This window comes from Amycolatopsis sp. NPDC114504 (assembly GCF_055633595.1).
Genome location: NZ_JBVKDU010000007.1, coordinates 213438 through 270705, shown reverse-complemented (window position 1 = coordinate 270705; position 57268 = coordinate 213438). Strand labels below are relative to the sequence as shown.

The 57268-nt window shown below is 71.3% G+C and carries 51 protein-coding genes (2 of these 51 only partly in view); 20 read left to right on the top strand and 31 right to left on the bottom strand.

Annotated elements, in window-relative coordinates; genetic code table 11:
* The 3 genes in view from argS to ACZ7PG_RS48005 are tightly spaced (at most 11 nt apart) and all read left to right on the top strand, a layout consistent with a single transcriptional unit that may run on beyond the window.
* Positions 1–1438, top strand: the 3' portion of a protein-coding gene (argS, locus tag ACZ7PG_RS48015) for an arginine--tRNA ligase (RefSeq protein ID WP_470245923.1). It extends 284 nt beyond the left edge of the window; the window shows 1438 of its 1722 coding nt (coding positions 285–1722); its start codon lies beyond the left edge, outside the window; it ends in the stop codon at positions 1436–1438.
* Between the two features lie 11 nt (positions 1439–1449).
* Positions 1450–1839, top strand: coding sequence for a PPOX class F420-dependent oxidoreductase (locus ACZ7PG_RS48010; RefSeq protein ID WP_470245922.1), 390 nt, complete (start codon positions 1450–1452; stop codon positions 1837–1839).
* A complete protein-coding gene (locus tag ACZ7PG_RS48005) occupies positions 1836–2120 on the top strand; it encodes a putative quinol monooxygenase (RefSeq protein ID WP_470245921.1) in 285 nt (94 codons plus the stop codon). Before ACZ7PG_RS48010 ends, ACZ7PG_RS48005 begins: the two co-directional genes overlap by 4 nt.
* On the opposite strand, the gene ACZ7PG_RS48000 is transcribed toward ACZ7PG_RS48005, so the two are convergent.
* Positions 2090–2689 carry a TetR/AcrR family transcriptional regulator gene (locus tag ACZ7PG_RS48000; protein ID WP_470245920.1) on the bottom strand — a complete coding sequence of 200 codons (600 nt, stop codon included), beginning with the start codon at positions 2687–2689 and terminating at the stop codon, positions 2090–2092. The genes ACZ7PG_RS48005 and ACZ7PG_RS48000 overlap by 31 nt on opposite strands.
* Before the next feature lie 61 nt (positions 2690–2750).
* Here ACZ7PG_RS48000 and ACZ7PG_RS47995 point away from each other — a divergent pair, with 61 nt between their 5' ends.
* Positions 2751–3464, top strand: coding sequence for an SDR family oxidoreductase (locus tag ACZ7PG_RS47995; RefSeq protein ID WP_470245919.1), 714 nt, complete (start codon positions 2751–2753; stop codon positions 3462–3464).
* Positions 3465–3785: 321 nt separating this feature from the next.
* Here ACZ7PG_RS47995 and proB read toward each other — a convergent pair whose 3' ends face one another.
* The 5 genes from proB to ACZ7PG_RS47970 form a co-directional block, all read right to left on the bottom strand.
* Positions 3786–4895: a glutamate 5-kinase gene (proB, locus tag ACZ7PG_RS47990; RefSeq protein WP_470245918.1), complete on the bottom strand. Its 1110-nt coding sequence runs from the start codon at positions 4893–4895 to the stop codon at positions 3786–3788.
* Positions 4892–6343: a GTPase ObgE gene (obgE, locus tag ACZ7PG_RS47985; protein ID WP_470245917.1), complete on the bottom strand. Its 1452-nt coding sequence runs from the start codon at positions 6341–6343 to the stop codon at positions 4892–4894. The genes proB and obgE overlap by 4 nt, the downstream gene beginning before the upstream one ends.
* Before the next feature lie 109 nt (positions 6344–6452).
* Positions 6453–6713, bottom strand: a complete 261-nt coding sequence (rpmA, locus tag ACZ7PG_RS47980; protein ID WP_470245916.1) for a 50S ribosomal protein L27 — start codon at positions 6711–6713, stop codon at positions 6453–6455.
* 41 nt (positions 6714–6754) lie between these two features.
* On the bottom strand, positions 6755–7069 hold the full coding sequence (rplU, locus tag ACZ7PG_RS47975; RefSeq protein ID WP_003067132.1) for a 50S ribosomal protein L21: 315 nt from the start codon (positions 7067–7069) through the stop codon (positions 6755–6757).
* A gap of 160 nt (positions 7070–7229) precedes the next feature.
* Positions 7230–10226: a translation initiation factor IF-2 N-terminal domain-containing protein gene (locus ACZ7PG_RS47970; RefSeq protein ID WP_470245915.1), complete on the bottom strand. Its 2997-nt coding sequence runs from the start codon at positions 10224–10226 to the stop codon at positions 7230–7232.
* Positions 10227–10771: 545 nt separating this feature from the next.
* Between ACZ7PG_RS47970 and ACZ7PG_RS47965 the strand changes: the two genes are divergently transcribed.
* Positions 10772–12214 (top strand): S8 family peptidase, encoded by a 1443-nt coding sequence (locus tag ACZ7PG_RS47965; RefSeq protein WP_470245914.1) that lies wholly within the window; start codon positions 10772–10774, stop codon positions 12212–12214.
* Between the two features lie 68 nt (positions 12215–12282).
* On the opposite strand, the gene ACZ7PG_RS47960 is transcribed toward ACZ7PG_RS47965, so the two are convergent.
* From ACZ7PG_RS47960 to ACZ7PG_RS47930, 7 genes are all read right to left on the bottom strand, one after another.
* Positions 12283–13113: an ABC transporter permease gene (locus tag ACZ7PG_RS47960; protein WP_470245913.1), complete on the bottom strand. Its 831-nt coding sequence runs from the start codon at positions 13111–13113 to the stop codon at positions 12283–12285.
* A complete protein-coding gene (locus tag ACZ7PG_RS47955; protein WP_470245912.1) occupies positions 13113–13919 on the bottom strand; it encodes an ABC transporter permease in 807 nt (268 codons plus the stop codon). The genes ACZ7PG_RS47960 and ACZ7PG_RS47955 overlap by 1 nt, the downstream gene beginning before the upstream one ends.
* Before the next feature lie 85 nt (positions 13920–14004).
* Positions 14005–14949 carry an ABC transporter ATP-binding protein gene (locus ACZ7PG_RS47950; RefSeq protein WP_470245911.1) on the bottom strand — a complete coding sequence of 315 codons (945 nt, stop codon included), beginning with the start codon at positions 14947–14949 and terminating at the stop codon, positions 14005–14007.
* Positions 14950–14990: 41 nt separating this feature from the next.
* Positions 14991–18272, bottom strand: a complete 3282-nt coding sequence (locus tag ACZ7PG_RS47945) for a phosphodiester glycosidase family protein (RefSeq protein ID WP_470246484.1) — start codon at positions 18270–18272, stop codon at positions 14991–14993.
* Positions 18273–18401: 129 nt separating this feature from the next.
* Positions 18402–19121 carry a maleylpyruvate isomerase family mycothiol-dependent enzyme gene (locus ACZ7PG_RS47940; protein ID WP_470245910.1) on the bottom strand — a complete coding sequence of 240 codons (720 nt, stop codon included), beginning with the start codon at positions 19119–19121 and terminating at the stop codon, positions 18402–18404.
* A 52-nt stretch (positions 19122–19173) separates the two neighbouring features.
* Positions 19174–19584, bottom strand: a complete 411-nt coding sequence (ndk, locus tag ACZ7PG_RS47935; RefSeq protein WP_470245909.1) for a nucleoside-diphosphate kinase — start codon at positions 19582–19584, stop codon at positions 19174–19176.
* Positions 19585–19645: 61 nt separating this feature from the next.
* Positions 19646–21193, bottom strand: a complete 1548-nt coding sequence (locus tag ACZ7PG_RS47930) for an alkaline phosphatase D family protein (RefSeq protein WP_470245908.1) — start codon at positions 21191–21193, stop codon at positions 19646–19648.
* Between the two features lie 124 nt (positions 21194–21317).
* Here ACZ7PG_RS47930 and ACZ7PG_RS47925 point away from each other — a divergent pair, with 124 nt between their 5' ends.
* On the top strand, positions 21318–23675 hold the full coding sequence (locus tag ACZ7PG_RS47925) for a penicillin acylase family protein (RefSeq protein WP_470245907.1): 2358 nt from the start codon (positions 21318–21320) through the stop codon (positions 23673–23675).
* A 1-nt stretch (position 23676) separates the two neighbouring features.
* Here ACZ7PG_RS47925 and ACZ7PG_RS47920 read toward each other — a convergent pair whose 3' ends face one another.
* Entirely contained in the window at positions 23677–24036 is a 360-nt protein-coding gene (locus ACZ7PG_RS47920; RefSeq protein ID WP_470246483.1) for a DUF4233 domain-containing protein, read from the bottom strand.
* Positions 24037–24068: 32 nt separating this feature from the next.
* On the bottom strand, positions 24069–25724 hold the full coding sequence (gene folC / locus ACZ7PG_RS47915; RefSeq protein WP_470245906.1) for a bifunctional tetrahydrofolate synthase/dihydrofolate synthase: 1656 nt from the start codon (positions 25722–25724) through the stop codon (positions 24069–24071).
* A gap of 74 nt (positions 25725–25798) precedes the next feature.
* Here folC and ACZ7PG_RS47910 point away from each other — a divergent pair, with 74 nt between their 5' ends.
* Together ACZ7PG_RS47910 and ACZ7PG_RS47905 are read left to right on the top strand one after the other, a co-directional pair.
* Positions 25799–26434, top strand: a complete 636-nt coding sequence (locus ACZ7PG_RS47910) for a class I SAM-dependent methyltransferase (protein WP_470245905.1) — start codon at positions 25799–25801, stop codon at positions 26432–26434.
* 72 nt (positions 26435–26506) lie between these two features.
* A complete protein-coding gene (locus ACZ7PG_RS47905; RefSeq protein WP_470245904.1) occupies positions 26507–27367 on the top strand; it encodes an SGNH/GDSL hydrolase family protein in 861 nt (286 codons plus the stop codon).
* On the opposite strand, the gene ACZ7PG_RS47900 is transcribed toward ACZ7PG_RS47905, so the two are convergent.
* On the bottom strand, positions 27351–28127 hold the full coding sequence (locus tag ACZ7PG_RS47900) for an alpha/beta fold hydrolase (RefSeq protein WP_470245903.1): 777 nt from the start codon (positions 28125–28127) through the stop codon (positions 27351–27353). The genes ACZ7PG_RS47905 and ACZ7PG_RS47900 overlap by 17 nt on opposite strands.
* 1 nt (position 28128) lies before the next feature.
* Complete coding sequence (locus ACZ7PG_RS47895; protein WP_470245902.1) at positions 28129–28890, bottom strand: alpha/beta fold hydrolase; 762 nt, start codon at positions 28888–28890, stop codon at positions 28129–28131.
* 86 nt (positions 28891–28976) lie between these two features.
* On the opposite strand from ACZ7PG_RS47895, the gene ACZ7PG_RS47890 reads away from it, so the two are divergent.
* The gene (locus tag ACZ7PG_RS47890; RefSeq protein ID WP_470246482.1) at positions 28977–29864 is read left to right on the top strand and encodes a LysR family transcriptional regulator; all 888 of its coding nucleotides are present in this window, start codon (positions 28977–28979) and stop codon (positions 29862–29864) included.
* Positions 29865–29921: 57 nt separating this feature from the next.
* Entirely contained in the window at positions 29922–30935 is a 1014-nt protein-coding gene (locus ACZ7PG_RS47885; protein ID WP_470245901.1) for a hypothetical protein, read from the top strand.
* 286 nt (positions 30936–31221) lie between these two features.
* Here ACZ7PG_RS47885 and ACZ7PG_RS47880 read toward each other — a convergent pair whose 3' ends face one another.
* Positions 31222–33843, bottom strand: coding sequence for a valine--tRNA ligase (locus ACZ7PG_RS47880; protein WP_470245900.1), 2622 nt, complete (start codon positions 33841–33843; stop codon positions 31222–31224).
* Between the two features lie 56 nt (positions 33844–33899).
* Here ACZ7PG_RS47880 and ACZ7PG_RS47875 point away from each other — a divergent pair, with 56 nt between their 5' ends.
* The 5 genes from ACZ7PG_RS47875 to ACZ7PG_RS47855 all read left to right on the top strand — a co-directional run bounded on the left by ACZ7PG_RS47875 (position 33900) and on the right by ACZ7PG_RS47855 (position 39472).
* On the top strand, positions 33900–34202 hold the full coding sequence (locus ACZ7PG_RS47875) for a hypothetical protein (protein WP_470245899.1): 303 nt from the start codon (positions 33900–33902) through the stop codon (positions 34200–34202).
* A 43-nt stretch (positions 34203–34245) separates the two neighbouring features.
* Entirely contained in the window at positions 34246–35247 is a 1002-nt protein-coding gene (locus tag ACZ7PG_RS47870) for a hypothetical protein (protein ID WP_470245898.1), read from the top strand.
* Positions 35248–35300: 53 nt separating this feature from the next.
* Positions 35301–35738, top strand: coding sequence for a MarR family winged helix-turn-helix transcriptional regulator (locus ACZ7PG_RS47865; protein WP_470245897.1), 438 nt, complete (start codon positions 35301–35303; stop codon positions 35736–35738).
* A gap of 80 nt (positions 35739–35818) precedes the next feature.
* Complete coding sequence (locus ACZ7PG_RS47860) at positions 35819–37120, top strand: MFS transporter (RefSeq protein WP_470245896.1); 1302 nt, start codon at positions 35819–35821, stop codon at positions 37118–37120.
* A gap of 42 nt (positions 37121–37162) precedes the next feature.
* The gene (locus tag ACZ7PG_RS47855; RefSeq protein ID WP_470245895.1) at positions 37163–39472 is read left to right on the top strand and encodes an FdhF/YdeP family oxidoreductase; all 2310 of its coding nucleotides are present in this window, start codon (positions 37163–37165) and stop codon (positions 39470–39472) included.
* On the opposite strand, the gene ACZ7PG_RS47850 is transcribed toward ACZ7PG_RS47855, so the two are convergent.
* From ACZ7PG_RS47850 to ACZ7PG_RS47835, 4 genes are all read right to left on the bottom strand, one after another.
* On the bottom strand, positions 39460–40035 hold the full coding sequence (locus ACZ7PG_RS47850; RefSeq protein WP_470245894.1) for a hypothetical protein: 576 nt from the start codon (positions 40033–40035) through the stop codon (positions 39460–39462). The genes ACZ7PG_RS47855 and ACZ7PG_RS47850 overlap by 13 nt on opposite strands.
* A 299-nt stretch (positions 40036–40334) precedes the next feature.
* Positions 40335–41741, bottom strand: a complete 1407-nt coding sequence (locus ACZ7PG_RS47845) for an LCP family protein (RefSeq protein WP_470245893.1) — start codon at positions 41739–41741, stop codon at positions 40335–40337.
* A gap of 57 nt (positions 41742–41798) precedes the next feature.
* On the bottom strand, positions 41799–41930 hold the full coding sequence (locus ACZ7PG_RS47840) for an MFS transporter small subunit (RefSeq protein ID WP_470245892.1): 132 nt from the start codon (positions 41928–41930) through the stop codon (positions 41799–41801).
* The gene (locus tag ACZ7PG_RS47835) at positions 41930–43285 is read right to left on the bottom strand and encodes an L-lactate MFS transporter (RefSeq protein WP_470245891.1); all 1356 of its coding nucleotides are present in this window, start codon (positions 43283–43285) and stop codon (positions 41930–41932) included. Before ACZ7PG_RS47835 ends, ACZ7PG_RS47840 begins: the two co-directional genes overlap by 1 nt.
* Positions 43286–43388: 103 nt before the next feature.
* Here ACZ7PG_RS47835 and fdhD point away from each other — a divergent pair, with 103 nt between their 5' ends.
* Entirely contained in the window at positions 43389–44213 is an 825-nt protein-coding gene (fdhD, locus tag ACZ7PG_RS47830) for a formate dehydrogenase accessory sulfurtransferase FdhD (protein ID WP_470245890.1), read from the top strand.
* Here fdhD and ACZ7PG_RS47825 read toward each other — a convergent pair.
* Positions 44210–45649, bottom strand: coding sequence for a carotenoid oxygenase family protein (locus ACZ7PG_RS47825; protein WP_470245889.1), 1440 nt, complete (start codon positions 45647–45649; stop codon positions 44210–44212). The two genes, fdhD and ACZ7PG_RS47825, sit on opposite strands and share 4 nt — an antisense overlap.
* Before the next feature lie 73 nt (positions 45650–45722).
* Between ACZ7PG_RS47825 and ACZ7PG_RS47820 the strand changes: the two genes are divergently transcribed.
* Positions 45723–46430: a TetR/AcrR family transcriptional regulator gene (locus ACZ7PG_RS47820; protein ID WP_470245888.1), complete on the top strand. Its 708-nt coding sequence runs from the start codon at positions 45723–45725 to the stop codon at positions 46428–46430.
* A gap of 117 nt (positions 46431–46547) precedes the next feature.
* Complete coding sequence (locus ACZ7PG_RS47815; protein ID WP_470246481.1) at positions 46548–47480, top strand: alpha/beta hydrolase; 933 nt, start codon at positions 46548–46550, stop codon at positions 47478–47480.
* 188 nt (positions 47481–47668) lie between these two features.
* Here the strand turns inward: ACZ7PG_RS47815 and ACZ7PG_RS47810 are convergent, their stop codons facing one another.
* The 7 genes from ACZ7PG_RS47810 to ACZ7PG_RS47780 form a co-directional block, all read right to left on the bottom strand.
* Positions 47669–48589, bottom strand: a complete 921-nt coding sequence (locus ACZ7PG_RS47810; protein ID WP_470245887.1) for an anti-sigma factor RsbA family regulatory protein — start codon at positions 48587–48589, stop codon at positions 47669–47671.
* A gap of 53 nt (positions 48590–48642) precedes the next feature.
* Positions 48643–49050 carry a hypothetical protein gene (locus tag ACZ7PG_RS47805; RefSeq protein ID WP_470245886.1) on the bottom strand — a complete coding sequence of 136 codons (408 nt, stop codon included), beginning with the start codon at positions 49048–49050 and terminating at the stop codon, positions 48643–48645.
* Positions 49051–49100: 50 nt separating this feature from the next.
* On the bottom strand, positions 49101–50396 hold the full coding sequence (gene clpX / locus ACZ7PG_RS47800; protein WP_155545639.1) for an ATP-dependent Clp protease ATP-binding subunit ClpX: 1296 nt from the start codon (positions 50394–50396) through the stop codon (positions 49101–49103).
* 229 nt (positions 50397–50625) lie between these two features.
* Positions 50626–51279, bottom strand: coding sequence for an ATP-dependent Clp protease proteolytic subunit (locus ACZ7PG_RS47795; protein ID WP_155545638.1), 654 nt, complete (start codon positions 51277–51279; stop codon positions 50626–50628).
* Positions 51280–51305: 26 nt separating this feature from the next.
* Complete coding sequence (locus ACZ7PG_RS47790) at positions 51306–51911, bottom strand: ClpP family protease (RefSeq protein ID WP_360470060.1); 606 nt, start codon at positions 51909–51911, stop codon at positions 51306–51308.
* Positions 51912–52049: 138 nt separating this feature from the next.
* Positions 52050–53441: a trigger factor gene (tig, locus tag ACZ7PG_RS47785; RefSeq protein ID WP_470245885.1), complete on the bottom strand. Its 1392-nt coding sequence runs from the start codon at positions 53439–53441 to the stop codon at positions 52050–52052.
* A 128-nt stretch (positions 53442–53569) separates the two neighbouring features.
* Positions 53570–54160 carry a TetR/AcrR family transcriptional regulator gene (locus ACZ7PG_RS47780; protein ID WP_470245884.1) on the bottom strand — a complete coding sequence of 197 codons (591 nt, stop codon included), beginning with the start codon at positions 54158–54160 and terminating at the stop codon, positions 53570–53572.
* A 138-nt stretch (positions 54161–54298) separates the two neighbouring features.
* On the opposite strand from ACZ7PG_RS47780, the gene ACZ7PG_RS47775 reads away from it, so the two are divergent.
* Positions 54299–56398, top strand: coding sequence for a fatty acid desaturase (locus tag ACZ7PG_RS47775; protein ID WP_470245883.1), 2100 nt, complete (start codon positions 54299–54301; stop codon positions 56396–56398).
* Positions 56399–56416: 18 nt separating this feature from the next.
* Here ACZ7PG_RS47775 and ACZ7PG_RS47770 read toward each other — a convergent pair whose 3' ends face one another.
* On the bottom strand, positions 56417–56995 hold the full coding sequence (locus tag ACZ7PG_RS47770; protein ID WP_470245882.1) for a hypothetical protein: 579 nt from the start codon (positions 56993–56995) through the stop codon (positions 56417–56419).
* A gap of 189 nt (positions 56996–57184) precedes the next feature.
* Between ACZ7PG_RS47770 and ACZ7PG_RS47765 the strand changes: the two genes are divergently transcribed.
* Positions 57185–57268, top strand: partial view of a sensor histidine kinase gene (locus tag ACZ7PG_RS47765; RefSeq protein ID WP_470245881.1) — the beginning only. Its footprint extends 1452 nt past the window's final position; only the first 84 of its 1536 coding nucleotides appear in the window; the start codon lies at positions 57185–57187; the stop codon falls past the right edge of the window.

The following is a 57268-nucleotide window of genomic DNA, read 5'->3' as shown; positions in this document are numbered from 1 at the left end:
GCTGGAGACGCGCACCGCCGCACTGCTCGGCGATCCGCGGCTCGGTGTGCCCGAAACGGCTGAGCCGCGGCGGATCGCGCTGGACTACAGCAGCCCGAACGTCGCGAAGGAGATGCACGTCGGGCACCTGCGCACGACCGTGATCGGCGACGCGCTCGCGCGCCTGCTGCGGTTCGCCGGCCACGAAGTGCTGCCGCACAACCACCTCGGCGACTGGGGCACGCCGTTCGGCATGCTCATCGAGCACCTCCTCGACGTCCCGGCCGGGCACCGCGCCATCGCCGACCTCGACGCGTTCTACCGCGAAGCACGGCAGAAGTTCGACTCCGATGAAGCGTTCGCGACGCGGGCCCGCGAGCGCGTCGTGCTGCTGCAGAGCGGCGACGAAGAAACCCTGGCCGTCTGGCGGGAGCTCGTCGCGGAATCGACGCGGCACTTCGACGAGGTGTACGCGCTGCTCGGCATCACGTTGACCGACCAGGACATCTACGGCGAGAGCTTCTACAACCCGTACCTCGCGACGGTGGTCGACGACCTCGAGCAGGCCGGGCTGACCGAGATCAGCGACGGCGCGGTCTGCGTGTTCCCCGACGGCTTCCGCAACCGCGAGGGCGACCGGCTGCCGCTGATCGTCCGCAAGCGCGACGGCGGCTACGGGTACGCCGCGACCGACCTGGCCACCCTCCGGTACTGGACGGCCGAGCGCGGCGCGACGGACCTCCTCTACGTCGTCGGGACGCCGCAGGCGCAGCACTTCGCGATGCTGTTCGCCGTCTGCCGCGCGGCCGGCTGGCTGACCGGGCACGCCGAGCACATCGGCTTCGGCACGGTGCTGGGCGCGGACGGCAAGACCATGCGGACCCGCTCCGGCGACACGGTCAAGCTGGCCGACCTGCTCACCGAAGCCGTGACGCAGGCCGCCGCGGTCGTCGCCGAACGCAGTGAGCTCGACGCGGCGGGGCAGGCCGGCGTCGCCCGGGCGGTCGGCATCGGCGCGGTCAAGTACGCCGACCTGTCCGGCGACCGCGAACGCGACTACGTCTTCGCCTGGGACCGGATGCTCGCCAAGGAGGGCAACACCTCGGTGTACCTCCAGTACGCGCACGCGCGGACGCGGTCGATCCTGCGGAAGGCGGGCGGGCTTCCCGACGGCGTCGAAATCACGCTGGAAGCGCCGGCCGAGCGGGCTCTGGCGCTGAAGCTGCTCAGGTTCGGCGAAGCGCTGAAGGCCGCGACAGACGGCTACGCGCCACACAAGCTCTGTACGTACCTGTACGAGACGGCCGTCGCGTTTTCGCGGTTCTTCGAGGAATGTCCGGTCCTGAAAGCGTCCTCATCAGACTTGCGCGCGTCCCGGCTGAGGTTGACTACGCTGACGTCGACCACGCTCGCGCTCGGGCTCTCGCTGCTCGGCATCGAAGCGCCCGACCAGCTCTAGCGGAGATCACCTTGGAACTGCCCGGCGACCTGCTCGCACTGCTGCGCGAGCCCAGCCTCTGCTTCCTGTCCACCCTGATGCCGGACGGCTCGCCGCAGCTCACCCAGACGTGGGTCGACACCGACGGCACGCACATCCTCGTCAACACCGTGCGGGGACACCAGAAGCAGCGCAACCTCGAGCGCGACCCGCGGGTGGCGCTCAACGTCGCCGACCGCGAACGGCCGTCGCGCTACTACGCGATCCGCGGGCGCGTGCTGGAGATGACCGAGGACGGCGCGGTCGAGCACATCGAGAAGCTGGCGCAGCGGTACCTCGGCGGCCCGTACCCGTGGTGGGGCGGCCGGGACCAGACGCGGCTGCTGCTCACGATCAAGCCGGATCGGATCAACCCGACGTGATCATCGTGGCCGGCTGGCTCGCCGTCGCTCCCGAGAGCCGTGACGCCTACCTCGACGACTGCGGCGAAGCCGTCCGGCTGGCACGGGAAGCGCCCGGCTGCCTCGAGTACTCGCTGGGTGCCGACCTGCTCGACCCCGGCCGCATCACCGTGTACGAGCGCTGGGAGTCCGATGAGGACCTGGAGCGCTTCCGCGGGTCCGGGCCGTCGGACGAGCAGGCCGTGCAGATCCTCGACGCGTCGGTGGCGCGCTACCGGATTTCGGCGGTCGAGGCGCCGTGATCGGCCAGTAGCGCCACCAGCTCACCGGCCAGGCCGCGGCCGATCGGCTCCCGCGTCGCGAGGAGCCGGTACCAGAGCGTGCCGAACACGACGTCGATCACCGTGCGGGAGCTGACTTCCGCCGGCAGCTCGCCGCGCTCGCGGGCGCGGTCGACGATGGTGCCGAGCGCTTCGCGGCGACGGTTGAGGAAGTCCTCGCGGAACCGCTTGCCGAACTCCGGGTCGATCTGCGCCTGCGCCATCAGCGCGCGCAGCGTGTCCGCCACCTGCGCTTTTTCGCCCAGCTCGAACGTGCTGTCCAGAAAGCCGGCGAGGTCGGCGCGGAACGTCCCCTCGTCCGGGATCGGGACGTAGAGGTCCGCCTTCGTCGCGAGCGCGTCGAGCAGGACGTCGGCCTTCGACGGCCACCAGCGGTAGATCGTCTGCTTGCCGACGCCGGAGCGCGCGGCGATGCCCTCGACGGTCAGCGTGCCGTAGCCCGCCTCCGCGACCAGGTCGAGCGTGGCGGCGAGGATCGCCAGCCGGCTCTGTTCGCTGCGCTTGCGGCCGGGACGGGACTGGTCGGTCATGGGATCCGATGGTAGCGTCGATTTCGAAACGAGACGTACCGGTTCGAAATGGGGAACGAGCATGAGCATCGCACTTGTCGCCGGCGGCACCTCGGGCATCGGCCTGGCGACCGCGCGGCGGCTCCGCGAGCGGGGTTACGACGTCCACGTCACCGGGCGTGGCAAGGAACGCCTCGACGACGTCGCGGCGAGCGACCCGTCTTTGACGGGACACCAGGCCGACGGCGGGGACGCCGCATCGATGGCCGCGCTGGCGTCGTCGCTGGGGACGGTCGACGTGCTGGTGGTGAGCCTGTCCGGCGCCGAAGGGATGGGACCGATCGCGTCGCTGGATCTCGACGTGCTGCGCAGGGCCTTCGACGCGAAGTTCTGGGCGCACCTGACCACGATCCAGGCGGTGTTGCCGCACCTGGCCGCGGACGGGTCGATCACGCTGCTCGGCGCGATCAGCGCCCACGCGGCGATGCCGGGGACGGCGGGCATCGGAGCGCTCAACGCGGCGGTGGAGGCACTGGTCAAGCCGCTGGCGGTCGAGCTGGCGCCGCGGCGGGTGAACGCGGTTTCGCCGGGCGTCGTCGACACGGCCTGGTGGAGCGGCTTCCCGGCGGAGGTGCGCGAAGGGTTCTTCGCGCAGACGGCGGCGTCGATCCCGTCCCGCCGCGTGGCGACGGCGGACGACGTGGCCGAGGTGGTGGCACTGGCGGCGACGAACCGCAACCTGAGCGGCACGATCCTGGAAGCCGACGGCGGAGCCCGCCTGGTCTCGGTCGGCTGAGGTCCGACGCGGCGGGGCATCACCCGTGATCAGCGAGGCATCACACGTGACTGAAGGGGTATCACGCGTGATTGGAAGGGCATCACACGTGACTGGAGGGGCATCACACGTGACTGGAGGGGCATCACGTGTAATTAGAGAGGCATCACGCGTGATTGGGGAGTCGACGCTCGTGATTGGAGGGTCGACACGGTGATGCCCGCCCAGTCACGCGTGATGCCCGCTCAATCACGCGTGATGCCCGCTCAATCACGTGTGATGCCTGCCCAGTCACGTGTGATGCCCGTGGGATCACGGGTGATGCCTGCGGGGGCACGGGGGTTAGGGGCGGAGGGGGACGAGGTCGTCGGCGTGGACTACCTCGCGGCGTTGCTCCGGGGGGAGTTCGGGGGTTGAGCGGCCGATCAGGTCGGGCAGCTCGGTCGCGTCGAACGCCACCACTCCGCGGGCCACCGCGCGGTCCTTCGCGTCCACCAGGTCGACCACGTCGCCGGCCTGGAACTCGCCCTCCACGCCCGTGATGCCCGCCGCCAGCAGGGAGCGGCGGCGGCGGACCACCGCCGTCACCGCGCCGTCGTCCAGGCGGAGCTTGCCCGTCGTGTCCGCCGCGTAGCCGAGCCAGAAGCGGCGGGCCGACAGGCGGGTGTCCGCCGGGGCGAACGCCGTGCCCGGGGAGGCGGAAGTCAACGCGGCGGAGGCTTCCGAGGCCGCCGCCAGCAGGACCGGGATGCCCGCGCCCGCCGCCGTGCGGGCCGCCGCCAGCTTCGAGACCATGCCGCCCGTGCCGAGGCCGGAGCTGGACATGCCGACCGAGATTCCGTCCACATCGGACTCCGAGAGGACCTCGGTGAGCTTGCGGGTGGCGCCGTCGCGGGGGTCACCGTCGTACAGACCGTCCACATCGGACAGCAGGATCAGCGCGTCCGCGCCGATCAGGTGGGCCACCAGGGCCGCCAGGCGGTCGTTGTCGCCGAAGCGGATCTCTTCCGTGGCCACCGTGTCGTTCTCGTTGACCACCGGGACCGCGCCGAGCGCGAGCAGCCGCGAAAACGTCCGCTGCGCGTTGCGGTAGTGCGACCGGCGGACGACGTCGTCGGAGGTCAGCAGGACCTGGCCGACCGTCAGCGAAAACCGGCCGAACGACTCCGCGTACGCGTGCGCCAGCGCCAGCTGGCCGACGCTCGCCGCCGCCTGCTGGGTCGCGAGGTCCTTCGGCCGCTTGCCGAGGGCGAGCGGGGCCAATCCGGCGCCGATCGCGCCCGAAGACACGAGCACGATCTGCGTGTCGGCCGCGACCCGCGCGGCGATCGCGTCGACCAGCGCGTCCAGCCGGACCGCGTCGAGCCCGCTGCCCGCCGTGGTCAGGGCCGACGAACCGACCTTGACCACCAGCCGGCGGGCGGCCGCGATGGCTTCGCGCGTGCCACTCACGCGTCGAGGTCCAGGTCGTCCTCGTCCGAGCCGTCGCGCCGGATCCGGCGGGCTTCCTTGCGCTCGGCCGCGCCGACCCGGTCGTGGTTCTCGAGGCGGACGTCGGTGCCGCGCCCGGACAGGTGCATCGCGACGCTCGGCGTCGACGGCTGCCACTCGAACTGGACGTCGCCGATGGTGACCGGGCTGCCCGGCCGCGCGCCGAGCTTCGCCAGCTTGTCCTCGACGCCGAGGCGGTTGAGCCGGTCGGACAGGTAGCCGACGGCCTCGTCGTTGCCGAAGTTGGTCTGGCGGATCCACCGCTCCGGGCGGACGCCGCGTACGACGAACGCGCCCTCCTCCTCGGGGTCGAACTCGACGGTGAACCCGGTGTCGTCGACGGCGAGCGGCCGCAGCACGATCGTCTCCGGCTCCAGCACAGGCTGGGCCTCGCGGTACTCCTCGACGACCGCCGCGAGCGCGAACGTCAGCTCCCGCAGGCCCTTGCGCGACGCCGTGGAGACCTCGAACACGCGCAGGCCCCGGGCTTCCAGCTCCGGCCGGACGAACTCGGCGAGCTCGGCGGCCTCCGGGACGTCGATCTTGTTGAGCACGACCACGCGCGGGCGCTCCTCGAGCTTCCCGCCGAGACCCGGGGTGTACTGGGCGAGCTCGGTCTCGAGAGCGTCCACATCGGACAGTGGGTCGCGGCCCGGCTCCAGCGTCGCGCAGTCGACGACGTGCACCAGCACCGCGCACCGCTCGATGTGGCGGAGGAAGTCGAGCCCGAGGCCCTTGCCTTCGGACGCGCCGGGGATCAGGCCGGGGACGTCGGCCATCGTGAAGACGGTGTCGCCGCCGGTGATCACGCCAAGGTTCGGCACCAGCGTGGTGAACGGGTAGTCGGCGATCTTCGGCTTGGCCGCGGACAGCACCGAGATCAGCGACGACTTGCCGGCGGACGGGAAGCCGAGCAGGCCGACGTCGGCGACCGAACGCAGCTCCAGCACGAGGTTGCGGGCCTCGCCCGGCTCGCCCAGCAGCGCGAACCCGGGCGCCTTGCGCGCCTTCGACGACAGCGACGCGTTGCCGAGGCCGCCGCGGCCTCCCTGCGCCGCGACGAACGTGGTGCCCGGGCCGATGAGGTCGGCGACCATCTCGCCGTCTTCGGTGAACACGACGGTGCCGGACGGCACCTTCATCACCAGGGTCTCCCCCGCCGCGCCCGCGCGGTTGCCGCCCTGGCCCATCTTGCCGCTGCCGGCCTTGGCGTGCGGGCGGAAGTGGAAGTCGAGCAGGGTGTGCACGTTCGGGTCGACGACCAGCAGGACGTCGCCGCCGTTGCCGCCGTTGCCGCCGTCCGGGCCGCCGAGGGGCTTGAACTTCTCGCGGTGCACCGAGGCGCAGCCGTTCCCACCGTCACCCGCGGTCAGGTGGATGACCGCGCGGTCCACGAACCGGGACGCCATGACTTGCCTCTTTCATTCGCGAGCAGGGATCACACAAAACAAACGAGGGGTGGCACCGGATATTCCGGTCCCACCCCTCGTCAGAGGTCTAGCGTCGAGAACCGAAGACTCAGGCTTCGGCTGGCACGACGATGTTGATGGTCTTGCGACCACGCTTCTCGCCGAACTTGACCGCACCGGCGGCCAGGGCGAACAGCGTGTCGTCGCCGCCGCGGCCGACGTTCACGCCGGGGTGGAACTTGGTGCCACGCTGGCGGATCAGGATCTCGCCGGCGTTGACTTCCTGGCCGCCGAAGCGCTTGACGCCGAGGCGCTGCGCGTTCGAGTCACGACCGTTGCGGGAGCTGGACGCACCCTTCTTGTGAGCCATGGCTCAGCCCTCTTTCTGAAAAAGCAGATCCGGAAAAGTTCTTACAGGGAGATGGCGGTGACCTCGACGCGGGTCAGCTTCTGCCGGTGACCCTGACGCTTGTGGTAGCCCGTCTTGTTCTTGAACTTGTGGATCCGGATCTTCGGACCCTTGGTCTGCTCGACGACCTTGCCGGTGACCGAGACCTTCGCCAGCGCGTCGGCGTCCGTGGTGACATCGCCACCGTCGACGTACAAAACGGCGGGGAGGATGTGCTCGGTGCCCGGCTCGCCCTCGAGCTTCTCGACCTCGACGACGTCGCCGACGGCCACCTTGTACTGCTTGCCGCCGGTCTTGACGATCGCGTACGCCGACACGGAAGTCTCCTGCATTACTCGACAATGGGTGGGGGCCCGCGCGATCGGCCCACCTCCAGGAGGCGGTCCTGCACTCGCGCAGCGACCTGCTCTGGTGGCAGGCCGTACTACAGGTTACGTGGGGTGCCCCGGTGCGTTACCACCGGGGTCCCCTAGTCGTTCACTGGCTCTGGTCGGACGCGTGCACCGGCGGACCCGCCGGACGCGACGCGGTCCGGCGCGACCGGCGCCGGGTGGGACGCGTGGCGGGCTCGGGCACCTCGACGTCGGCGGCCTCGGCGGCCTCGGCGCCCTCGGCGTCTTCGGACACGGCGTCGGTGACCGGCTCTTCCACCGGCTCCGGCGCCGAGGTCCGCTCGACCGCCGGCTCCTCCTGCGGCACCGGGGCCTCGTCCGCCTCGGTGGTCACCGGGACGCCCGCGACCTCGGTGGCCGGCTCGGCGACGGCCTCCCGACGCGTCTCTTCGACGGCCTCGGCCGGGTCGCCGGCCTCCGGGACGTGCCCGTTGCCGTTCACCGCGCCGTGGTCGTGGTCCTTGGCCACCTTCGAGGCGTTGGCCATCGCCGCCACCGCCGACGCGACGGACGCGCGCTGCTCGGGCGGCGGGACCGCGTGGACCTCGGCCTTGGCGGCCTCGGCCTGCTCCTTGGCCTCTTCGCCCTTGCCGCGGCCGCGCGACCGGCGGGAGCTCTTCTCCCCGCCGCCGCCACCGCCGCCGCCGTTTCCGCCGCCGTTGCCGTTCCCGCCGTGGGAGTGCGAGCCGCCGCCCGTGCGCTGCACCTCGGTCGAGACGAGCACGCCCCGGCCCTTGCAGTGCTCGCACGGCGTCGAGAACGCCTCCAGCAGGCCGGTGCCGATCTTCTTGCGGGTCATCTGCACCAGGCCGAGCGAGGTGACCTCGGCGACCTGGTGACGCGTGCGGTCGCGGCCGAGGCACTCGGTCAGGCGGCGCAGGACCAGCTCGCGGTTGGACTCGAGCACCATGTCGATGAAGTCGATCACGATGATGCCGCCGATGTCCCGCAGCCGGAGCTGGCGGACGATCTCCTCCGCCGACTCCAGGTTGTTGCGGGTCACCGTCTCTTCGAGGTTGCCACCCGAACCGGTGAACTTGCCGGTGTTGACGTCGATGACCGTCATCGCCTCGGTGCGGTCGATGACCAGGTAACCACCGCTCGGCAGCCAGACCTTGCGGTCGAGGGCCTTGGTGATCTGCTCGTCGATCCGGTGGTCGGCGAACGCGTCGGCGGTGCCGGTGTAGCGCTTGACGCGCTCGGCAAGCTCGGGCGCGACATGGCTGACGTAGCCGTTGATGGTCTCCCAGGAACGGTTGCCCTGGATCTCGAGCTTGGTGAAGTCCTCGGTGAAGAGGTCACGCACGACCTTGACCAGCAGGTCCGGCTCTTCGTAGAGCATGGTCGGCGCGCCGCCCTTCTTGCCGGAACCGGCGGCGGCCTTCTCCTTGATGACGTCCCACTGCGCCTTCAGGCGGTCGACGTCGCGGCCCAGCTCCTCCTCGCCGATGCCTTCGGAGGCGGTGCGGATGATGACGCCCGCGTCCTCCGGGACGATCCGCTTGAGGATGTCCTTGAGCCGGCGGCGCTCGTTCTCCGGCAGCTTGCGGGAGATGCCGGTGGCGCCACCCGCGGGCACGTACACCAGGAAGCGGCCGGGCAGCGAGATCTGCGTGGTCAGCCGGGCGCCCTTGTGCCCGACCGGGTCCTTGGTGACCTGGACCAGCACGGAGTCGCCGGTGGAGAGCGCCTGCTCGATCTTGCGGGCCTTGCCCTCGAGACCGGCGGCGTCCCAGTCGACCTCACCGGCGTAGAGCACGGCGTTGCGGCCGCGGCCGATGTCGATGAACGCGGCCTCCATGGAGGGCAGCACGTTCTGGACGCGGCCGAGGTAGACGTTGCCGACGATCGAGCCGGAGCCCGACTGCGTCACGAAGTGCTCGACCAGCACACCGTCCTCGAGCACGGCGATCTGGGTCGAATCGCCCTTCTCGAGGACGACCATCGCGCGGTCGACCGCCTCGCGGCGGGCGAGGAACTCGGCCTCGGACAGGATGGGGGCGCGGCGGCGGCCCGCCTCGCGGCCGTCACGGCGGCGCTGGCGCTTGGCCTCCAGGCGGGTCGACCCGCGGACGCTGCGCACCTCGTCGCGCGCCGGGCGCTCGCGCTCGGCCTGCTCGGCCTTGGCCTGGCGGACGTGCGTGACGGTGTTGGGCGGGTCGTCGGTGGTCTCGGCGTCTTCGCCGTCCGAGCCCTTGCGGCGACGGCGGCGGCGACGGCGCTTGCTGCCGCCCTCACCGTCGTCGCTGTCGTTGTCGGACTCGTCGCCGGCGCCTTCGGACTCCTCAGCGGCGTCCGATTCGTCCTTCGCGGCCTTTTCGTCGCCGTTGCGGGAGCGGCGGCGCGCGGGCGGCTGCTGCTCCTCGGCCTGGCCGTCGTCGCCTTCGTTCTCGTTCTCGTCGCTGCCGTCGGTGCCCTTGCCGCGGCCACGGCCACGACGGCCGCGCCGGCGACGGCGGCGGCTGTTGGCGTCGTCACCGTCGTCGTCACCGGAGTCGGTGGCCGGCGTGGTGTCCTCGGCCTCGTCTTCGTCGGCTTCCGGCTCGGGCTGCGGCTTCGCCTTGGGCTGCACCGGCGGCTGCGGCTCCGCGAACGGGTCGGCCGGCTTGCGGGCCGGCTTGGTGGCCGCGGGCTCCGGCGGCAGGAAGACCGGCGACGGCGCGGCGAACACCGGCAGGTGCGCACGGGTCTTCTGCCGCGGGCGCGGCTTCTCGGCCTCGGCGGCCGGCACTTCGGGCACCGCCGGAGCGGCCTTCGCCCGCGTGGCCGGCGCCACCTCGACATCGCCACCGGAAGCCGGGGCGGCCTCGACGTCACCACCGGAAGCCGGCGCCGCCTCGACGTCACCGCCCGAGAAGGCTTCGGCGACCTTGTGCGCCACGTCCCTGGTCACGCTCGACTGCGCGCTGCGCACGCTTTCGCCCAGCTCGGTGAGCTTGGCCATGACGTCCCGGCTGTTCTTCTCGAGCAGCTTGGCCAGCGCGTGCACCCGGATCCGGGCAGGCAGGTCGGCCAGTGGACCGCTCGCGGGTGTGGCGGGATTCCCGCCGGTGTGCTCGGCGGGTGTTTCCGCGTTCGACATGTGTCTCCTCCGCCCCCGGGCGCGTCTGCCGATGTTCACCGGCAGGGACGCGGCCGCGCAGGGGCCCCTTTCTGTTCGTTCCGCCGTGGTGGTCACCAGCGACGGGAATCCTGGCCCGACAACCGGGCGCCGCACCACCGCCTCGGTGGCGCGCAACCCGGTCAAAGGTCTGCTCGGCGTTGTGCGTTGGGACTCGCGGCCCCCGGGCCGCCCACCACGTCGTCCAGCCACCCGGCTCGCGGGCGGCGACGCGCGTCGCGGGAGTTCGCGCACCTCACCGGGCCACAACACCGCAGGCAGCACCTCTCACGTGCGCCCCGCGGCCCGGTGGCCTCCCCGAGTATCCCACACCGGGTGACTGCTCCGTCGTACTCGGTACCTCCGCCCACGCCGCCGGGCGCGCCGCGGCGCGTCCCGGACGCACCGGCCGGGGGAACTTGGCCGCAGCGCTTGTCCGCCGGGCACGGGGTGGCTACCGTGCGGCTCGGGGTGACCGGGATCTCGCGTGCCGGCACCCGCGGTTCCTGCATCCGGTGGGAGGTCCGGTGTCCCTGCTGGCGCGGCCCCTGCGGGCGGCCGTGTGCACCGTCCTGGTGCTTTCGGGATGCGTCACCGCCGGTCCCGCGGCGGCCGACGAGCCCTCCTGCGGTCACGGCCGGAACCTGCGCTTCGTCGTCACGTTCGACCGCGGCACGCCCGAGTCCACCGCCCGCGCGCGCGTGACCGGCGCGTGCGGCGCCACCACCGTCTACTACCCGCAGATCGCCGTCGCCGTCGCCACCTCGGGCGACCCGGACTTCGGCGGGCGGATCGGGCTCGACCGGGCGTTCAGCGCCCAGGCCGAGCGGCTGGCCGCGCAGCGCGCCACCGAGGTCAAGCCGCAGCCCGCGCGGGCGACGCTGCCGGTCACCGACCCGGCTCGCGTGCCCACCGCGGACCTGAGCGACCGGCAGTGGGACATGCGGATGATCAACGCGGGCCGCACCCCGGGCGGGTCGGAAAGCCCGGCCGTTTCGCGCGGCAGCCGCGACGTCGTCGTCGGCGTCCTCGACTCCGGGATCGACCCCGGCCACCCGGACCTCAGCGGCGCCCTCGACCGCGACGACTCCGCCGGCTGCCTGACCGGCGCCCCCGACCGGTCGCCGTCGGCCTGGGCGCCGACGACGTCGGTGCACGGCACGCACGTGGCGGGGATCATCGCGGCGGCCGACGACGGGCACGGCGTGACGGGCGTGGCGCCCGGGGTCAGGGTGGCGTCGGTGAAGGTGATCGACGACCGCGGTTACGCCGACCCGGAGGCCGCGGTGTGCGGGCTGATGTGGGCGGCGGCCCGGCACATGCGGCTGACGAACAGCAGTTTCTTCGTGAACCCGTGGACGCTGTCGTGCATCCGCGGCGACGACCGCGGGGTGGTGCACGAAGCGCTGGCCCGCGCGGTCGAATACAGCACGTCGGCGGGCACGCTGAACGTCGCGGCGGCGACCAACGAGGCCGTCGACCTGACGCCGTCGGCGCGGTCGGGCTCGCCCGCGGCGGGTTCCGGCTGTGAAGCGCTGCCGGCCGCGCTGCGGGACGTCGTCGCGGTGTCGGCCGTCGGCTCGGACCGGGTGAAGGCGGGCTACAGCTCGTACGGGCTCGGCGTGATCGACGTCACCGCGCCCGGCGGGGAGATGGGCGAGTGCGTGCTTTCGACGGTGCCGGGCGGGTACGCGCCGCTGTGCGGGACGTCGATGGCCGCGCCGCACGTCACCGGGGTGCTGGCGCTGCTGGCGTCCGTGCACCGGGACGCCGGGCCGCGGCAGCTGCGGCGGACGCTGGACGCCCAGGCGATGCCGATGCCGTGTCCGGCCGACTACGACCTCACCGGCGACGGGACCCAGGACGCCTACTGCGCGGGGTACGAGGGCTTCAACGGCTTCTACGGGCACGGGATGGTGGACGCGCTCGCCGCCGTCGCGCCGCGGGGACGGCCCGATCCGGCCCGCTGAGGCTCACGCGAACGGACGACACGCGTACCCGGGCGGACGACTCGCGTACCTGGATGGACGACACGGCGTCAGGTCAGGAGGAGCTTCGCGATGCGGCGCGTCGAGGCCCAGAGGCCCACCGCGCCCAGGACCAGCAGGTAGGCCAGGTTGACCAGCATGCTGCCGGACAGCAGGCCCGTCGCGAGGCCGCGCATCAGCTCGATCGCGTGGTACAGCGGGAGGCAGCGGACCACCCACTGCAGCGGCTCCGAGTACACCGACAGCGGGAAGAACGTCGTCGCGAACAGGAACATCGGCATCAGGGCGAGGGCGATGTAGTCGAACTGGGCCGTCGACTTCAGGAACGTCACCAGCGCCATGCCGACCGCCGAGAAGGCCAGCCCGACCAGCAGCGCCGCCGGGACCATCAGCAGGGCCCACCACGACGTCAGCAGCCCCATCGCCGCCGCGATCGCGAGGAACGCCACCGCGTAGACGCCGCCGCGGGTCATCGCCCAGCCGATCTCGCCGAGCGCCACGTCCAGCGGACCGATCGGCGTCGCCAGCATCGCGTCGTACAGCTTCGCGTAGCGCAGCTTGAAGAACAGGTTGTACGTCGACTCGAACACCGCGCCGTTCATCGCCGACGTCGCCAGCAGCGCGGGCGCCACGAACGCGACGTAGCCCATCGGGCGGCCGTCCGGGCCGGCCACCTCGGTGACCAGCTTGCCGAACCCGAGCTGGAAGGCCAGCAGGTACAGGAACGGCTCGGCCGCGCCGGACACGAAGATCAGCCAGCTGGCGCGGGACACGCGCACCGACCGCTCGACGAGCATGCGGGCGCGGCCCGCGTACAGCCCGGGCGGCAGGATCCGCAGCAGCAGCCCGGCTCGCGCCGGTGGTGCCTGGACGCTCACCATCAGACCACCAGCCTCCGGTAGAAGGCCCGGTGCGCGAGCGCCCACCCGGCCGTGAACAACGCCGCGAGCACCGCGAAGTGGCCGAGCATCGCCCAGCCACCGACTCCCCCGACGCTCACGCCGCGGGCCAGCTGCGTGCCGTGCCACAGCGGGGAGAGCCAGGCGAGCCAGCGGATCGCGCCCGGCAGCTGGGCGATCGGGAAGAACGTGCCGCTGAACAACGTCATCGGCATCAGGACGAAGCGGAAGACCACGCCGAACCGCTGGCCTTCGTCGTACGTCCGCGCCGCCATCGCGGCCACCGGCGTGCTGCAGGCGAGCCCGGTGACGGTGCCGGCGACGATCACCAGCAGCACGCCGGGCCCGGTCCAGGCGCCGAAGAACAGCGCGACGACCGCGTAGATCGCGCCCGCCAGCGTCAGCCGCAGGGCCGACCAGATCAGGTGGCCGCCGAGCACCTGGCCCGGCGACACCGGCGTGGCCGTGACCGCCAGGTAGTCCTTCTGCCACTTGAACCCGGACAGCACCGGGTAGCTCGATTCGCCGACGGCCTGCTGCGCGGCGCCGGCGGCGAGCAGCGCCGGGGCGATGTACTGCAGGTACGAGAGCCCGCCGGTGACCTCGCCCGGCTTCACCTGCGAGCCGAAACCGAGGCCCATCGCGGCGAGGAACAGCACGGGTTGCAGGCCGGTCGAGTACAAAGTGGACAACCAGTGGCGGCGGTACCAGGTCCAGTACCCCTCGACGCGCAGCCAGGCGCCGTGCCAGCTGCCGACGACGCGGCCGGTGGACTCGACGGTGGTCATGGCCGCCTCCCGCCGGCGGCCGGGCGCCGGGCGATCGCGGGTAGGGCGCCGCCGATCGGGGGCGGTGCGCTCACTTCGTTTCCCATCAGTCGACCAAAGTCCGGCCGGTCAGGCGGAGGAACACGTCCTCCAGGGAACTGCGGCGCACCAGGCTCGACAGCGGCCGCACGCCGCGCGAGTGGGCGTGTTCCAGGGTGGCTTCGCCGTCGTCGCTGTAGAGCAGCACCCGGTCCGGGAGCACCTCCACCCGCTCGGCCAGCCCCTCGACCTGCTGCGCCGCGGCCACTTGCTGCCCGGACGCGAACCGCAGCTCGACGACCTCGCGCGTCGAATACCGGCTGATCAGCTCCGAAGGCGAGCCCTCCGCGGCGATCCGGCCGTGGTCCATCACGACCAGGCGATCGCACAGCTGTTCCGCCTCGTCCATGTAGTGGGTCGTGACGATCAGCGTCGTGCCCTGCTCCTTGAGCCGGAACAGGCGGTCCCACAGCAGGTGGCGGGCCTGCGGGTCGAGGCCCGTCGTCGGCTCGTCGAGCAGCAGCAGCTCCGGGTCGTTGACCAGCGAACGCGCGATCGTCAGCCGGCGTTTCATGCCGCCCGACAGCGGGTCGACCTTGTCGGCCGCGCGGTCGGTCAGCTGCGCGAACTCCAGCAGCTCGTCCGCCTTGCTTCGCGCGGCCGCGCGCGACAGCCCGAAGTACCGGCCATAGATCAGCAGGTTCTCCCGGACGGTCAGCTCGACGTCCAGGTTGTCCTGCTGCGGCACCACGCCGAGGCGCGCGCGGATCCGCGGCCCGGCCGCGTCCGGGTCCAGCCCCAGCACGCGGAGGTCGCCGTCGGTGCGTGGCGACACGCACGCGATCATCCGCATGGTCGACGACTTGCCGGCGCCGTTCGGGCCGAGGAAGCCGAACGCCTCCCCGCGCCGCACCTCGACGTCGATCCCGCGCACGGCCTCGAACTCGCCGAAACGCTTCACCAGCGCCTTCGCCTGCACCAGTGCCGGTTCCCGGTCCTCCGATTCGTCCACACCCCGACCATACGAGCGGGCACCGACAAAAACCGAACGGTTTAGCTATGGACGGACACGAACAGCGACTGCGTCACCCCGTTGACCGTCACCGAAAGCCTCGCGACTCCGGGTCGCAACGCCGTCAGGACGCCGGAAGCGGGGTCGAAGGCCACGACGCCCCCGCTCACCGTCCAGTCCGCGCTCACCGGGTACGAGACGGGCACGTCCCGGGTGCCTTGCCGCAGGGTCGCGCGGACGTCGGCTCGCTCCCCGCGCGCCAGCGACGTCGGCCCGGACAGCGTCAGCGAGTCGACGTTCGGCCGCGTCTCGAAGCGCACCGGCTGGGCGCGGTCGGCCGGGTCGACGCGCAGCAGCGTCCAGCCGACGAACCCGCCGTCGCCGGGTGCGGCCGCGGGCGCCTTGCCCGAGTTGCCGTTGACCAGGTACGGCACGCCGTCCACCCGCGACAGCGAGAACACGCCGGCGTGCGAAGCCACCGAAGCGGCCGGCTTGCCGGACGCCTGCTCGAACCCGGTCAGCCACTGGGTCAGCAGCGTGGCTTCCTTCCGGTCTCCGAGCTGGGAGTTGCCGGTCGGGCTCGGGTCCTTCACCGGGTGGTGCATCGCGACGACGACGCCGCGGATCGACCGGTCCTTCGCCGCCGCATCAAGGGCGTCCCGCAGCATCCGGACCTGGTCGAACCCGCCCGCCCGCAGCGAACCGCGGGAGGAGTCCATCAGCACCAGCCGGATGCCGTGCACGTCGACGACCTGGTGCGTCACGCCGAAGGCGGCCTGGAAGTTGGCGAGGCCGTTGCCGCCTTCGGCTTCGTGGTTGCCCGGCACGTAGTACCAGGGCACCTTGCCGTCGAGCTCTTCGGTGATCACCTGCTTCGCCAATACGAAGTCGGGCGCCGTGCCGCGGTCGACGAAGTCGCCGTTGATCAGCACCAGGTCCGGTTTCGCCGCGACGGCTTCGCGCAGGGCGCGGCGGGCCTGGGCGACCAGCGGGCCGGCCGGGTCGTCCGCGGTGAACTGCGCGTCGCTGACCACGGCGACGCGCAGGCCGCCGGCCAGGGTGCCGTCGGTGACCAGCGCCGGGTCGTGCGGGGCCGGGTCGCCCGGCACCGCTGTCGTCGGCGCCACTTCGAAGGTCAGGTCGTCGAACACGAGGTGACCTTCGTACTGCTGGTCCGGCACGTTCTCGACGGCGTAGAAGCGCGCCAGGCGCTGGCCGTCCGGCAGCCCGGCCGGGACCGCGGCGGTGACGTACCGCCAGCCCGTCCAGTCGACGCTCAGCGACAAGTCCACAATGGACGCGACGTTCGCGGCGTCCCGCAGCTCGGCCCGCAGCCAGGCACCCTTGCCGTCGCCGTTCACCCACAGCCCGATCTTCTGCGTGCCCGCCGGCACCGCGAGCGCAGTCGACGGCGTCACGTACGCGGCGCGCGTCGCCGTCGTGCCGGTGAGCCGGTAGTCCAGCGCGAGCCCGGCGCCGCCGTCCCGCCCGGGCGCCGCGGACAGCGCCGCGCCGACGACCGCCGGGAACACCGTGGCCGTCCAGCCCGCCGGCCCGTCCAGCGGGGCCGCGACCTGCGGCACGGTCCCCACCGAGGTGGCCAGGTGCGTGGTGAGACCGGCCGCCGTCGCGGTGATGGCGGAAGCCCCGGACGCCGTCAGCGCGGTCACCTGGTAGCCGTCACCCGACGGCTCGATCCGCACGACGGAGTGGTCGTAGTCGAGCTTGACGTCGTCGGGTTCCAGCCAGGTGCCGTAGCCGTCGGCGTCGTAGCCGTAGACCTCGAACGCGCTCTTGGCGCCCGCGCCCGACAGCGCGACCTGCTCGGTGCTCGTGCCGAGCCGGACCGGCTTGCCCAGCACCGAAAGCGCCGTCTTGCCCGAAGCGCGGCCGGCGCGCGCGACGACGTCGACGCCGCCCGCGCCGTGACCGGTGACGACCCCGTGGGTCACGGTGGCCCGCCGGGGGTCGGAGGTCGTCCAGCGCGGGTCGGCGGCGACCGCGGCGCCGGTCTCGTCGTGACCGTCGGCGACCAGGTGCCGGGTCAGGCCGGACAGGACGCGGTTCGCGTCGCCGGTCGCGACCGCGGGCACTGGGGAGAACGCCGTGAGCCTGCCGCTGCCCGGCACGGTCGCGAAGCCGATCCCGTTGGGCACCAGGCGTTCCCCGCCGTCGGACGGCGCGTTGCGGACGCTCGGCGCGGCTTCGCCCTCGTTGCGCGCGAGGAGCGTCGACGAGCCGCCGCCGTCGAGGTTGATCGCGTCGTCGGCGCCGAGGCTCTTCATGTGCCGCGCGAGCTCCAGCTCGGTCATCCCGCGGCTGTCGGCCTGCCGTCCGTCCACAGTGGCCAGCCAGAGACGCTTGCCGTCGGCGGAGAAGCCGACCGCCGTGCGCGGGTGCATGGCGACGTTGTCGACCGGCTGCACGACGCCGTCGCGCAGCAGGACTTCGTTGCCGCCCACGGCGACCGCGATCTTCCCGGCGTCCGAGCGCGGCGCGTACGTGACGCCGACGGCGTCGCCCGGCTTGAGCGCCGCGAGGGCGTCCGCCCCGGCTTCGCGGGCCAGCAGGAGCGTGGTGCCCGCCGCGATGGGGCCGTCCGCGGGCTGCGGGCGCACGCTCGTGACCACGCCGTCGCGCAGCTCCACTTCGAGCACCCGGGACGCGCCGGCCACCGAGGTCGCGCGGCCGGAAGCGCCCCACAACGGCGTGTAGACGCCGATCGCGTCCGTGCCGAGGACCGGGCTGTTGAAGTTCGTCGCCTTCACGGTGCCACCGGGCAGCGTGACGCTGGCTTCGAGGAAGACCGAAGCCAGCCGAGCCTTGCCCTCGTCGGTGATCGCGGCGGTGTAGTTGTGGCCGGCCGCGGGCGCGGTCTGCAGCTGCCCGTGGTCGATGCCGACGCCGATCGGCGCGCCGGTGGCGTTGATGTCGAAGAAGTCGCCGTTGACGCCGGCGACCGCGCCGGTGCGCGCGACCTGCTGCGAGAGCGGCGTGCGCGCGGACACCGTGCCAGGGCTCAGGTAGGCCGGCTTCAGGAGCTTGCTGCCGAGGTCGACGGCGAGGGTGTCGCCGCGGATCCAGCCCGCCGGGTCGAACCGGTCGAACTGGGTGAGGTTCAGGCCGGGCGCGACCTCGGTGGTCGCGCTGCCGGTGACGAGCCCGTCGTCGGGGTCCGCGGCGGCGAAGGCGGCCGGGCCCTGGTGGTCGGACGACGCGGCGGGCGCGGCCTCGACCGGCGGCGTGCCGAGCGGCGCCCGGAGCGGATCGGCGTGGGCGGGAACGACGAACGCCGTCGCGACCAAGGCGACGAACGGCAGCACTACGCGTGACTTCTTCACCAGGTACCCCAGTATCGAGTGAGAGTGAGCCCGACCAGCACAGCGCAGCGGCACGGCCGGCGGAAGGCTTCCCGGTGAACGCCGCCTGAATGGTCTAGAACAGCTACCGCGTCAGGCGGTGAAAGGGGCTTTGAGGAGCTGATTGGCGATCGCGGTGTCGCCGCTGATGCTCGGCGGGGTCGCCGTTCGCTTCCACAGGTGCAGCAGGAGGTCCCGGGCCGTCGCCTCGGCGGTCGCGGCGGGCTCGGTCGCGGGGCCGAGCGCGGGCGGTTCCCCCGGGTGCAGCGTCCAGGCGTCGCCGGTGTCGGTGGTGCGCAACGCGAGGGGCGCGGCCAGCGACGGCGCGGTGTGCCAACGCGTGACCCGCGGGAGCCAAGCGGTCAGGACCTCGTCGACGCCGTCCGCGGCCACGGCCGGGTCGAGCGCGTGGTCGCTGCCCGAGTCGGCGAGGTGGACGGCGGTTTCGTGAACTTGGCGGCGGAACCAGAACGCCTTGGTCTTCTCGGTGCCGCCGAAGTGCCAGCACCGGTCTTCGGGGACCGCCTTCTCGAGGGCGGCGAGGAGCAGCTGAGCGCTTTCGGCGTACCAGGACGCGAGATCGGCGTCCGGGCCGGCTTCGAAGTTCTGCGGCTGCACTTCGCCGGTGGTGACCACGGTGGCGGCCCAGCGGTGCACGTTCCCGAGGTGGGTGCCGAGGTCGGCCAGCGTCCACCCGGCGCAGTCGGGCACCTCGGCAGCCGGGTCACCGGTGCGCAGCCGCTCGGCGAACGCGCTGGTCAGCTCGCGCAGCACCGGCAGGTACTCGCGGGCGGGGAACGGCATCGTCGTCACGGGTGCTCCTGGGGAGAACCGGGGCCACGCGCGGGCGTGGCCCCGGTGCCGGTCACAGGTCGGGGAACCAGAGCTTCAGCTCGCGCTCGGCCGACTCCGGCGAGTCCGAGCCGTGGACCAGGTTGTACTGGGTCTCCAGCGCGAAGTCGCCGCGGATGGTGCCCGGGGTGGCCTTCTCGACCGGGTCGGTGCCGCCGGCGAGCTGGCGGAACGCGGCGATGGCGCGCGGGCCCTCGACGGCGAGCGCGACCAGCGGGCCCGAGGTGATGAACTCCAGCAGGTCGCCGAAGAACGCACGCTCCTTGTGCTCGGCGTAGTGCTCCTCGGCCAGTGCCTGCGGAACGGTCCGCAGCTCGAGGGCGGTGAGCTTCAAGCCCTTGCGCTCGATCCGCGAGACGACCTCGCCGACGAGGCCGCGCGCGACGCCATCGGGCTTGACGAGGACCAGCGTGCGTTCAGTCACGACGGAATTTCTCCTTGGTACGGGGGTGCGTGTCGGTGCGCGTGAGCGTAGCCGACCGTGTTCACCGGCCCTGCGGGTGCAGCTTCTTCGACCACAGCGACGCTCCCGTGGCATCCCGGAGATCCACCGTCAGGTCACCGCTCCCGGCGTCGATGTTCAGCTCGCCGAAGTGCTGGAAGCCGTCGATCGGGGCCGTGTTGGCGACCGGCGGGGCGTGGACGAACACCGCCTCCGGGCCGAACGTCGGGTCCAGCGCGTTCGGGCCGAACGCGCCCGCGTTCAGCGGCCCGGACACGAACTCCCAGAACGGGTCGAAGTCCTGGAACGCCGCCCGGTCCGGTGAATAGTGGTGGGCCGCCGTGTAGTGGACGTCCGCGGTCAGCCAGACGACGTTGCGGACGCGGCGGCGCTGGATCTCCCGCAGCACCCAGGCCAGCTCCGTCTCACGCCCGCCCGGCGCGCCCGGCCGGTTGTTCGCCACGGCTTCGATGTCGGTGCCGTCCGGGACGACCAGGCCCAGCGGCATGTCCGCCTGGACGATCTTCCACGTCGCCGTGCTGCGGCCGAGCGCGTCGGCCAGCCAGCGGGCCTGCCGGTCGCCCAGGATGTAGCCGAATTTGGTCTGGTCGGCCGTGTTGGCGTTGCGGTAGGTCCGCATGTCCAGCACGAAGATCTCGGCGCGCGAGCCGTATTCGAAGCTGCGGTAGACGCGGCCGTCGACCGCCTGGCGCGAGTCGATCGGGTGCCACTCGTGGAAGGCCTGGTAGGCCCGCGGCGCGAGGACGTCGACGCGCTTTTCCGTGTAGGCCGGGAGGTCGAGGATCTCGCCCGGGTACCAGTTGTTCAAGACCTCGTGGTCGTCCCACTGGGCGTAGACCGGCACCTGCGCGGCGAAGCGCTTGAAGTTCGCGTCGAGGCGGTTGTACGCGTGCTGGCCGCGGTACTCGTCGAGGGTCTCGGCGACCTTGGACTTCTCCGCCGTGACGACGTTGCGCCACGTGCGGCCACCGGGCAGGGCGACCGTCTCCGTCAGCGGGCCGTCGGCGTAGACCGTGTCGCCGCTGTGCAGGAACAGGTCCGGGCGGCGCGCCGCCATCGCCGAGAAGATCGTCATGCCGCCCAGGTCCGGGTTGATCCCCCAGTTCTGGCCGACGACATCGCCCGACCACAGGATCCGGGTGTCGCGGCGGCCCACCGGCGCGGTGGCGAACCGGCCGGTCAGCGGCTCGCTCGTGGTGCGCCCGTCGAGGGACTCCGCCGTGACGCGGTAGTGGTACTCGGTGCCGGGTGCGAGGCCGGCGACGCGGACCTGCCCGGTCCCGCCGGTGGCCGGGCCGGCGAGCGGACCGGGGACCCGGCGGGCGTGCCGGAACGAGGGGTCGCGCGCGATCTCGACGACCAGCCGCGACGGCCGGTCGGCCCGCGACCAGACGATCGCCGAGCCGGGCGTGACGTCGCCGGACTGGACGCCGTGGGTGAGCACGGGCCGGCCGGCGCGCACGAGCGGGGTCGCGGCGAACGCGGCCGACGGCACCACGAGCGTGGCGGCGGCGCCGGTGAGACCGGCCTTGAGCAGCGTGCGGCGGGAGTGGTGGGTCGGTTCGGTCATGCGCGGTTTCTATCCCGCCGCGGCCAACGCAGGTTTGCGCCCGGGTGAACGACATCCCCGGGTTTTCCCCCATGTCCGGCCGTCGTCTCCCTCGGTAGCGTGGCGATCACGACAAGGGGGTCAGATGAGACCATTCAGGAAGAGCCTGGCGGTTCTGACAGCGGCACTCACCTTCACCACACTCTTCACCGCCGTCGCGGAAGCAGGCGAAGACGGCCATGCGAAGGCCGTCCTCCGCTACACCGAACACGGCATCCCGCACATCGTCGCGAAGGACTACGCCGGGCTCGGCTACGGGTACGGCTTCGCGGCGGCGACCGACAACGTCTGCGAGCTCGCGAACATCTACCTCACGGTGAGCGGGCAGCGATCGAAGTACTTCGGCCCGGAGGGCGGCGGCTACCCGTCGCTGTCCGAGGCGGAGAGCAACCTGCACAGCGACCTCTTCTTCCAGCAGATCAACGACTCCCACGTCGTCGACCGGCTGGTCGCGCAGCCCGCGCCGCTGGGGCCGCGCCGTGAGGTCCGCGAGGTCGTTTCGGGCTACGTCAAGGGGTTCAACGCCTACCTCGCGCGCACCGGCCGCGCCGGCATCTCCGACCCGGCCTGCCACGGCGCGGACTGGGTCCGGCCGATCACCGAGCAGGACTTCTACCGGCACTACTACGCCATCGCGATCACCGGCGGCCAGGGCGTCGTCACCGAAGGGCTGTTCACGGCGCCGCCGTCCGGCGCGACGCCGGCCCCGGGCACCGGCGGGCAACTGTCGGCGAAGGTGGCGCAGGCGCTGAACGGCAGCGGGCTCGGCAGCAACGGCATCGCCGTCGGCGCGGAGTCCACCGCGGCCGGCCAGAGCAGTGTGCTGCTCGGCAACCCGCACTACCCGTGGCAGGCCGGGCGCCGGTTCTGGCAGAGCCAGCTGACCATCCCCGGCCGGCTCGACGTCGCCGGCGCGAGCCTGCTCGGCATGCCGTTCGTCCAGATCGGGCACACCGCGGACGCGGCCTGGACGCACACGGTGTCCACGCCGGTCACCTTCGGCCTATTCGAGGTGCCGCTGAAGGCGGGCGACCCGACGACGTACCTCGTCGACGGCAAGCCGGAGAAGATGACGTCCCGTGACGTCACCGTCCAGGTGCGCCAGGCCGACGGCTCGCTCAAGCCGGTGCGCCAGACGTTCTGGTCCACCCGGTACGGGCCGGTGATGAGCGACTTCCAGGGCATTCCGCTGCCGTGGACCACGAAGTCGGCGTACACCGTGCGCGACGCCAACGGCACGAACATGCGCGGGCTCAACACGTGGTTCGAGCTCGACCAGGCGCGCAGCACGGCCGACATCGTCGGCACGCTGAGCCGCACGCAGGGTGTGCCGTGGGTCAACACCATCGCCACCGACCGGGCGGGCAACGCGCTCTACGCCGACATCCAGGTCGTCCCGCACGTCACCGACGAGCAGGCCGAAGCCTGCAGCACTCCGTTGGGACGGCAGACCTTCCCGGAGGTCGGACTGGCCATTTTGGACGGATCGAAGTCGTCGTGCCAGTGGGGTTCCGACCCCGGCGCGCTCGAGCCGGGCATCTTCGCGCCGTCGCGGCTGCCGCGTCAGCAGAGCCGGGACTACGAGCTGAACACCAACGACAGCGCCTGGCTGGCCAACGCGAAGGCGCCGATCACGGGGTACCCGCACATCGTCGGGGACATCGGCACCGAACGCTCGCCGCGGACGAGGGAGGCGCTGCTCACCGCCGAGAAGGGCGGCTTCACGACGGACTCGATGAAGAAGATGCTCTTCGCCGACCACAGCCTGTTCGCCGACCTGACGGCGGCGGACCTGGCGAAGCTGTGCGCGTCCTTCCCGGGCGGGCAGGCGCCGTCGTCGTCCGGGCCGGTCCCGGTCGGGCCTGCGTGCCGGGCCCTGGCGAGCTGGGACCACACGTACACGCTCGACACGCGCGGTTCGCTGCTGTTCCAGCGGTTCGCCGCCCGGCTCGGCTCGGTGGACCGCTTCACCGTGCCGTTCGACCCGAAGGCACCGCTGACCACGCCGAACACGCTCAACGTCGCCAACGCGGACGTGCAGAAGGCGTTCGGCGACGCGCTGGTGGAGCTGCGCACGGCGGGGCTCGCGCCGGACGCTCGCCTCCGGGACGGCCAGTCGGTCACGCGCAACGGACAGCGCATCCCGATCCACGGCGGCCCGGGCTTCCTCGGCGTGCTCAACGTGATGACGCCGGTGTGGGACCCGGCGCGCGGCAACGTCGAGGTCCAGCACGGATCCAGCTACATCCAGGTGGTCGGCTTCCGCGGGCGCGCGTGCCCGGACTCCTCGACGGTGCTGACGTACTCGCAGTCGGCGAACCCGAAGTCGCCGTACTTCAGCGACCAGACGGAGCTCTACAGCCGGGGTCAGTGGGTGAAGGAACGCTTCTGCGAAGCCGACATCCTGCGCTCCCCCGCGCTGCGGGTGGTCGTCCTGCGGTAGGTCAGGGCTGGGGCAGCTGCTGGCTCGCGAGGGTGCCGGCCGCCATGCGGCGGGCGACGTCCTTGCGCAGCCACAGCAGCCACAGCCAGATCGCCAGGAACACCACGCCCAGCACCGCGATCGCCGGCAGCCAGAACACCAGCGCGATCAGCACCACCTGCAGCGCGAGGATCACCGGCACCGCCCACGGCTTCTTGACGAACCCGCACGTCACCACCAGCACCAGCGCGACCGCCAGCACCGTCCAGCCGGTGCCCGTGCTGATCCCGCCGCCGAGCTTGTTGACCACCGGCAGCGCCAGGGCGACCGTGATCGCCTCCATGATCAGCGTCCCCGACATCACGCCGCGGAAGCCCTTCATCGGATCCTTCGGCTTGGGCGTCTCGTTCGAGGTCACGCCGGCTCCTTCCCGAACAGAGTGCGCGTCTCGCCCGCGGTGACCACCGAGCCGGTGACGAGCACGCCGCCGCCCGCGAGGGGCTCTTCGGGGTCGTCGGTGGTCTCCACCAGCGCGATCGCCGTCTCGATCGCCGTCTCCAGGTCGGTCTCGGCGACCACGCGGTCCTCGCCGAACACCGAGATGGCCAGCTGGTTCAGCTCCTCCAGCGGCATCGCGCGCGGCGAGGAGTTGCGCGTCACGACGATGTCGGACACCACCGGCTCCAGCGCGTCGAGGATGCCGTGGGCGTCCTTCTCGGCCATCACGCCGACCACCGCGACCAGGCGGCGGAAGGCGAACTCCTCGGCCACGGTCGCCGCGAGCGCGCGGGCGCCGTGCGGGTTGTGGGCCGCGTCGATCATCACCGCGGGGGCCGCGCGGACCCGCTCGAGCCGTCCCGGCGTCTCGACCTCGGCGAACGCTTCGCGGACGGCCTCGATGACCAGCTGCTTGTCCTTGCCCGCGCCGAAGAACGCCTCGACCGCGGCCAGCGCGAGCGCGGCGTTCGCGGCCTGGTGGGCGCCGTGCAGCGGCAGGAAGACGTCGTCGTAGACCCCGCCGAGGCCCTGCAGCTTGAGCAGCTGCCCGCCGACGGCGACCTCGCGCTCCAGCACGCCGAACTCGCTGCCCGCGCGGGCGACCGCCGCGTCGACCTCGACGGCGCGTTCCAGCAGCACCTTCTGCACCTCGGGGTCCTGCTCGGCGATGACCGCGACCGAGCCGGCCTTGATGATGCCCGCCTTCTCGCGCGCCGCGCCGAGGATGTCCGGGCCGAGGTACTCGACGTGGTCGATGCCGATCGGCGTGATGACCGCGACGTCGGCGTCCGCGACGTTCGTGGCGTCCCAGGCGCCACCCAGGCCGGCCTCGATGACCGCGGCCTCCACCGGCGCGTCGGCGAAGGCGGCGAACGCCATCCCGGTGAGGATCTCGAACTTGCTCATCGCGACGCCGTCCGTGGCGGCACCGTCCACCATGGCCACGTACGGCGCGATGTCGTGCCACAGCTCGGCGTAGCGCGCGGCGGAGATCGGCACGCCGTCGAGCGCGATCCGCTCGGTGACCAGCTGCAGGTGCGGGCTGGTGTAGCGGCCGACGCGCAGGCCCATCCGGGTCAGCAGCGCGTCGATCATCCGGGCCGTGGAGCCCTTGCCGTTCGTGCCGGCGACGTGCAGCACCGGGTAGCCGCGGTTCGGCTCGCCCAGCAGCTGCGTCAGCGCGGAGATGCGGGTCAGCGACGGCTCGATCTTCGTCTCCGGCCAGCGCTGGTTCAGCTCGGCCTCGACGGCCATCAGCGCACGGCGGGCCTCGGGCCCGTCCTCGGCGCTGTGGACCTCGGGGGCGCCCTGGTCGTCGAGCTCGTGGAGCTCGGTGTCCTCGGGCACGGTCAGGTCGGGCACCGGGCCGGTGGCGAGGTTGTCACCCAGCTGGCCGACGCCGCCGATCCCGCCGCGCGAGCCGCCACCGGCTTCGAACGCGGTGTCCCGCGCGTCCAGCTCGGGGTCGTGGTCGTCCGAGTCCTCGTACCCTTCGGCACCCAGCTCGTCGACGCCCGCGAAGCTGTCCAGATCCGACAGGTCCGGCTTTCGACCTGTCTCATCCTGCGGCACTGAATCTCCTCCGGCCTGGGGTTTTCGCACTTGCCTTCCGAGTCTACGTGCGGCGGAGGTGGCACTCTCGACGCATGCCGTTCAACCACAACGACCACTACCACCCGCTGCTGCTGGACCAGCTGCCGCCCGGGCCGGGGATCGCGCTGGACGTCGGCTGCGGCACCGGCCGGTTCGCGCGGCGGCTGGCCGCGACCGGCATGGCGGTGGAGGCGGTCGACGCCTCGGCCGCGATGGTCGAAGCGGCGGCGGGCCTCGGTTCGCCGGGACCGGGCAAGATCGTCTACCGGCAGGCCGACGTCACCACCGACGCGCTGCCCGACGGGCACTACGACTTCATCTCGTGCCTCGCCTCCCTGCACCACATGCCGTTCGAGACGGTCGCCAAGCTGCGCCGCGCCCTGGTGCCCGGCGGCGTGCTCGTGGTGCTCGGCCTGGCGAAACCGAGCACGCCTGCGGACTGGGCGCGGGCGGTCGCGGCGGTCCCGGTCAACGCGCTCGCGCGGCTGGTCGTCTACGCCGGCGAGCGGCTGAACGGCGGCGGCGAAGACGGCCCGCGGGCCCCGGTCGTCGACGACTACCCGACGCTGGCCGAGGTGCGCCGCGAGGCGGCCCGGCTGCTGCCCGGGAGCACCGTCCGGCCGTTGCTGTTCTGGCGCACGCTGATCACTTACCGTGAGCACGGCGACGGTGACCCGACTGAGGAGTGAAGTCCGCCCCCTCGCCGTCCGGCGCTCGCTAGATGTGGAAGCAGCGATTCCGCCAGCGAGAACGAGGTCTTCATGCGCATCCCCCGGCTGCTCACCGCCGTCCTCTCGGCAGCCATCCTGCTGCCGGCTTCGGCCACCGCCGCCTCCGCGGCGAGCATCGGCAGCTACGTCGCCCTCGGCGACTCCTACACCTCCGGGCCGTTCATCCCGGTCCAGCGGCTCGACCCGCTCGGCTGCGGGCGGTCCACCGCGAACTACCCGTCGGTGCTGGCCGCGGCCCTGCACACCCGGCGGTTCACCGACGTCAGCTGCGCCGGCGCGGACACCACGAACATGACCCGGCCCCAGGGCGTGCCGTTCAACGGCACCAACCCGCCGCAGCTGGGCGCGCTGCGGATCGACACCGACCTGGTCACGCTCGGCATCGGCGGCAACGACTACGACGTGTTCGGCAGCCTGATCTCGACGTGCCCGGGCCTGCGGGCGAGCGACCCGACCGGCAGCCCCTGCAAGGAGCACTTCGACGGCTCGGTCACGCCGGCGATCGACAACATCGGGCCGCGGGTCGAGGCGGTGCTGGCCGCGATCCACGAGCGGTCGCCGCGGGCGCGGGTGCTGGTGGTCGGCTACCCGCGGATCGCGCCGCCGTCCGGTTACTGCCCGGACGTGCTGCCGTTCGCCGACGGCGACTACGCGTGGCTGAACAGCGTCGAGGAGGCACTGAACCGGACGCTGGCCGACGCCGCGGACGCGGACGGGAAGGCGGAGTTCGTCGACACCTTCGGCCCGTCGCGCGGCCACGACGCCTGCGCGCGCGGCGGTTCGGCGTGGATCAACGGCAAGGACCAGAACGTCTTCGTGGCCGCCGCCTACCACCCGCTGAAGACCGGGATGGCGGGCATCGCCGCGGTGGTGCTCAAGTCCCTGCGCTGAGGAACTCCAGCACGATCCGGGCGAACTCGTCCGGCAGCTCGGCCGGGGCACCGTGCCCCGCGTCGATCTCGGCGGCGCGCGCGTCCGGGATCGCGGCGACCAGCTCCCGCTGCTGGTCCGCCGTGATCAGCCGGTCGTGCGCGCTGCCGAGCACCAGCACCGGCGCCGTGATCCGGCCGAGCACGGGCCGCAGGTCGACGCCGCGGTCGGCTTCTATCTGCCGGTCCGTGCCCGGCTCGATCATCGTCTCGAGCGTCTTCACCAGCTGTTCGTTGCTCTCCGCGGTGGCCTGCTCCCAGTAGCGCGGGCCGAAGGCCATCAGCGGGAGCATCCGGGCGAAGGTCCCGGTTCCGAGCAGGTCGAGCCAGTGGCGGAACTCGGCGTCCTGCCTCGTGTCGGTGACGGGCCACGCGGCGTGCAGCACCGCCTTCCGGACGCGGTCCGGGCGGGTGCCGGCCAGGTGGGCCGCCACCACGGCGCCGAGCGAGTGTCCGACGACGTCGGCCTGCCCGACGCCCGCGTGGTCCAGCACGGCTTCGGCCTGCGCGGCGAGGTCTTCGATCCTGATCGGGCCGCCGTCGTCCTCGGTCAGGCCGGAGCCGGGAAAGTCCGGGGCCAGGACAGTGTGGCCGTGCGCTTTCGCCGTCAACGGTCCCCATTGTTCGCGGGAGGCGGCGGTGCCGTGCAGCAGGAGCAGCGCGGGGCCGTCGCCGGTCCGGTCGTAGTGGACGACGGTGCTTCCTTCTCGGGTCTTCGGCATTTCAAGCGATCTCGCGGAGGGCGGCGGTGAACGCGCGGGGGTCCTCCTGGTGCGGGATGTGGCCGCAGCCGGCGAGGACGCGCACCCGGGCGCCGGGCGTCTCAGCGGCGCAGGAGTGCGGGACTTCGAGGGGGATCTGGGTGTCCACTTCGCCGTGGAGGTAGGTGATCGGGACCTTGAGGTCCTTCAGCCGGGGCCGCGGGTCGTAGGTGGTGATCTCGGTGAAGAGCGCGTCGATGTAGACACCGGAGTCGAGCAGCTGGCGGACGGTCCAGTCGACCAGCCCGGGCGAGGCCTTCGGGCCGAACCAGCCGGGCACCCAGCCGGCGACGGTGCCGAACCGGTCGTCGACGAGGTTCTCCCGCAGCTCGCGCACGGTTTCGAGCATGCCGGCGCTCGGCCAGTACCCGGGGCTGTCGACGGCGACGACGTGCTCGACCAGCTCGGGGCGGGCGAGCGCGAGTTCGGTGGCGAAGACCCCGCCCATGCTGGACCCGACCACGACCGGCTTGATCTCCAGCAGCTCGATCACGGCTTCGAGGTCGGCCACGGCACCGGCGATGGTGTTGCCGTCGAGGGGGCGATCCGAGCGGCCGCAACCGCGCCAGTCGAGGGTGATGACGCGGTGGTCGCGCACGAGATCGGGCAGGCACGCCCCCCAGACGCGGCCGCTGGCGCCCCAGCCGTGCAGGAGCAGCAGGGCCGGGCCGGTGCCGGCGTCTTCGTAGTAGAGGCGGGTGTCGTTGACGGTTGCGTAAGGCATGGCTCGAGCCTGGTGGCCGGGTTCGTGGTTTTCGAGGGGCAGTCCGCTCTTACACTCATCACGAACACTGATGAATGGGGCCTGAGGTGGAGCTGCGGCAGCTTCGGTATTTCGTGACGGTGGCCGAGGAGCTCCATTTCGGGCGGGCGGCGGAGCGGCTGCACATCGTCCAGCCGGCGGTGAGCCAGCAGGTCCGGCGGCTGGAGCGGTCGCTGGGCGTGTCGCTGTTCACGCGGTCGACGCGTTCGGTGGTGCTGACGGAGGCGGGACAGCGGTTCCTGCCGCACGCACTGGCGGTGCTGGCGGCGGCCGAGCGGGCTTCGGATTCGGTGTCGGAGTTCCGCGCTTCGAGGGCCGTCCTGCGGCTGGGCACGAGCGAAGGCCTGGGCGATCGGCTGGACGTCCTGCTGGGAGCGTTCGCCCGTCTCGCGCCGTCGGCGTCGTTGGAGCTGCTCCACGCCCCGACGGCGGAGCGGCTGCAGCGAGTCCGCGACGGATCCCTGGACGCGACCATCGTGCGGGGTTCGTGGCCGTCTTCGGGTCTCGACTTGACTCCTTTGTGGACGGACGAGGTGATGGTGGCTTTGCCCGCGTCTCATCCGTTGGCTTCCGCTTCGGAGGTCTCTTTCGCTTCGCTGGCTTCGTTGCCGGTGCGGCTCAGTTCGCGGGCGCGGAACCAGCCGTTGTATGACCTGGTGGTGTCGTGCTGCCGCGCGGCAGGGTTCAAGCCGGTGCTGGGAACGGAGTTCACGACGGCGCAGGACACGCTGGGGACACTGGGGTTCGGCCGTCCACACTGGACGGTGTTCTACCGGGCGCACGCCAATCTGCTGCCGGTGCCGGGGGTGGTTTTCCGGCCGTTGGTGGAGCCGTCGCCGCGGATGCAGACGTACTTGGCGACGCCTACGGACCGGCGGGTGACACCGGAGGCGGTCGCCCTGATCGAAGCGGCGCGGTCCATCGAGGCCGACTGAGCAGCCGTCGCGGCGCGTTGCGCTGATCTCGAGTCACCCATGGGCCATCATGTCCGGGTGGCCGACGCCGAGCCGAGCAGCAAGCCTGCCGAGAAAGAGCAGAAGCCACCTGAGGGCCTGTCCCAGTTCATCGGCAAGGTGCTCGACCAGCTGAGCCTGAGCGCCTGGATGCCGGCGGCCATGCTGGTCGGCTGCGGCGCGGTGCTGCTCCAACTCCGGAGCCAAGGGAACTTCGACCTGGGTGCCGCCGTGGTCGGGTTGACGGCGAAGCCGCTGGGCATCCTGGTGGTGCTGTTGTTCGCGCTCGTGTTGGCGGCGCTGGTCAGCCAGGCCTTCTCGTTCTCGGCGATCCGGTTCTTCGAGGGCTATTGGAAGGGCCCGCTCGTCTGGCTGGGCATCTACCGCCTGCTGGTCCGGCGCAAAGCGCGAAAACGGAAGAAGCTGGCAGACAAGGTCAAACAGCAGACCGAGCGAGCTTTCGACAAGGCCAGACCCATACTGCTCAGCAAGAAGATCCCACGATCATTGATCGACGCAGCCGAAGACCAGGCTTACTCGAGGGCACTTACCCCCCGGCGCGCACAACTCGCCGCGGAGCTCGACTGGCAAATGTTCCTTCCTCCCGACGTGGTCGGCAAGCTCGCCAGGATCACGCAGGCGCAACAAGATTACCCATCTCCCCACCGGATGTTGCCCACGCGGCTGGGCAACATCCTCCGCGCCACCGAAGAAGAAATCACAGGCGAGGGCGAGGACACCCAGGACCTCATCCTGCGGCGTGGCGAGGCCATCCCACCGCGACTGCGGCTGCACCACGACCAGTTCCGCACCAGGCTCGACATGTACTGCACGCTGATCTTCGTCCACCTCGGCCTGGCGGGCCTCACCTTGTCGCTCCTGCTGCCGGCCGAGAACCCAGCGACGGGCACCGCGGTGGCAACCGCGGCGTTCCTGCTCCTCGCGGTCGCGAGTTACTCCGCCGCCATAGCGAGTGCACGCGGCTACTGCACGACCCTCAAAGTGATCTTCTCGATGGACGCGCCGACGCCCGATTCACCGACCGCTGCCTGAAGCCAGCTTCATCGGCAGCCCGTGCCGGGGACAGTCCGGCTTGCCGACTGAGGGCTTCGTCTCCTTGCAGCCGGACACCTTGCACACATACTGCTTCATCCGCAGCTCAGGCGTACCAGGGAGCCGGTCGTCGACCACGATCCGACTTTCCCCCGGTGCACCGCAGGTGTCAACGCACTGGCGGCCGTCAAGAATTATTGAGCCCTCAGGCGCTCTTGGTCAGTTTCCCACCCGACAGGACAAAGCCCGGCACCCCCGAAGGAGCGCCGGGCTTTGGTCAACAACCTCAGGAAGCCGGCAGAGCCGCCAGCCGGGCCGTGATGCGGTCGATGTCCGAGGCCGCCGTTGTCTTGCGCGTCTTGATCTTCTCGATCACCTGGTCCGGGGCCTTGGCGATGAACGCCTCGTTGCTCAGCTTCGCCTCCGTCTGGGTCAGCTCCTTCTCCGCCGCCGCCAGGTCCTTCTGGAGCCGCTTGCGCTCCGCCGCCACGTCGACCGTGCCCGACAGGTCCAGCTCCACCGTCACCACGCCGTCCGCCAGGGCCACCTCGAGGGACGCGCTCGCCGCGAACTCCGGCGTCGGCTCTGTCAACCGGACCAGTGACCGGACCGCCGGCTCGTGACCACCCGCGTAGCCCGCCAGGCGGGTCGCCACCTTCTGGCCCGGCTTCAACCCCTGGTCGGCTCGGAAGCGGCGGATCTCCGTCACCAGCTTCTGGACGTCCGCGATCCGGGCGTCGGCCACAGTGTCCGCGTAGCCCTCAAAAGGAGCAGGCCACGCCGCGACGACCAGCGACGTGCCGCCCGTCAGCGCCGTCCACAGCTTCTCCGTGATGAACGGGATGAACGGGTGCAGCAACCGCAGCACCGTGTCCAGCACGTGCCCCAGCACCGATCGCGTCGCCGAGACCCGGGCGTCATCTCCTTGGTACAGCTGGACCTTCGCCAGCTCCAGGTACCAGTCGCACAGCTCGTTCCACGTGAACTGGTAAAGCGCGCCCGCCACCTTCGCGAACTGGAAGTCCTCGAACAGGCCGTCCACTTCGGACACCAGCGTGCTCAGCCGCCCCAGGATCCAGCGGTCGGACTCGGTCAGTTCGCCGGCAGCGGGCAACGGAGCAGCGACCGAGGCCCCGTTCATCATCGCGAACTTCGTCGCGTTCCACAGCTTCGTGCAGAAGTTGCGCGAGCCCGCCGCCCACTCGTCGGCCAATGCCATGTCCGCGCCCGGGTTCGCGCCGCGGGCCAGGGTGAAACGGGTCGCGTCCGCGCCGTACGCGTCCATCCACTCCAGCGGGTCGATCACGTTGCCGCGCGACTTGGACATCTTCTTGCCCTGCGCGTCGCGGATCAGGCCGTGCAGGTACACGTGGTCGAACGGCTGCTTGCCGTCCATCTGGTGCACGCCGAACATCATCATCCGGACGACCCAGAAGAACAGGATGTCGTAGCCCGTCGACAACACACTGGTCGGATAGAACTTCTCCAGATCCGCGGAAGACGAAGGCCACCCCAGCGTCGACATCGGCCACAGGCCCGACGAGAACCACGTGTCCAGCACGTCCGGGTCCTGCGTCCAGCCTTCACCGGTCGGCGGCTGCTCGTCCGGGCCGACGCACACCACTTCGCCGTCGGGGCCGTAGAACACCGGGATCCGGTGGCCCCACCACAGCTGGCGCGAAATCGTCCAGTCGTGCATGTTGTCGACCCAGTCGAAGTAGCGCTTGCCCAGCTCCGGCGGGTGGATCTTGGTCCGGCCGTCGCGGACCGCGTCGCCGGCCAGCTTGGCCAGCTCCTCGACCTTGACCCACCACTGCAGCGACAGCCGCGGCTCGACGACCGTGTCACAGCGCGAGCAGTGCCCGACCGCGTGCACGTACGGGCGCTTCTCGGCCACGATCCGGCCGGCCTCCCGCAGCGCCGCGACGACCGCCGGGCGCGCCTCGAAGCGGTCGAGACCCTGGAACGGTCCCGGCGCCGTGATCTCGGCCCGCTCGTTCATGATCGTCAGCATCGGCAGGTCGTGCCGGCGGCCGATCTCGAAGTCGTTCGGGTCGTGCGCCGGGGTCACCTTGACCGCGCCCGTGCCGAACTCGGGGTCGACGTGCTTGTCGGCCACGATCGGGATGCGGCGGCCGGTCAGCGGCAGCTCGACCTCGGTGCCGACCAGGTGCGCGTACCGCTCGTCGTCCGGGTGGACGGCGACCGCGGTGTCGCCCAGCATCGTCTCGGCGCGGGTGGTGGCCACCACGATCGCGTTGGCGCCGTCGCCGTAGCGGATCGACACGAGCTCGCCATCGTCGTCGTTGTGGTCGACCTCGATGTCCGACAGCGCCGTCTGGCAGCGCGGGCACCAGTTGATGATCCGCTCGGCGCGGTAGATCAGACCCTCGTCGAAGAAGTTCTTGAACACCGTCTGGACGGCCTTCGACAGGTTCTCGTCCATGGTGAAGCGCTCACGCGACCAGTCGACGCCGTCGCCCAGGCGCTTCATCTGGCCGAGGATCCGGCCGCCGTACTCGGCCTTCCACTCCCAGACGCGCTCGACGAACTTCTCGCGGCCCAGGTCGTGGCGCGAAAGGCCCTCGCCGGCCAGCTGGCGCTCGACGACGTTCTGCGTCGCGATGCCCGCGTGGTCCATGCCCGGCAGCCACAGCACCTCGTAGCCCTGCATGCGACGGCGGCGGCTCATCGCGTCCATCAACGTGTGGTTGAGGGCGTGGCCCATGTGCAGGGAACCGGTCACGTTCGGCGGCGGCAGTACGATCGAGAACGGCGGCTTCTCCGACGTGGCGTCGGCCGTGAAGTACCCGGCCGCTACCCAGCGGTCGTACATCGGTGCTTCTTCGGCGGCCGGGTCCCAGGCACCCGGAAGGTCGGTGGTCTGCTGCGGAGCGTTCTCGGTCACAATGGACAAGTCTACGAACCCGTCACGGCGGGTCACCCAGGGGGAAGGCACTCGGGATGGCAGAGCCTCAGCAGCCGCAGGATCCGGACGACCGGCGCCTGGAGACGCACCCGGACCTGATGAACCCGGACTGGCAGCAACACGCCGAGCGGGACGCCTGGCTGGGCGCGAAGAAAGAGCTGAAGAAGCGTCGCAAACGCGAGCGCCGCGCCGGTGGTCACCAGCAGCCAGGGCACAGCCGCTGGCCCGGTGTGCTGGCGCTGCTCCTGGTCGTCGTCCTGGTCGTGGCCGCGATCACCGTGCACCAGATCCAGGGCATCGGCGTCAACGAGGACCCGTTCCTGTTCTTCGGCTCGTAACGCTTCGCCCCCGCCGTCGATGATCAGGCATCGACTTTGGGGGATGAATCACGTGGACGACGACAACCTGCTCGATTCCCACCCGGACCTGGCGGACCCGGAGTGGCGCAAGCACGCGCAGACGGACGCCTGGCTGGGCGCGAAGAAGGATCGCAAGCAGGTCCGCAAGCAGCGGAAGCGCGGCCCGCGGAAACCGGGGCGGCGCTGGTGGATCTTCGCCGTTTTCGTGGCGATCCTCGGCGTGACGACCGCCGGGATCGTGCTGGCCGGCCGCCGCGCCCCGGCCCCGGCTGCCGCGCCGAACCCCACGTCGGTGGCGCAGTTCGCCCACGTCGACCTGGCGCACCCGTACGCGAACACCCCCGCCGACGCCTGGCCGAAGGGCCTCGACGGCATCACCTCGCCCGCCGCGGCCGCCGTCGGCGCGTTCAAGGCCGACGCCGTCGCGGACGCCTACGCGAAGGTCCGGCAGGCCATCACCGCCGCCCACCTCGACGCGGCGGTGTTGTTCGCCCACGACCCGAAGGCCTACCTCGCGCTCTTCGCGCCGGACCAGCGTGAGCAGCTCGCACCGCGGCTCACCGAGAAGCCGGGGAAGGACAAGGCCGGCTTCGACTCCTACCTGACCGAGATCGCCGACGGCTACCACCTGCTCGACGCGGGTCCCCGCTCCTTCGGGACGCTCACCGCGCACGCCGGCGACAAGCCCGGCGAACTGGCCGTCGACGCGAAGTACGTCGTCGCCTTCGCCTTCGACAACGTCCACCCCGATGCGCTGACCAGCCCGAACGAGATCGTCAGCTTCCTGCGCGTGGACGAGACCTACGTCGTCGCCACCGGCTCCGGCGTCGCCAAGACCAGCCACGGGCTGTGGATCGACGGCGGCCAGAGCGCGACGTCGGCGGTCGGCTGCGCCGACGCCCGGGAGGGCCTCCTCGCCCCCGGCTACGCGAACCCGCCGGGTCCGCCCACTGACGGTGACCAGGACGCGCCCGGCTACTACGACCCGAAGTACCCGGTGCCGACCCTGGACGGCTGCAACTAACTAGCGCGTCACATCCAGATGCACAGTCTGGACTGTACAGTTAGACTGTGTGCATGGGCGAAGTACCCGCACACGTGGCCGAGAGCGCCGGCTGGATCCGCGCCGTCGTCGCGCAGCTGCACCGCCGGCTGCGCCACGTCGACAACGCCGGCATCCTGACGCCGTCGCAGTCCGCCGTGCTCAACCGGCTCCACCGCGAAGGCCCCGCCTCGCAAGGCGAGCTGGCCGCCGCCGAGCACGTGCGGCAGCAGTCGATGGCCTCGACCCTCGGCGTCCTCGACGAGCTGGGCTACCTCACCCGCACCCCCGACCCGGCCGACCGGCGCCGCGTCGTCATCGGCCTGTCCGAGACCGGCTCCGACACGGTGCGCGGCATCCTCCAGCACCGCGACGAGTGGCTGGCCCAGGCGCTGCTGGACGCCCTGTCCCCCGCCGAGCTCGAGACCGTCACGCGCGCGCTGCCGCTGCTGCAGCGCGTCGCCGAACACTGAAGTCGCCCACCACTGAAGGAGCGCTCACGAGCACCGTCACCGCCCCCGCGAAGTTCGGCACCCGTCTGGTCACCCCGCTGGTGGCCGGTGCGGTGCTCAACCCGATCAACTCCACCCTCATCGCCGTCGCGCTCGTGCCGATCGGGCAGAGCTTCGGCGCCGGCCCCGGCCAGACGGCCTGGCTGATCTCGGCGCTCTACCTGGCCACCGCGGTCGGGCAGCCGGTGGTCGGGCTGCTGGTGGACCGCTACGGCGCCCGCCGCGTCCTGCTCGGCGGCGCGGTGCTGGTGATCATCGCGGGCATCGCGGGCATGATCCCGCTCTCGGTCGGCTGGCTGACCGGTGTGCGGGTCGTCCTCGGCCTCGGCACGTGTGCCGGCTTCCCGGCCGCCATGGCCGTGCTGCGCCACCACGCGGAAGCGAGCGGCCAGGGCGTGCCCGCGCGCGTGCTGTCGGTGCTGTCGATGTCCGCGCAGACCGTGATGGTGATCGGCCCGACGCTGGGCGGGCTGCTGATCGGCCTCTTCGGCTGGCCGGCGATCTTCGCCGTGAACATCCCGCTCGCCGGGCTGTCGCTGGTGCTGGCGCTGCTGTGGGTGCCCAAGGACGATCGCGGCGAGCGCACCGCGAAGCCGATCGACGTCCTGGGCATCGCGCTGTTCTCGGCGACGCTGCTCGCGCTCCTGTTCTTCCTGATGGACCCGGGCACCGAGCCCTGGCTGCTCGCCGTCGTCGCGGCTTTCGGCGTCGCGTTCGGGCTGGTCGAGCTGCGGCGCGACGACCCGTTCCTCGACCTGCGGATGCTCGCGGCGAACCGGGCGATCCTGCGGACCTACCTGCGGCAGGCCCTGAGCTTCATGGCCATCTACGCGATCATGTTCGGCTACGTTCAATGGCTGGAAACCACGCGGCAGCTGTCCGAGGAGGCGGCCGGGCTGATGCTGCTGCCGATGTCGGGCACGGCGGTGTGCGCGGCCGCGTTCTCGGGGCGCGGCTCCGGCATCAAGGCGCGGCTGGTCACGGTCGCGGTCGCGCTGGTCGGCGGCTCGGCCCTGCTGCTGCTCGTCCACGACGGCACGTGGACCGGCGCGCTGCTGGCGCTGGCCGCGCTGTTCGGCCTGGCCCAGGGCCTCACCAGCGTCGCGAACCAGACGACGCTCTACCGCGAAGCCCCGGCCGAGCAGATGGGCACCGCGAGCGGCCTGTTCCGCACGGCCCAGTACCTGGGCGCGATCGTGGCCTCGACGCTGATCGCGCTCTGCTACGGCCCGCACGCCGACTCGGCCGGGCTGCACCGGCTGGCCGTCGCACTCGTCGTCATCAGCGTTCTCCTGCTCGCCGTCACCCTCTCCGACCGCGGGCTCCGCGCGGCGAAAGCCTGACCCCTGTTCGCGCGCGCGGTCATCGAGGCGCACGATGAACACATGACTCGTGAAGCGCCGGCGCAGGACGTGGACGAGACCCGCCTCGAGGTGGGCAAGCCGAAGGGCTGGGCGGCCGGGATACCCGGGGTGGCCGTGTCCCTCGCGCGCAGCGTCGAGCAGATGGGCACCGGCCGGACCGTCAAAGCGCTGCGGCTGCTGAACCAGCGTGAGGGCTTCGACTGCCCGGGCTGCGCGTGGCCGGAACCGCGTGAGGTCGACGGTGAGAAGCGCAAGCTGGCCGAGTTCTGCGAGAACGGCGCCAAGGCGGTCGCCGAGGAGGCCACGAAACGACGGGTCGACCGCGAGTTCTTCGCGAAGCACCCGATCGAGGACCTCCACACCAAGACCGACTACTGGCTCGGCCAGCAGGGCCGCGTCACCGAGCCGTTCGTGCTCCGCGAAGGCGCGACGCACTACGAGCCCATCTCCTGGGACGACGCGTTCGAGCTGGTCGCCGGCGAACTGAAGGCCCTCACCGACCCCAACGAGGCGATCTTCTACACCTCGGGCCGTACCAGCAACGAGGCCGCGTTCCTCTACCAGCTGCTCGTGCGCTCGTTCGGCACCAACAACCTGCCGGACTGCTCCAACATGTGCCACGAGTCCTCGGGTGCGGCCCTGGCGGCGACCACCGGCATCGGCAAGGGCTCGGTGAGCCTGGCCGACATCCACAAGGCCGACCTGATCGTCGTCGTCGGGCAGAACCCGGGCACCAACCACCCGCGGATGCTCTCGGCACTCGAGGAGGCCAAGGGCCACGGCGCGAAGATCATCGCCGTGAACCCGCTGCCCGAGGCCGGGCTGATGCGGTTCAAGAACCCGCAGAACGTCCGCGGTGTAGTCGGCAAGGGCACGCCGCTGGCCGACGAGTTCGCCCAGATCCGGCTCGGCGGTGACCTCGCGCTGTTCCAGGCCGTCGGGCACCTGCTGCTGGCCTGGGACGAGGAAGCGCCGGGCGCGATCGTCGACCGCGACTTCGTCGAGCGGGTCACCGACGGCTTCGACGACTACGCGAAGCACCTGCGCGAGATCGACTGGCCCGAGGTCGAGCGCGCCACCGGGCTGCCGCGCGAGCAGATCGAGCGCGTCGCGCGGATGATCGCCACCTCCGAGCGGACGATCTACTGCTGGGCGATGGGCCTGACGCAGCACAAGCACGCCGTCCCGACGATCTCGGAGATCGCGAACCTGGCGCTGATGCGCGGGATGATCGGCAAGCCGGGCGCGGGCCTGTGCCCGGTGCGCGGGCACTCGAACGTCCAGGGCGACCGGACGATGGGCATCTGGGAGAAGATGCCGCAGTCCTTCATGGACGCCCTCGCCGCCGAGTTCGGCATCGAGGTGCCACGCGAGCACGGCTTCGACACGGTCGACGCGATCCGGGCGATGCGCGACGGCGGCGGCAAGGTCTTCTTCGCCGTCGGCGGCAACTTCGCCTCGGCGACCCCGGACACGGAGGCGACCGAGAAGGCGCTCGAGTCGTGCTCGCTGACCGTGCACGTCTCCACGAAGCTGAACCGCTCCCACGTCGTCCACGGCCGCACCGCGCTGGTCCTGCCGACGCTCGGGCGCACCGAACGCGACGTCCAGGCGAGCGGCGAGCAGTTCGTCACGGTCGAGGACTCGATGTCGCAGGTGCACACCTCGCGCGGGCGCCTCAAGCCGGCGAGCGAGCACCTCCTGTCCGAGGTCGCCATCGTCTGCCGGCTGGCCGAGACGCTGTTCGGCGCCGGGCACGCGGTGCCGTGGCGGACGTTCGAGACCGACTACGACCTGGTCCGCGACCGCATCTCCCGCGTCGTGCCGGGCTGCCAGGACTACAACCGCCGCGTCCGCGAGCCGGACGGGTTCGTGCTGCCGCACGCGCCGCGCGACTCCCGCGAGTTCACCGGCACCGCCAACGGCAAGGGCAACTTCACGGTCTCGGAGCTGGAGTACCCGCAGGTGCCCGAGGGCAGGCTGCTGCTGCAGACGATGCGCAGCCACGACCAGTACAACACCACGATCTACGGGCTTTCCGACCGCTACCGCGGCATCGAGAACGCCCGCCGGGTCGTGCTGGTCAACCCGGACGACATCGCCGCGCTCGGCCTGACCGACGGCGCGATGGTGGACCTGGTCTCGGAGTGGCGCGACGGCGACCGCCGCGCGCCGTCGTTCCGGGTGGTGTCCTACCCGACGGCCCGCGGCTGCGCGGCGGCGTACTTCCCGGAGGCCAACGCCCTGGTGCCGCTGGACTCGGTCGCGGAGAAGTCGAACACGCCGGTGTCGAAGGCGATCGTGGTGCGGCTCGAGGTTCAGCCCCGGTAGTCGCGCTGCAGCGTGTTGGTCATGTCGGTGACCACGGCCTGGACGTTGTCGAGGGTCGCCGGCGGGATCAGCGCGGCCTCCGTGCCGCCGTCGGCGATGGCCAGGCTGAGCACGACGTTCCCGGTGCGCACGGCGGCCCACTGCTCGGAGAACCCGGCCTCGTCGCCGACGTCGGTGGCGAGCCGGACCCCCGAGTGGTCGCCGAGCGCGTCGGTCATCAGCTGGGTGGCCTTGGTCGCGCCCTCGCCCGGGTCGGAGTCGGTGAACCGCACGACGGCGATCGTGACGAGCCGGTAGTCCTGCATGTTGGGCTTGCCGCCGCCGAGGTCGCGGGCGAACAGGCGCTTGCAGCTGGTGAGGTCGTTGCCCTCGGTGGAGCGGTCCTGGGGGACGACCTTGGCGTCGGCGGTCTTCACCGAGTCGGCCGGGACCTCGACGGTGCCGGGCGCGAGCCGGTCACGCGCGTTCGAGCCGGGCAGCTTGCAGGCGTCGATCGAGTCGGGGTAGTGCGCCGAAGCAGACGACGACTGGCACCCGGCACAAAGAACGGCGGAAGCGAGCACCGGAAGGAGCCACCCTCCGCGGGCAACGCTGCTACGCATAGGTTCCGGACTTTCCGTATTTCCTGAAATTGACTTTCCGGTTCGCCACCGGTCCGGTGATCTTTTCCGGTCCGCCGCTCGGTGCTGTCGTCGACGGTCACCGCACACTGCCTCACCAGGGAGGCAGCGTCAAGACCAGTCACCCCGGTGGTCCGCCGTGGTCCGGTCGGCGGAAAACGGAAACGCGGTACTTCACGGAAATTCCTGGCGCAATTTCGCGGAACCCGATGAAAGGCCGGGCTTTCGATTGGCGCGCGCGATCAATTCACGCAGACGACCCCGTCCGAGGTGATCGGCTCGTCGCCGGCGGCCGGGGCGCCCCCGCCACCGGTCGTCCCCGGGCCGGCGTACACCGACCCGAGCACCACCTCGATGTGGCCCGCCGGCACCGCCGCGGACTCCTCCGTCGACAGCCCGCCCAGCAGCTTCGCGACCTCCGCGCCCCGCTGCGCGAGGTCGGCGCCGAAGCGGACCAGGGACGTCCGCCGCGAGGCGGTGTTGCCGGTCGTGCCCTTGGTGAACCCGTGGTCCCCCAGGAACCCGGCCACGCGGGCGGCGAGACCGCCCTTCGGGCTCGCGTTGGAGACGTCGACCGTGACCGGGGCGGCGGCCGGCGTCTTCGGCGCGGCGGACCCGATCAGGTCCGCCGCGAAGGCCTTCACCGCCGCCGGGTCGACCTGCACGGCCGTGGCGTGGGGGTTGTCCTGGTCGTACCGGTAGTCGCGGTTGACGACGGGGATCGTCTCGAACCGGATCCCGCCCCCGCTGACCCCGCGCATCTGCGCGACGAAGTCGAGCAGGTTCCACGAGTCGTCGAGCACCACCGAGCGCTTGACGGCGCCGATGAGGTCCGAGAGCTTCCCGGGGTTGGCCAGCGTCCCCGCCGACAGCACCTGCCGGGCCAGCCCGGAGAGGAACACCTGCTGGCGCCGGACGCGGGCGAAGTCGGTGCCCGGGAGCCCGTCGCGCTGCCGGACGAAGGCCAGCGCGTCGGCGCCCTGGATCCGCTGCGGCCCGGCCGGGAAGTCCGCGCCGGAGTTCTTGTCCTTGGTGGCTTCCTTGAGGCAGACGTCGACGCCGCCGACCGCCTGGCTGATCTCGTAGAAGCTGAGCAGGTTGACCTCGGCGTAGTGGTCGATCTTGACGCCGGTGAGGCCCTCGACCGCCTGCCGCGTCCCGCGGCGCGCGGCGGTGAGGGCGGCCTGGTCGATCTTCGCCTTGTCGGTCTCCCCCGCGTCGCGCCGCCGCTTGGCTTCGGCGGCCTTCGCGCGCCCGAACGCGGCGTTGATCTTCCCCTTCCCGCCGGGCATCGACACGTAGCTGTCGCGCGGGATGGAGAACGCTTTCACGTCGTGGGTGCCGTTCGGGATCCGCAGCACGATGAGCGTGTCGGTGAGGTCGTCGCCGTTGGCTCCGGCCCGGAGCTCGCGCAGGACCTCCGGGGAAAGCGGCTGCCCCTGGTCGTTGGTCCGCGAGTCGCGGCCGACGAGCAGGATGTCGAGCGAGCCGTCGGCGGGCTGTTCCCCGGGCGCGGTGCCGCCCTCGGCGTCGATGACGCTGTCGCGCGAGACGTCGTCGAGGGCGTGGAGGTTCGTGTAGCCGTAGGCGGTACCGCCCAGGACGGCGAAAGCGAGCCCGGCGACGGCGATCTTCCCCAGTAGGTGCACGTCCTACCGACGCCGCCGGGCCCGCTCCCGCTGCACGGGTGACTCAGCTCACAAGGGCTACCCGAAGAGCTGCACCAGCTTCAGGAACAGCTGGTACACACCGTAGGCGAAGGGCAGCACGACCCACGCCCAGGCGAGCACGATCAGCGGCACGCGGTTCGTCCCGGTCTCCTGGGGCTGCTCGCTCATCACGCCTCACTCCTCGCGGCCGCGTCCGAGGTGACGGGCTCGTGGAACTTCGCCTTCACCGGCCGCACCAGCTCGTTGGCCACGAAGCCGACCACCAGCAGGCCGATCATGATGTAGAACGACAGCTGGTAGAGCGCCGGGCCGGACTTGCCGGCCGACTTCTCGTTGTCGGCGATCGCGTTGACGATCAGCGGGCCGAGCACGCCGGCCACCGACCACGCGGTGAGCAGCCTGCCGTGGATCGCGCCGACCTGGTAGGTGCCGAAGAGGTCCTTCAGGTACGCCGGAATCGTCGCGAACCCGCCGCCGTAGAACGACAGGATCACCATCGCGCACAGGATGAACACGACCTTCGACGAGTTGTCCGTCAGCGCGATCACCAGGTACAGCACCGCGCCCACGCCGAGGTAGGTGCGGTAGATGTTCTTGCGTCCGACCAGGTCCGAAGTGGACGACCAGACGAACCGGCCGAGCATGTTGCACAGCGACAGCAGCGCGACGAACCCGGCCGCCGCGGCCGTGCCGACCGGGGTCGAGGTGTTCTTGAAGAAGTCCACGATCATCGGGGACGCCTTCTCCAGGATGCCGATGCCCGCGGTGACGTTGAAGCACAGCACGACCCACAGGAGCCAGAACTGCGGCGTCTTGATCGCGTTGGCGGCCGAGACGTTCGCGGTGCTGATCATGGCCTTGCCGTGGTCGGTCTTCGGCTCCCAGCCGGCCGGCTTCCAGTCGTCGGCCGGCACCCGCACGAGCAGCCAGCCCATCGACATGAACGCCGCGTAGACGACGCCGTGCACCAGGAACGCCGTCGCGATCGTGCCGGTGGTCGGCGAGGTGCCGAGCATCGACGACGACCACGGCGACGCGATGAGCGCACCGCCGCCGAAGCCCATGATCGCGATCCCGGTCGCCATGCCGGGGCGGTCCGGGAACCACTTGATGAGCGTGGACACCGGCGAGATGTAGCCGATGCCGAGCCCGACGCCGCCGATCCCGCCATAGCCGACGACGACCAGCCAGAACTGCCCGGTCGCCACGCCCAGGGCGGAGATCAGGAACCCGGTGGCGAAGCAGCACATCGAGACGAACATGGCCCAGCGCGGGCCGTTCTTCTCGACGAGCGTGCCGCCGAACGCCGCGGAGAGGCCGAGCATGACGATGCCGAGCTGGAACGGCAGCGAGCTCTGCGTCCCGTTCAGGTGCATCGTCTTCTCGAGCGGCGTCTTGAAGACGCTCCACGCGTAGGCCTGCCCGATCGACAGGTGTACCGAAAGGGCCGCCGGCGGCACCAGCCAGCGCGTCCAGCCTGGTGGTGCCACGATCCGGGAACGGTCCAGGAAGCCGAGAGCCATCGGATCCCTCCGTAGAGTGGGGATGATGGAGGGAATGTATTACTAAATACCCGGCGTTGCACCATGCGAGTGTCAAACTTTCCGGCGGAGAAGGGTGTGGGTCATGGGCAGGGTGACCGTGCGGAGGCCGGTGCGGAAGATCTCCGCGACCGGCGACCGGCGCCGTCCCGACGCGCTGGCCGCCGAAGAGCCCCTGGAGCTGCGCGTCGGCGGCAAGGCGCTGGCGGTCACGATGCGCACGCCCGGGCACGACGTCGAGCTGGCCCACGGCTTCCTGCTGTCCGAAGGGGTGATCGGCGGCCGCGAGGACATCGCCGTCGCCCGCTACTGCGACGGCGTCGACGACCAGGGCCGCAACACCTACAACGTGCTGGACATCGCGCTGGCACCGGGCGTGCCGCCGCCGGACACCGGGGTCGAGCGCAACTTCTACACGACGTCGTCGTGCGGGGTCTGCGGCAAGGCCGCGCTCGACGCGGTCAAGCTCAAGACCCGCTTCTCCCCCGCCTCGGCCGCCTTCACGGTGAAGAGCGAGACCCTGTCCGCCCTGCCGGACGCCCTGCGCACCCGGCAGAAGGTGTTCGCCAGCACCGGCGGCCTGCACGCGGCGGGGCTGTTCACCTCGGACGGCGAGATCGCCGTCGTCCGCGAGGACGTCGGCCGGCACAACGCGGTCGACAAGGTGCTCGGCTGGGCCGTCCTCGAGAACCGGATCCCCGCGCCCGGGTACGGCCTGCTGGTGTCCGGGCGCGCGTCGTTCGAGCTGGTGCAGAAGGCCGCGATGGCCGGGATCGGGCTGCTGGCCGCGGTGTCCGCCCCGTCGTCACTGGCGGTCGAGCTCGCGGAAGAGAACGGCATGACGCTGATCGGCTTCCTGCGCGGCGACTCGATGAACCTCTACACCGGCGACCACCGCCTGCTGACCTAAACCGACTCGACCCAGTTGCCGTGGAAGCCGTTGGGTACGCGGTCCGGCAGGTGGATCGCGGCGACGGTCTCCAGCGTGCCCGCGTCGAGCAGGGTGAGGTCGCTGCGCTGGGACGCGGGGTCGAAGACGAAGCCCATCAGGACGCCGTCGTCCTCCGCCGCGTCCGCGTGGGACGGGACGAAGACGAACTCGCCGGGCTGCCGTCCCGCGCCGAACGCGCGCTCCTGCCGTGAACCGGCGTGGAAGTCGTGCTTGAACAGGGAGCCGCCGGGGGTCGCGCCGCCGTCGGCCGACATCGAGTAGCCGTAGCGGTGGCGCCGGCCGACGAGCCGCTCGTCCACCCGCGGGAACTCCTGGCCGCGGTCGTCGAGCCGCTCCTCCAGGACCTTGCCCGCGGAGAGGTCGACGGTCCAGCGGTCCAGCGTCGGGCCGCCCTCGTCCGGGCCGTGCAGCTCGGTGTCGAACATCTTCGGGTGGCGGACGATGTCGAGCACGATGCTGTCACCGTCGTCGTAGGCGTTGAGCGGGTGGAAGACGTAGCACGGCTCGACCTCGAACCACCGGACGTCGCCGTTGCCGCCTTCGCGCGGCATGACGCCGATCCGCGCCGGGTACTTCGGGTCCCAGCGGTACGGCAGGCCGCCGTTCGCGCCGATCTTGCGCGCCATCATCGCGGTCACCGGGTCCGGCACGCGGACCTTGCCGACCATGGCCGAGAGGACGAGCTTCGCCGGCGCCCGCAGCGCGCCCGGCACGTTCGCCGCGACCGCCATCTCCGCGTTGAACGTCACCGGCAGGTCGTAGAACACGACGTGCTTCTCGGTCAGCGAGAAGTCGTGCATCATCGGCGACCCGGTGACCTCGACGTCGACCGTGCGGCGCGCCCGGCCCTGCGCGTCGATCACCGAGTACTGGACCTTGTTGCCCATGCCGAAGGAGTACGACACGGCGTGCAGCTCGCCCGTGCGCGGATCGCGCTTGGGGTGGGCGGTGTAGCCGCCGGGCAGCGTGCCGTCGAAGTCGCAGCGACCGACGGTGTCGAGCTCCTCGGTCAGCTCGTAGGTCGGCGCGCCCGCCTCGACCAGCGCGAAGGTCCGGCCGGCGTGGCCGATGACGTTGGTGTTGGCGCCGAGCGCGTCCAGCCCGCAGAAGCGGCTCGCGTCCTCGCCGTTCAGCGTCGCCGTGACGGCCGGGTTGCGCACCCACCGGTTGCGGTACCACTCGGCCTTGCCGTCGCGCAGGCGCACGCCGTGGACCATGCCGTCGCCCATGAACCAGTGGTAGGCCGCCGGGTCCACCTCGGACAGCGGGTTGGGCCCGTTGCGCAGGTAGCGGCCGTCGAGGAACTCGGGGATGCGCCCCGTGACGGCCAGCTCGGTGATCGTGTGCTCCCGGCTCACCGGGGCGAAGTTGCCTTCGAGGAACTTGTTGCCCATGCCTGACCCCTCCGAAGCTGCTATAACTTGGTTATGACACCATTTATAACAGGGTTATGAGATACTGGCAAGCATGAGCCCGAAACCGCGTGCGACCGACGTCAAGGAGCGGCTCGTCGAGGCCGCCATCCGGCTGCTCGACGACGGCGGCCCCGAAGCTCTGCAGGCCCGCAAGCTGGCGGCGGAGGTCGGCGTCTCGACGATGGCCGTGTACACGCACTTCGGGGGCATGACCGCGTTGGTCGACGAGGTGGCGCGCACGGGGTTCCTGCGGCTCAGCGCGTGCCTGGCCGAGGTCGGCGAGACCGGCGACCCGGTGGCGGACATCTTCAGCCTCGCCCGGACCTACCGGCAGGCGGTCGCCGAGCAGCCGCAGCTGTTCGCGGTGACGTTCGGCCAGTCCGCGCCGGGCGGCAAGCGGGCGACCCTGTCGGACCTGACCACCGAGGAGGGCCGCGAAGCCGCTCAGGAGGGCCTGGAGGCGTTCGAGCACATCGTCCGGGCGACCGAGCGGGCCATCGAGGCCGGCCGGTTCCGGCCCGCGGACAAGTACCAGGCGGCCGCGCAGCTGTGGAGCGCGCTGCACGGCTTCGTCACGCTCGAGGCGTCCGGCCACTTCGGCGCCGGTGAGCAGGGCATCGACCACATTTTGATACCCCTGGGGATCACCATGGCGGTGGGTCTCGGGGACACTGTGGAGCGGGCGGAACACTCGACCGAGGCGGCCAAGGCGGCTTGGCGGGCGAAAACCCGAAACGCCGGGCAGGGTGGGAACGACTAACCCGGCGAACAGGGACGTGAGGGGAACGCGGAGCGGGTGCGCGGCGTCCTAGGAGCAGCAGGCGGGGGACGGAGACAGGTGAACGAGGAAAACGGGGAGCGACCTCCGGGCGAGCCCTTGGTCCCGGAGACGGCCGGGGCGGCCGCGGTCCGGGACGCACGGCGGTGGCTGTCGCGCCGGTCCGTGCTGATAGCGGGCGCGTCCGGGCTGGCCGTGGGCGGCCTGGCCATCGGTACCGCCACCGGCAAGCTGCCGTTCAGCCAGGCGCTGCAGCGGACGCTGGGAGTGACGTCGTCGAACCCGACGACCCAGCTGGGCAGCACCCGCGTCGAGCGCGTCTACTCCCAGGCCCGCGGCCGGATGGTCGACCTGGTGTTCATCCTGCCGTCGAAGACCCCGCCCAAGGGGCTGCCGATGTCGCTGATGCTGCACGGCCTGCACGGCAACGCCCGCAGCGCGGCCCCGACCGGCACGCTCAAGCAGCTCTCCAGCGACGTCGCGCGCAAGGCCGTCCCGGCGTTCGGCTTCGTCGCCGTCGACGGCGGCGACAACTACTGGCACGAGGTGCACCCGGGCGACGACCCGATGGCGATGCTGCTGGAGGAGGTCCCGCAGTGGCTGCGGGCCCGCGGCTTCGCCGGCGACACCGGGCAGCCGTTCGCCTGCACGGGCGTCTCGATGGGCGGGTTCGGCGCGCTGGTGTACACGCGCCGCCGCGTGGAGCGGCGCCAGCCGCCGGCCGCGGTCGCGACGCTGGCCCCGGCGCTGATCCTGTCCTGGCAGGAGATGGCCAAGCGGCACATCTTCACCGGCCTGAACGACTGGACCGCGCTCGACCCGCTGCGGCACATCGACGCGACGAAGACCGTGGCCAACGGCATCTGGTGCGGCACGGAGGACCCGTTCATCACGGGCGTCCGCCGCTACATCGACGCGGCCCACCCGGTGGTCGCCCACACGGCCCACGGCAAGCACGGCGACCCGTTCAACCGGACGGTGGTGCCGAGCCTGATCAGCTTCCTCGGCAAGCAGGTCCCCCGCAAGGACTGACCCGCCCCGGACGACACGCGTACTCAGCCGGACGACACGCGTACCCCGATGGACGACACGACCCGCTCCTGGGCGAGGTGCCGTGTCGTCCGCCCAGGTACGCGTGTCGTCCGGCCAGGTACGCGTGTCGTCCGCCCAGGTACGCGTGTCGTCCGGCCAGGTACGCGTGTCGGCCGTTGGGGTACGGGTCAGCAGGTGAAGTGGACGCGGGTCGTCGTGCGGCCCGGGACCCAGTACGTGCGGACCAGGTCCGCCAGGCGGTTGACCAGCAGCAGCCCGCGGCCGCCCAGTGCGGCCGCCGTCGGGGGGATCCGGCCGGCCAGGGGTTCCGTGATCGTGCCCGTGTCGGTGACCTCGCCGACCACCTGACGCTCGTCCGCCCACAGCCGGAGCACGCCCGCGCCGCCGCCGTAGAGGATGCTGTTCGTCGTCAGCTCCGCGATCGCCAGGGTGAAGTCGTCCCGGCGCGGGCGGCGCAGACCGTGGCGCGCGGCCCAGATCTCCGCGAACCCGCGCAACGAGGCCAGCTGCCCGATGTCGAACTTCCGCTCGATCGCGGCCGGCGGCGGGTCGAGCGGCCGCATGAGCTCCACGCGGGCTCCGTCCGGGTCGAACCGGGAGCTGACGAGCGGCCCGGCCGGCCCCCGCACCTCGGGGTGGGTGCGCTCGGCGTCGGCCAGCGCGTCCGGCGAGAGCGACGCGGTGTCGTACGGGCAGAGCACCGCCAGGTCCCGCCCCACGAGAGCGTGGTTGATGAGCGCCTCGTGCAGGACGCACTCCGGGTACTCGGCGCCCGTGCGGTCGCTCCACAGCGGCTCCGCCACGATCCGCACCGGGCCCGCGTGCTCGCCGGCGAAGGCGAGCAGGACCGTCGGCAGGATCGCGCCGGGGTTGCGGCCCACCAGGCACATGTCGGTCAGCCGCACCTCACGGGCACGGGCTTCCAGGGCCTTCTCGATGAGGAGGAGATTGCGCGCCGGAACGGCCACGGCCACCGGTTCGCCCCGGTCGAGACCTTCGAGCAGGAACGGAACGACGCCGTCCAGGTACTCACTGTCACCGCGGTAGAACAGTGCCGGATGCCGAACCGGTCTCAGGGCACCTACCACGGGACCTTGCTACCCGGACACGGCCCGGCGCAAACCCATCGGACGGAGGAAGTTCACTCCACCCAGCGGCCGACGACCGAGATCAGCCAGAAGCCGACCAGGGTCGCGAGGCCGAACAGCAGCACCCAGTTGACCAGCGGACGCCGCTCGGTGACCCCACCGGCTCGCCAGAGCGCGTACCCCGCGACGACGAAGAGCGGCAGCGGGATCAGGGGCAACGGCGACAGGCGGGCCACCACGGCCACGACGCACACGCCGGCGCACACGGCCAGCACGCCCATCAGCACCCGGTTCAGCCACGGGTACCGGTCGAACACGGACGCGATGACGCGTTCGCTCAGCTCGCGGAACCCGAGGACCGGTCCGGCGGGCACCGGCTCCGGTTCGGGTGGCGGCGGTGCCTGCACGCCACCGGCGGGGGCGGCGCCCCCGCCGGTAACCGGCATAGAGTCAGCAGTCATTCAGCTTTCCTGTCGGGTCTCCGGGCCGGGTGGCCCGGAGACGCCCGGCCTCAGGCCGACTTCTCGCCGCGCTCGCTGCGCGTGCGCCTCGTCGGCTGCCGGGCGACGATCGTCGGGTTCACGTTCTCCCGGACGGTCTGCTCGGTGATCACGACCTTCGCCACGTCGTCGCGGCTCGGGATGTCGTACATGACCGGCTGCAGCACTTCTTCCATGATGGCACGCAGCCCGCGGGCACCGGTCCCGCGCAGGACCGCCTGGTCGGCGATGGCCTCGAGCGCGGTCTTGGTGAACTCGAGCTCGACGTTGTCCATCTCGAAGAGCTTCTTGTACTGCTTCACCAGGGCGTTGCGCGGCTGGGTGAGGATGCTGACCAGCGATTCCTTGTCCAGGTGGTTGACCGTCGCCACGACCGGGAGCCGGCCGATGAACTCCGGGATCAGCCCGAACTTGATCAGGTCCTCGGGCATGGTGTCGGAGAAGACGTCGCTCTCCTCGATCTCGGACTTCGTGCGGATCTCCGCGCCGAAGCCGAGGCCACGCTTGCCGACCCGCTCGTTGATGATCTTCTCCAGCCCGGCGAACGCGCCGGCCACGATGAACAGCACGTTCGTCGTGTCGATCTGGATGAACTCCTGGTGCGGGTGCTTGCGGCCGCCCTGCGGCGGCACCGAGGCGGTGGTGCCCTCGAGGATCTTCAGCAGCGCCTGCTGGACACCCTCGCCGGAGACGTCCCGCGTGATCGACGGGTTCTCGCTCTTCCGGGCGATCTTGTCGACCTCGTCGATGTAGATGATCCCGGTCTCGGCCCGCTTGACGTCGTAGTCCGCCGCCTGGATGAGCTTGAGCAGGATGTTCTCGACGTCTTCGCCGACGTACCCGGCCTCGGTCAGCGCCGTGGCGTCCGCGATCGCGAACGGCACGTTCAGCAGCTTCGCCAGCGTCTGCGCGAGGTAGGTCTTGCCGCACCCGGTGGGGCCGAGCATCAGGATGTTCGACTTGGCCAGCTCGACCGACTCCTCCTTGGAGTCCTTCGGCCCGGCCTTGTCGTCCGCCTGGATCCGCTTGTAGTGGTTGTAGACCGCTACCGCGAGGGTCCGCTTGGCGTCGTTCTGCCCGATGATGTACTGCTCGAGGAACTCGTGGATGTCGGCGGGCTTGGGCAGCTCGTCGAGTTTGACGTCGCCGGCTTCGGCCAGCTCCTCCTCGATGATCTCGTTGCAGAGGTCGATGCACTCATCGCAGATGTAGACCCCGGGGCCGGCAATGAGCTTCTTCACCTGCTTTTGGCTCTTCCCGCAGAAAGAACACTTCAGCAGGTCTCCGCCGTCACCGATCCGTGCCATGGCCGTTGACCTCGTCCCCTCCGGCGCGGACTGCCGCGCCTGACGTGTGTTGCGACGGTGCGACCCCCGGTCACGAACGACCGAGTGGAGCCTCACGCATTGCCACTGACGGTACCCGTCCGATGCCGTGGGCGGGAACACCCACAGGCTCCGGGAGCACGTCAGAGGACGACCCTAAACCAGAGTGCCGGTGTATGTCGTCTCCTCGACACACACCGGCCTGGCGGATCTACAGAGCCGAGGCCTTCCGGTACGGGAGCACCTCGTCGATGATTCCGTACGCCTTGGCCTCGTCGGCGGTCAGGATCTTGTCCCGCTCGATGTCGGTCCGGATCTGGTCGGGGTCCTTGTTCGTGTGCTTCGCCAGGATGACCTCCATCTGGCGCCGCACCCGCTGGATCTCGTTCGCCTGGATCTCCAGGTCGGAGACCTGGCCGTACGTGCCCTCGGTGGCCGGCTGGTGGATCAGCACCCGGGAGTTGGGCAGCGCGTAGCGCTTGCCCGGGGTGCCGGCCGCCAGCAGGACCGCGGCCGCGGAGGCGGCCTGGCCGAGGCAGTACGTCTGGATGTCCGGGCGGACGAACTGCATCGTGTCGTAGATCGCCATCAGCGAGGTGAACGAGCCACCCGGCGAGTTGATGTACAGCAGGATGTCGCGGTCCGGGTCCTCGTGCTCGAGGTGCAGCAGCTGGGCCATCACGTCGTTGGCCGACGCGTCGTCCACCTGCACGCCGAGGAAGATGACGCGCTCTTCGTACAGCTTGTTGTACGGGTTCGACTCCTTGACGCCGTAGCTGGTGCGCTCGACGTACGACGGGAGGATGTACCGCGACTGGGGTGTGTTCGGAGCCCGGAAGTCACCCGGGAGCCTGAAGTTGCTCATGATCGAGTCTCCTGTGTGCTTCGCGCTCAGTTCGAGCCCGGACGGGCGATGTCGGCGGTGAGGACGTGGTCCACGAACCCGTAGTCCTTCGCCTCCTGCGCGGTGAACCAGCGGTCGCGGTCGCCGTCCGCGATGATCTGCTCGACCGTCTGCCCGGTCTGGTCCGCCGTGATCCGGGCCAGCTCCTGCTTCCACTTGTTGAACAGGTCGGCCTGGATCGCGATGTCCGACGCGGTGCCGCCGACACCGGCCGACGGCTGGTGCATCAGGATGCGCGCGTGCGGGAGCGAGTAGCGCTTGCCGGGCGCGCCCGAGGAGAGCAGGAACTGGCCCATCGAGGCCGCCATGCCCATCGCGTAGGTCGCGACGTCGGGGCGGATCAGCTGCATGGTGTCGTAGATGGCGAACCCGGCCGTGACCGAGCCACCCGGCGAGTTGATGTAGAAGCGGATGTCGGACTCGGCGTCGTCCGCGTCGAGCAGCAACAGCTGCGCGGTGATCCGGTTGGCGATCTCGTCGTTCACCTCGGAACCGAGGACGACGATGCGCTCCTGGAGCAACCGCTCGAACACCGAGTCGGTGAGGGTGAGCCCTGCGGTGCCGGACCGCGCCTCGGGCGTGTGCTGCGTCACGTCTGCCTGCCTTTTCGCCGGCGACGGCCCCGTGGTGACGGCCGCCGCTGTCGTTTCAGATGCTTGAGATCTTGCAACCGACCCTAACGAACTTGGGCGGCGCAGAATGCCTGACACCGCCCAAGTTCGCTCACAGCTTCACTCCGCCGGAGTCTTCGCCGCCTCGTCGGTGGCCTGCGTCTCCTGGGTTGCCTCGTCGCCGGCCGGCTCCTCGGCGCCGAACAGCTCCGAGAGGTCGACCTCGGCACCCGAGCCGTCGGTGACGGTCGTCTTCCGGACCACGGAGGCGAGCGCCTTGCCGCGGCGGACGTCGGCGTAGATCGCGGTCAGCTGGCCGGACTGCTGGGCACGCTGGACGTACTCGTCCGGGCTGATCCCGAAGCGCTGGGCCTGGTAGATGATCCGCTCGGTCAGCTCGCCGTCGTTGACCGAGACCTCTTCCTTGTCGGCGATGGTGTCCAGCAGCAGCTGCGTGCGGACGGCCTTCTCCGACTCGGTGCGGGTCTCCGCGTCGAACTCCTCCAGCGTGCGGCCTTCGGCCTCGAGAGCCTGCGCGAACTGGGCCTCGTCGTGGTCGAACGGGTGGATCGCGTCGTGCTTGCGGTTCTCGATCTCGGAGTCGAGGACCTTCTCCGGGATCGGCACCTCGGTGCGCTCCAAGAGCTCGTCGAGCACCTTGTCGCGCGCCTGGACGCCCTGCTGCATCTTCTTGACGCGGCCGAGGCGCTCGCGGAGGTCGCCCTTGAGCTCCTCGATCGTGTCGAACTCGCTCGCCATCTGGGCGAACTCGTCGTCGGCCTCGGGCAGCTCGCGCTGCTTGACCGACTGGACGGTCACGGTCACCTCGGCGTCCTGGCCGGCGTGGTCGCCGGCGACGAGCTGGGTGGTGAACGTCTTGGTCTCGCCGGCGTTCGCCCCGACGATGGCCTCGTCGATGCCGTCCACGAGCTGGCCGGAGCCGATCTCGTAGGACAGCCCGCTGGTGGCGGCCTCTTCGACGGCCTCGCCGTCGACGGTCGCGGCGAGGTCGATCGAAACGAAGTCGCCGGTCTCGGCCGGGCGCTCGACGCCGGTCAGCGTGCCGAAGCGGGCGCGCAGCTCGTCGAGCTGCTCGTCGACCTCCGCGTCGGTCAGCTCGACGTCGTCGACGGTGATCGCGAAGCCTTCGAGGTCGGGCAGCTCGATCTCCGGGCGCACGTCGACCTCGGCCGTGAACTCGAGGACGTCGCGGTCCTCGAGCTTGGTCACGTCGAACTCGGGGTTGCCGAGCGTGCGGACCTCGTTCTCGCGAACGGCCTCGATGTACTTGGCCGGGATGGCCTCGTTGACGACCTCGTCGAGCACCGGGCCACGCCCGATCCGGCTTTCCAGGACGCGAGCGGGCGCCTTGCCGGGCCGGAAGCCCGGGATGCGCACCTGCTGGGCGATCTTGCGGTAGGCGCGGTCGAAGTTGGGCTTCAACTCGTCGAACGGCACCTCGACATTGATCTTGACTCGCGTCGGGCTCAGCTGCTCGACGGTGCTCTTCAAGGTCTTCTCCTCGAGCGGTAACGATTGTGTAGGACAATCCTGCGGAAATGGGCCCGGCAACGTGCAGACCGGGACGTCCGAGTCTAGGCCAGTGGCCCGCGCCGCCGGGGCGGGGGCCACCTGCGGCGTCACGAGCCGAGCATGCGGCCGATCACCCAGCGCATCTGGCCGCTCGCGTGCTCGGCCGAGCCGCTGGGCTGCACCAGGTGGGAAAGCAGCAGCCGCATGAACGCCTCCACCGCCACCGCCCACTCCGACGGCGTCAGCGAAACCTCCGGGTAGCTGCGGGCGAAGACCGCCGCCACCGACTCGACCGCCCGGCCCAGCACCGCCTCCGGGCGGGAGGTCAGCAGCGGGAGGAAGTCGTCGCGGCCGTTCTGGGCGCCGCCGAGGGCGATCTCCACCAGCGGGTTGGCGTGCGCGGCTTCGAGGCTGTGCTTGAACGCCGCCGTGACGCCGTCGACCGGACGGCCCGGGTGCGCCGCGACGTCCGCGTTCACCCGCTCGACGAAACGGTCGGTCTCGCTCAGCATCAACGCCTTGGCGAGCTCGGCCTTGGAGCCCAGTTCGTTGTAGACGGTCTGCCTGCTCACGCCGACCCGCGCGGCCAGCTTGCCCATCGTCACGGCGGCCCAGCCGTCGGCGCGGATGACGTCGGCCGCCGCGGCCAGCAGCTTCTCCCGCGTGCGTGCCGGGACCGGGTGGGTGACCGCCTTCACACGGCGAGCGTACCCGTGGGTTCCGTTCCGCTGGCCGACACCTTTTTTCGAAGCCTGCTGCAACGTTTACAAACCCGGATGAGTTGTCTACGGTGACTCCCGCCTGGCCAGGAGCTTCTCGACCGAGGAGACCGCTCGATGTCCGTCGCCGTCACCGAGCCGCAGGGTTCCGTCACAGTGGCGGCGCCCGCGACCGGGATGGTCGCCGCCCACGCGGTGCCGTCGCCCCGGATCGCGCTGCCCGCCGTCTCGGTTCCGGTCCTGCTGCTGTTCGCCGGCGGCGTCGCGCTCTGGGGCGCCTCGACCTGGCTGCTGCTCGCCGGGCTCGTGCCGCCGGTCGTGACCGTGGTGCTGAACACCGTCGTCACCTTCGCGATGTACACCGTGGTGCACGAGGCGGCGCACCACTCCGCCGGGAAGCTCACCTGGGTCAACGAGGTGCTCGGCCGGCTCGCCGTCCCGTTCGTCGCGGCGTACTCGGCGTTCCCGTCGCTGCGGTACGTCCACGGTGAACACCACCGCCACACCAACGGGCCGGCCCACGACGACCCGGACGCCTGGACGTCGCGGGGCCCGCGCTGGCAGCTGCCGCTGCGCTGGCTGACCCTGGACGTGGCGTACGCGCGTTGCTACTTCTCCCGGTTGCGAGGTCGGCCTCCGCAGGAGCTGGCCGAGGCGCTGGTGGTGCTGTCCGCGGCGCTGTCGGCCGGGGTGGGACTGGTCGCGACCGGCCACGGCGTCGAGCTGCTCCTGGTGTACCTGCTGCCGCAGCGGCTGGGGCTGGGGCTGCTCGCCTGGTCGTTCGGCTGGCTGCCCCACCACGGCCTGCCCGCCGAGGGGCCGCACGGCCGGTTCGGCACCACCCGCGTGCGCATCGGCCTCGAGCGGCTGCTCACCCCGGTGCTGCTGGCCCAGAACCTGCACCTGGTGCACCACCTGCACCCCGCCGTCCCGTTCCACCGGTACCGGCGGGTGTGGCTCGAGAACCGCGAGGCCTACCTCGCCCGCGACGTCCCGATCAGCACGGCGTGGGGCCGGGACCTGACCGCGGAGGAGTACCGGATGGCCGTGGGGCTGGAGTCCGCACCCGACGTCGCCGTGCCCGCGCCGGCCCCGCCCCCGCTCGGGCCGAGCCGGTTCCACCGGCTGCGCGTGCGCGAGATCAGCCAGCTGACCGCCGACGCCGTCGCGATCACCTTCTACGTCCCGCCCCAGCTGGCGGGCGAGTTCCGGTTCGTCCCCGGCCAGCACGTCGCCGTCCGCGCGGTGCTCGACGGGCAGCCGGTGCGCCGGACGTACTCGATCTGCGCGCCGGCGGACGCCGGTGAGCTGCGGATCGCGGTGAAGCGGCGGCCGGGCGGGGCGTTCTCCGGGTTCGCGACCGGTGCGCTGGCCGTGGGCGACTTCCTCGACGTGCTGCCGCCGTCGGGAGGGTTCACGCTCACACCCGACCCTGCGCGGACCGCGCACTACGTCGCGCTGGCCGCGGGCAGCGGCATCACGCCGGTGCTGTCCATCCTGGTCAGTGCGCTGTCCGCCGAGCCGCATAGCCGCGCGACCCTGTTGTACGTCAACACTTCCGGCGCGACGACGCTCTTCGCGCGCGAGCTGACCACGCTCGCCGAAGGCTTCGGCGGCCGGCTGCACGTCGTCCACTACCGGACCGACGAGCGCGACCCGGACCTGCACGCGCACCGGCCCCGGCAGTTCGACACGCTCGGCGAGGCGCTCGCGATCTCGCACGAGCGGTACCAGCGCGGCCGGCTCGACGGGACGCGGCTGCGCGCGATGCTGCAGAACCGCCTGCACCCGGCGAAGGTCGACGAGTGGTTCCTGTGCGGGCCGCGCGGCCTGATGGACCTGGTCCGCCGGACGCTGGCCGACGCGGACGTCCCGGACGAGAACGTCCACTTCGAACTCTTCCGCGGCGCGGCACCCCTGCGCGACCCGGCGGGCGCGCCGGCCCGGGTGGCGGTGACGCTGGGCGGCGCGACGACGTCACTGGCGGCGGACGCTGGGGAGACCGTGCTCGACGTGGCGCTGCGAGCGGGGCTCGAGGTGCCGTACTCGTGTACGGGCGGCGCGTGCGGCACCTGCCGGGCGACGCTGCTGCACGGCCAGGTCGACATGGACGTCCGCTACGCGCTGACGGTCGACGACGTGGCGGCGGGCCGGATCCTGACGTGCCGCTCCCGCGCGACGACCCCGGAGGTCGCGGTCGACTACGACCGCCGCTGACCCCCGGGGCCGCCGTCGTCAGCCGGTCTGGGTGGGCGCTCCCGAGGGCGGGGTTCCCTGACCGCCGCCCGGCAGCTGACCCTGGCCACCGCTTGCGCCGTCGGTGACCGACGTTGCCGTTGCCGTGTCGCCCGACTCCGTCGCCACCACCGTCACCGTGTCGCCCGTCGCGAGGCCCGTCGCCTGCGCCGAGGTGATCGTGTACGTCTTCGAGAACCCGTCCTCGCTCTTCGCGGTCAGCGACGTCGCGCTCAGCGCCGTCACCTCTCCGGTCTGCGTGATTTTCGTGACGTAGCCGCCGTTTCCGTCCGAGGACACGTACTCGCCGTGCAACGCCGAACCCAGGCCGCCCGCGCCGCCCTGCATGCCTCCCGGTCCGCCCTGCATCCCGCCCGGGCCGGCCTGCGTGCCGGTCGAGGCCGAAGACGACGACGAAGCCGCCCAGACCGCCGCTCCCCCGCCGGCCACGATCACGGCCGCGACGGCACCCGCCGCGATCTTCTTGCCCGGCGACCAGCCCGGCTTCGGCGGCGTGCCCGGAGCCGGCGCCGCGCCCCACGTCTGGTCCGGAGTGGACGGTGCCTGCGGTGTGGTCATGGTGTTGCTCCTTAACGAGATGCTTCGGTGCGATCCACGGTGGGGCCGCCCGCTGTGTGCGGACTGTGCTTGCCGTCAGCCGTTCCTGTGACCGGAGGAACTCCGACGTCCGCGACCGGCCGGTCACCGCACAGCCGCCTCACAGGCAGCACACAACCCGCACACACGGCGCGGACGGACGCTTTGTCCATGGCCGCGCGAACCGTCCCGCCGCACCCCAGCCGGGGGCGCCTTTCGCTGCGCGCGAAACTGACCGGCTCGATGGTCGTGCTG

Coding starts and splice junctions, on each gene's coding strand:
- ACZ7PG_RS47930 (WP_470245908.1), bottom strand. CDS start 21,193: ATGACCGAACCGACCCACCACTCCCGCCGCACGCTGCTCAAGGCCGGT.
- ACZ7PG_RS47870 (WP_470245898.1), top strand. CDS start 34,246: ATGAATCACGTGGACGACGACAACCTGCTCGATTCCCACCCGGACCTG.
- ACZ7PG_RS47855 (WP_470245895.1), top strand. CDS start 37,163: ATGACTCGTGAAGCGCCGGCGCAGGACGTGGACGAGACCCGCCTCGAG.
- ACZ7PG_RS47895 (WP_470245902.1), bottom strand. CDS start 28,890: ATGCCTTACGCAACCGTCAACGACACCCGCCTCTACTACGAAGACGCC.
- ACZ7PG_RS47825 (WP_470245889.1), bottom strand. CDS start 45,649: ATGGGCAACAAGTTCCTCGAAGGCAACTTCGCCCCGGTGAGCCGGGAG.
- ACZ7PG_RS47795 (WP_155545638.1), bottom strand. CDS start 51,279: ATGAGCAACTTCAGGCTCCCGGGTGACTTCCGGGCTCCGAACACACCC.
- ACZ7PG_RS47910 (WP_470245905.1), top strand. CDS start 25,799: ATGCCGTTCAACCACAACGACCACTACCACCCGCTGCTGCTGGACCAG.
- ACZ7PG_RS47995 (WP_470245919.1), top strand. CDS start 2,751: ATGAGCATCGCACTTGTCGCCGGCGGCACCTCGGGCATCGGCCTGGCG.
- ACZ7PG_RS47770 (WP_470245882.1), bottom strand. CDS start 56,995: ATGACCACACCGCAGGCACCGTCCACTCCGGACCAGACGTGGGGCGCG.
- ACZ7PG_RS47960 (WP_470245913.1), bottom strand. CDS start 13,113: ATGGTGAGCGTCCAGGCACCACCGGCGCGAGCCGGGCTGCTGCTGCGG.
- ACZ7PG_RS47805 (WP_470245886.1), bottom strand. CDS start 49,050: ATGACTGCTGACTCTATGCCGGTTACCGGCGGGGGCGCCGCCCCCGCC.
- obgE (WP_470245917.1), bottom strand. CDS start 6,343: ATGGCGTCCCGGTTCGTGGACCGCGCGGTCATCCACCTGACCGCGGGT.
- rpmA (WP_470245916.1), bottom strand. CDS start 6,713: ATGGCTCACAAGAAGGGTGCGTCCAGCTCCCGCAACGGTCGTGACTCG.
- ACZ7PG_RS47840 (WP_470245892.1), bottom strand. CDS start 41,930: ATGAGCGAGCAGCCCCAGGAGACCGGGACGAACCGCGTGCCGCTGATC.
- fdhD (WP_470245890.1), top strand. CDS start 43,389: ATGGGCAGGGTGACCGTGCGGAGGCCGGTGCGGAAGATCTCCGCGACC.
- ACZ7PG_RS47875 (WP_470245899.1), top strand. CDS start 33,900: ATGGCAGAGCCTCAGCAGCCGCAGGATCCGGACGACCGGCGCCTGGAG.
- ACZ7PG_RS47775 (WP_470245883.1), top strand. CDS start 54,299: ATGTCCGTCGCCGTCACCGAGCCGCAGGGTTCCGTCACAGTGGCGGCG.
- ACZ7PG_RS47925 (WP_470245907.1), top strand. CDS start 21,318: ATGAGACCATTCAGGAAGAGCCTGGCGGTTCTGACAGCGGCACTCACC.
- ACZ7PG_RS47905 (WP_470245904.1), top strand. CDS start 26,507: ATGCGCATCCCCCGGCTGCTCACCGCCGTCCTCTCGGCAGCCATCCTG.
- ACZ7PG_RS47970 (WP_470245915.1), bottom strand. CDS start 10,226: ATGTCGAACGCGGAAACACCCGCCGAGCACACCGGCGGGAATCCCGCC.
- ACZ7PG_RS47820 (WP_470245888.1), top strand. CDS start 45,723: ATGAGCCCGAAACCGCGTGCGACCGACGTCAAGGAGCGGCTCGTCGAG.
- clpX (WP_155545639.1), bottom strand. CDS start 50,396: ATGGCACGGATCGGTGACGGCGGAGACCTGCTGAAGTGTTCTTTCTGC.
- ACZ7PG_RS48000 (WP_470245920.1), bottom strand. CDS start 2,689: ATGACCGACCAGTCCCGTCCCGGCCGCAAGCGCAGCGAACAGAGCCGG.
- ACZ7PG_RS47865 (WP_470245897.1), top strand. CDS start 35,301: ATGGGCGAAGTACCCGCACACGTGGCCGAGAGCGCCGGCTGGATCCGC.
- ACZ7PG_RS47955 (WP_470245912.1), bottom strand. CDS start 13,919: ATGACCACCGTCGAGTCCACCGGCCGCGTCGTCGGCAGCTGGCACGGC.
- ACZ7PG_RS47835 (WP_470245891.1), bottom strand. CDS start 43,285: ATGGCTCTCGGCTTCCTGGACCGTTCCCGGATCGTGGCACCACCAGGC.
- ACZ7PG_RS47920 (WP_470246483.1), bottom strand. CDS start 24,036: ATGAAGGGCTTCCGCGGCGTGATGTCGGGGACGCTGATCATGGAGGCG.
- ACZ7PG_RS47900 (WP_470245903.1), bottom strand. CDS start 28,127: ATGCCGAAGACCCGAGAAGGAAGCACCGTCGTCCACTACGACCGGACC.